Source organism: Rhodobacter capsulatus SB 1003, from assembly GCF_000021865.1.
In the GTDB taxonomy this organism is placed as follows: domain Bacteria; phylum Pseudomonadota; class Alphaproteobacteria; order Rhodobacterales; family Rhodobacteraceae; genus Rhodobacter; species Rhodobacter capsulatus_B.
Window position 1 is genome coordinate 1,007,501 of the sequence record NC_014034.1, and the last position, 56,759, is coordinate 1,064,259.

The following is a 56,759-nucleotide window of genomic DNA, read 5'->3' on the forward strand; positions in this document are numbered from 1 at the left end:
GAGTAGCGACAAAGAGGGTGAGAGACCCTCTCGCCGAAAGTCCAAGGGTTCCTGCTTAAAGCTAATCTGAGCAGGGTAAGCCGGCCCCTAAGGCGAGGCCGAAAGGCGTAGTCGATGGGAACCAGGTTAATATTCCTGGGCCAGGAGGATGTGACGGATGCTTACTGTTGTCAGACCTTATCGGATTGGTCTGGCAGCTGCGGTGTCCCTGGAAATAGCCCTCCATATGACCGTACCCTAAACCGACACAGGTGGACAGGTAGAGTATACCAAGGCGCTTGAGAGAACCACGTTTAAGGAACTCGGCAAAATGCCTCCGTAAGTTCGCGAGAAGGAGGCCCCATTGATAGGCAACTATCGGTGGGGGGCACAAACTAGGGGGTGGCGACTGTTTACTTAAAACACAGGGCTCTGCGAAGCCGTAAGGCGACGTATAGGGTCTGACGCCTGCCCGGTGCTGGAAGGTTAAAAGGAGGGGTGCAAGCTCCGAATTGAAGCCCCAGTAAACGGCGGCCGTAACTATAACGGTCCTAAGGTAGCGAAATTCCTTGTCGGGTAAGTTCCGACCTGCACGAATGGCGTAACGATCTCCCCGCTGTCTCAAACGTGGACTCAGCGAAATTGAACTGTGTGTCAAGATGCACACTACCCGCGGTTAGACGGAAAGACCCCATGAACCTTTACTCCAGCTTTGCACTGGCATCAGGATTGTGATGTGCAGGATAGGTGGTAGCCTTTGAAGCCGTGACGCCAGTCGCGGTGGAGGCTCCCTTGAGATACCACCCTTCGCACTCTTGATGTCTAACCGCGGTCCGTCATCCGGATCCGGGACCCTGCATGGTGGGGAGTTTGACTGGGGCGGTCGCCTCCCAAATCGTAACGGAGGCGCGCGAAGGTAGGCTCAGACCGGTCGGAAATCGGTCGTTGAGTGCAATGGCAAAAGCCTGCCTGACTGCAAGACTGACAAGTCGAGCAGAGACGAAAGTCGGTCATAGTGATCCGGTGGTCCCAAGTGGGAGGGCCATCGCTCAACGGATAAAAGGTACTCTGGGGATAACAGGCTGATGATGCCCAAGAGTCCATATCGACGGCATCGTTTGGCACCTCGATGTCGGCTCATCTCATCCTGGGGCTGGAGCAGGTCCCAAGGGTATGGCTGTTCGCCATTTAAAGAGGTACGTGAGCTGGGTTTAGAACGTCGTGAGACAGTTCGGTCCCTATCTGCCGTGGGTGTAGGATACTTGAGAGGAGTTGCCCCTAGTACGAGAGGACCGGGGTGAACGTTCCACTGGTGGACCAGTTATCGTGCCAACGGTAGTGCTGGGTAGCTATGAACGGACAGGATAAACGCTGAAGGCATCTAAGCGTGAAGCCCCCCTCAAAACAAGGTATCCCTTGAGGGCCGTGGAAGACCACCACGTCGATAGGCCGGAGATGTAAGTGCAGCAATGCATTCAGTTGACCGGTACTAATTGCCCGATTGGCTTGATTTGATCCAGTAGCAGCAAGGCTCAGGACCAAAAGCAAGTATACACATTGGTTAGAAACAGAACGCTCCGCGCCGGCGCAATGCCGGTGGCCGCATCCGCGGCAGCAGCGCTTCTCAATGTACTCAGACTTGGACATGGCTTCTTCCTCGGTTTGGTGGTCATAGCGTTGGCTAAACACCCGATCCCATCCCGAACTCGGCCGTTAAGGGCCAACACGCCGATGGTACTGCGTCTCAAGACGTGGGAGAGTAGGTCACCGCCAAACCTAGAAAGAAACCAACGTTCTCTCATAACGATACCAATACCCCGATCGCAAATCAGCCCTCGGGACAAACGCGGGGTGGAGCAGCCCGGTAGCTCGTCAGGCTCATAACCTGAAGGCCGCAGGTTCAAATCCTGCCCCCGCAACCATAATTAATAAGCTAGATCAATGCCTTGCGCCCCGCCTCATCGCGGGGCTTTTTGCGTTCTCCGCGGCGGGTCAACAAACGGGCGGAAACGGCGTGCAAGATCAGTGGGATAGTAGGCGGAGCGGATCAGGACCGCGCGAAAACCGCAGAAGAACGCCCTCGGCAGGAAAGGCGGCCGCCTCAGGCCCCTCAGCCTCGTCCTCGATCATGTCCTCTATGACTGATTGGCCCGGCTAGTGTCAGCTAGCGCAACAGAAAAAATCGCGTAAGTCGAGCGCAGTAGACTAATCTTGCTCCGACAGCGCGCCTGTGTTGAAGTCGCGCACGCAAAGATTGATTCCAGTGGGTAATGAATGAACGACCTCGAAGAGCTTCAGGGCCTCCGGCCCAACTCCGCGAAGGAGCTTGCGGAAAAGATTCTCGGTTGGGCTAAGCACAGGAATTTATTCGACAAAGTCCCTCTTGAGGATGGAATCGAAGAAGAAGATGCCAACTTTCAGGTCGGGCCGAACCAGTTCCACGCACAAGCAACCGAGGAAGTCCTGCGCAAGCGGTCTATCAACCTTGTCGGTTTTTCCGAGGGTGAAAAGAAGGTTGTAGTATTTACCCACAATAAGATTTCGAAGGGCGACGAAAAGGTCCTGCCCTTTGCTTTTGGTGACTACAAGGTCGTCTACATCCAAGGAGGTATAGCCCACGTCAAGGGTAGCCCGCCACCGCCGCAGCAGCCACAGCCGTTCACACATAGGAATGGTAGATATGCTTGTGGTTCATCGATCTTTCCGGCCCACTGCATCGGCGCAGGCACGTTAGGACTGATCGTTCGAGACGCGGCTGGGCGGCTGTTTGGGATGACCAACAATCATGTCGCGGGAGCATGCAATCACGCAATGCCTGGCCTTCCTATTCTTGCGCCGGGCCCTGTCGATGCCACCCATGATGCCTGCGACCCGTTCACGATCGGACGCCACAGTAGGCTGCTGCCGATCAACGATGGTATCCCCGAAAACATCAACATCGACGATAACTGCGACGTTAGCCTGTTCGAGTTGTCCGACCCTGCCAGAGTGAGCTCGTTCCAGGGCAACGCCTATGACACTCCGGCCATCTCCGGCATGCCGGTTCCCGGTACTCGAGTACGGAAGTATGGCCGAACAACAGGCCTGACCTCGGGCATGATCGTTGCTCAGGCCGCAAGTGCCATTCCCGTTTCGTATAACGTGAACGAGTACGGTGTTAGGAAAAATGTGTGGTTTAACAATATCTTTGTGGTAGCCGGAGACAATGGTCTACCGTTTTCGCGCCCCGGTGACTCAGGGTCACTTGTCGTATCCGACGATGGTGCTGGAAATCTTGTCGCGGTTGGGCTAGTCTTCGCAGGGAACGAACAGCGAAACCAATCGTTCATTCTTCCGCTGCCAGATGTACTGCAGAAACTTGCTGTGGATATAGTGACGGGCCACCATGCATGAGACCAGCAGCACACTGCTTGGCGCAGCCAAGGCGTTAGCTAAGGACCTTGCTCTTCCTCCGAGCAAGGTCACTGTGTTTGCTTGGAGCGATACGGCCGGAGAGCGTATTGTCATCGCAGCCGATCCGTGCTGGTTGAAGAACAGGCACAAACTACCAGCGTCGTTTCGCGGGTATCGTGTTGAAGTTCAACAGGAACTTGGGGCGGAAGTGTCCTTACCCAAAACCTGACTGAACGCGTTCACTTGACGCTTCCTTCTGGCAGCCAAGCGATCTTTTGCAGCCTTGCGTCACCGCGAAGCCTTCTCGCTATCCCTCACCACATACCCTGCCACCAAGTTCACCGCCCCCTGAACCAGCGCGAGGCCGCCCGCCACAAGGGACGCCCCCACTTCGCCCCCGCAGGCGTCCGACAGCCCCGGCAGCCAAGGCGCGATGATCGCGGCAACGATCGGGCCCAGAAGGCTGGTCCAGCCGACGGCGGCAATCTTGCGGGTGGGGCGAAGGCTGGGCTGATTGATCAGGTTCATGATGGTCTCTCCTTTGGCGGTTTTCAGGCCCGGTTGATCCAGTTGCGCACGACGAAGCCCGGGCAGGCTTTGGCGGCGTGGTCGTTGTGACCGGTGATGCGGGTGATGGCGGTCTCGGCGCGGATGGCGTCGATCAAGCCGCGCAGGGCGCGATCCTGGGCGGCGGTGAAGTTCCGCTCGAAGGGATCGGTAGCGGCCGAACCCGCGCCGCCGATCAGGCAGATGTGGATGACACCCCGATTGTGCCCTTCGACCCCGGCGCCGATTTCAGTCTCGGCCCGGCCGGGCAGTATCGCACCATCGCGATCGATCAGATGGTGGTAACCGATCTTGCGCCAACCGCGCTCTTCGCGGTGCCAGCGGTCGATTTCCTTGCGCTTGGCCGTGAGTGGCTGGCCGCGCATCCAGTCGGGGTGGGTGGCGGCGCAGTGGATGACGATCTCGTCCACGGGGTAGCGGGCGCTGCCCTGGAAGATCATCGGCCCCGGTGCAGCCGTGGCCACGGGAGGCTTCAGGTTGCGGATCGCGCCGCCCTCGGCCGAAACCGCCTTCAGCGCGGCATCGGTGCGCGGGCCGAAGAGGCCGTCGATCGCGCCGGTGTAATAGCCGAGGCGCGCCAGCGCCATTTGCAGCGCCTTCAGCGCATCGATCTGGTCGTTCATGGGTTTGGTCCTTTCGGGCAAAGAAAAACCCCGCCGGAACGGCGGCGCGGGGCGGTCTTGGCGGGGTTCAACCGGCAGTGGATGGGTCAGGCGGGGGGCTCTGCGCCTCCCGGGCAGCGGCCAGTTCGGCGGCGAGAAGGGCACAGCGCTCGGAGAGGATCACGATCTGCTGGCGCAGTTCGGCGACATATGCAGCGGATGCAGTGGGGGACATGGGGGCTCCTTTCGGGGTCAGAAATCGGTCTCGAGGTAAAGGCCTGTGCATTCGAAGGCGACAGCCGCGGCGGTGGCGCCGTTGTTCAGGAAGAGGCGAGGGGCGAGGAAGGTCGCAGCCTGGGGAAGGTCGGTCGTCACTTCCTGTTCGAAGACCGCGCCGGTCAGCTCATTCACTGCGCGCAGCCAGATGGAAGTGCCCGCAGCAGGGCACCAAATCGTCAGGGTGATCAGCCCCGCCGTCGCGACTGGAAACCCGGCCCCGAGATCCACGAGGGTCGGCGCGCCGGTTGCGTCATTGCTGACCAGCTGCCAGTTCGTATGCGTGCCGCGCTGGAAACCGATCCCGATCGCTTCCACAAGCGCGGAGAGGGCCGTTGTGACCGCCAAGGCCGCGACCGAGGCCAGCACGCCGAAAAAGCCCATTCCGGTGGCCTGCAAGGTTGTCAGGCTGATCCGCGCGACAAGAGTGAACCCACCGAGGCCCGCGGCATTCCCGCGCCAGCAGGCGGTGACGGCTGAGCGCTGATCGCAGACGGAATCCACCACCGCGGCCGAGGTCACGCGCCAGCGCCGGGAACTGGACAGAAGCGTGCCAGCCGCCAGGGCGGGGTGGCTGATGGTGCCCACGCTGGTCAAGGCAATGCCCTGAGCGGCGATCGTCGTGGCCGAGACGGGTGCCCAGGCCCCGATCCGGTTCAGACCCATGTGTGGTTGGAGGGGGAAGTCGCGCCCCGAAGGCCGGACGACTTCCAGCCAAGGGGCGCCCGCGCGTTGGCGGCCGTAGAGTGCGAGCTTGCCCGCCGGGGGCGAAGCGGGCATCGCCGAAAGACCGGGGATCACGATCGGCGCCGGGAACTCCGCCCGGCCGGTTGCCCGATCAATTACGAAGGCATCGAAAAAGGCGGAGCCGTTGGGCGAGACCTTCAGCGTCACGTCGTCCGAACCCAGAAGCCCGAACAGCGCTCGCGCTGAAAACCCCGTCTTCAGGGCAAGGGTGGCGTCATTCGCGGCGGCGGCCTTGTTGATCGTGGCCTCATGCGACCCGCCCGCATTGTTCAGAAGGGTCGCCGCGGCGTTGACGCTGAGCCGGTTCGAAGCATCGGGCGAGGCGCCACCGAGGCCCAAGCCCAGCGCACTGATATTTGCCGCGGCCGCGCTGATCGCCGTGACGCTGGCCGCAAAGGTCACGGTCGGTGAGTTGATGATCGTGCTGCCCAGCGCCCCGGCGGTGGTTGACCCGAGGTTGACCACCGTCGTCGATCCGGCCGCGCCGCCGGTGCCGAGGTTCACGGTCTTGGTGACGCCCGTGGTCGTGCCCCCGGTGCCGAGCCCATAGGTGGCGGTGGTTGTGGCGGTGCCGATCGTGACCGCGGCGTTCGAAAATGTCGTCGCTCCAGTGAAGGTCTGGGCGGCGTTGCCGAGATGGGCAAGGGTCGCCGACAGGTTCGGCAGGGTGAAGGTGCGAGTCGTGCCCGTCAACAGGCCTGAAAGATCGAAGGCCGCGAGCCGCGTCGGATCGGCATCGTCAGCGAGGCGAAACAGGTTGTCCGGAAAGGGCAGCGCTGCCTGCCGGACCCAAGCGCCGCCAAGAAAGTTCAGAGCGGCATCGGTCGCGCGATCCCAGACCGACCAGCCCTCGGCCGGGGGATAGAAGGCCCAGGCGCCATCCTGCCAAGCGGCAATCGCGAAGGCTTGGCCCGCCCAAGCGCCAGTCGGTGCAGCGCCTACGATATAGCGGGCGCCATCGACCGGCGATCCGGGCGGTGCGTTCAGCCCGGTGCTTTCCACGGCGGGTTGCACAAGGGCATCCAGGGCGCGGAGGGCCTCGTTGACGGTGATGTGCTTCTGCGCCTGGTTCGCCTCAAGATAGGTAAGGCGGATGTTCGGGGTGTCGGCCATAGGGGCCTCCGGATCAAAGGGTGACGTCGAGAATGGCGCCCCGGCCCAGCGCGCCGGTCTGTGCGATGCGAAGCGCGAGAGGGCCGGTGACCGGGGCACCGAAATCGGCGGCTTGCATGGCGGCGGTGTAGGTGAAGGCGGGGGTGGCAAGACCCGAGGCGGTTCGAACGACAACCGCTCCATTCAGGATGTCGATCGCGTAACCCTCGGCCGCCTCGCCAAGTGGCACCTCTGTCAGTGCCCAGTTGTCGCCAGCGAAGGCGCGGGTGCGTCGGGTCCAGCTGAGGGCGATATCGCCGCCGGGCAGATTGACCCGCCGGGCGTGACAAGGCCGCCAGGGGCGCAGGCCACGGGCCGAGGGGGCAAAGGTGACGGCCAAGTTTGCCGGATCGCTTGCGGGTTTGCTCGAAGCGCCGACCCGCCAGTTCCAGGGCGCGCCATAGTCTGCACTGCCGATCGGCAGGGGTTTGACCCCACCGTCCAGCACGACGACACGTGCCCCGGCGGGGGCGGGGTTGGCGATGGCGTCCTCGGTGCCAAGGAGCCCACGAAGAAGCCGGGTCAGGCGCCAGCGCCCGGGGGATTGCAGGCTGGCGGTGGCGAAGCCGACGATCTCCCACAGATCGGGGGCCGTCTCGATCGCGAGCCAGTTCGTGCCGGAAAACACGGCCGTATCGCTGACGCTGGCGAACTGGCCCGCGATCATGTCGACCCAAAGCTCGTTGCCGCGGTCAAAGCGGTTGGTCGGTCCTGCATAGAACGGGAAGGCCAGGGTGCCGAACCAGCCCGGCCGCGAAATCGTCGTCAGGACCGCAAAGCCATCGGTCGTGGCCGATCGCCAGACTGCCGCCGTGCCATACCACGGGGCGGCGTGGGCGGCGGCATAGGGTTGCCAGTCGGGGAAATCCTCCGACAACTGCGGCAGGTTCATCAGCGCGACGAGGGGCGGCCCGTAGACAGCCTTCGCGCCCGAAGTTGCGCCCCGATCCGAACCGGGGGCCAGATCGTAAAGCGCGCGATCTGACCGGCGCGCCTCCACCCGCCGCCCGGTGCCGTCGGTGATCGCGGTGAGGGCAAATTCGATCAGGCGATTGTCGTGATCAAGAAGGATCACATCGGCCGGGTCCAGCGCCAGGCGCGACGGTGGCAGGGTGAAACTCGCCTTCTCGCGGCCGACCCAAGCCTCGAAGAGGGCCCGGCGCACCCCGCGTTCGGCGGCGCCGCTGGTCGAGGCGATCGGCAGCTGCTCTGCCGAGATGCGAGCGGTGTCGACAGTGATCCGGCGGGCTTCGACCGTGATCCCAGCGAATTCCTCATCCCGCGCCATCAGCCGCCATTTGAGGGCGAGAGGAAGTTCGGTCTCCTGCGCGCGGGTCAGTTCCAGATCCTCGCCCTCGCGACTGGCCGCCACCAGCGTGTCGAGGGTGATGGTGGCGACGGGCCGCTGCCCCCGCATCCGAAAGCGGATTTTGCCCTCGGCCTCGAAGGCGTCAAAACCGAAGAGGCGGGCGAGGGTCTCGATGGAGGCGCGGGGGCTTTCGATCGCGTTGACCGCAAAGCCCGGCACCGACCCGGAGAGGTCGGTGACATCGAGGTCAGATTGGGCCAGCCCAGCGCGAGCGCAAAGCTCGGCTACGAGTTCGGCGAGGCCCGTGGCTCCGGCTCGGCCGGTGAGCCAATGCCCCAGCCGCCAGTTCTCCGCATCCGACCAGACATCGCTGCGGGCGGGGAAGGCCGGGAAGGGCCGTGCGTCCCACGTCCAAAGCGCGATCTCGGCCGTCTCGATCATCCGGCCGGAATAGAGGCTGGCAGAGGGGTTGTTGGCCGGGTTGGCCCAATAGCCGACCAGAGCCTCGGCATAGCGGCGCTGGATGAACTCGTCGGGCCAGCCCCGGGAAAAATGCGGCAGCAGGGATTCTGAGGACTTTGGGTCGACGAAGACGTTCGGCTGGTTGGTGCCACGATCGACGCAAGGCGCGCCTGCTTCGGTGAACCTGATCGGTTTCGATCCGGGCACCCAAGCCGTCGGCCCGCCGCTTTCAACGCCGCCCGGGCGATTGAAATGCTGCTGGCCCCACCAGTTGCGCAGGTCCTTGGGGCGGAAGACCCAAGGCTTTCCGGCCCCATCGGTGATCGGGGTGCGGATTTGCGCCAGGCGATCGGCCGAGGAGGCATAGAACCAGTCGAAGCCCTCGCCGCCCTCGATATTGGCTTGCAGATAGGCGGTCTGCCGTGGCCCCTGCCATCCAGCCAGAGCGTCGAGGTGATCATCGCCATCGCGCCAGTCGGAGAGCGGCAGGTAGTTGTCGATGGCCACGAAATCCACATTCGCGGATGCCCAGAGCGGATCGAGGTGGAAGAATACGTCGGTTGAACCGTCGGCAGGCTGATGGCCGAAGTATTCCGACCAGTCGGCGGCATAGCTGACCTTGGTGGAGGGCCCGAGGATGGCGCTGACATCGGCCGCGAGTTGCACGAAGGCGGTGACGGCGGGATAGGTCGCAGCCCCCGAACGGATTTGGCTGAGGCCGCGCATCTCGGTGCCGATCAGGAAGGCATCGACGCCTCCGGCCGCGGCGCAGAGGTGGGCATAGTGCAGGATCATCCGGCGCAGGCCCCAATCACTGCCGCTGCCGGTGAAACTGACCGTCGTGCCCGAGACTGCAAACTGCCCCGGGGTGGCCGATCCGAAAAACGCCGCAACTTGTGTCCCTGCCGCCGCCGTTTTGTCGACCGTGCCCGCGAAGCCTGCCGCAGGGGCGCAGGTGATCCGTCCGCGCCAGGGATAGACCGGCTGACCGGGCGCGCTGCCGTTTGGCGAGTACGGGTTCGGCAGCGTGTTGGCGGCGGGGATATCCATCAGGATGAAGGGGTAAAAGGTGACACGCTTGCCGCGGGCCTTCAGCTCCTGAATGGCCTGCACGACGGCGGCATCGGTCGGCGTGCCGCCATAGGCCGGGCCCCCTTCGACGGTGGAGACCACATGGGCACCGGCGCGCGTTACGCCGTTCACCTGCCAGGTCATTGGGGTGGTGGTCTTCGTGACGGATTCGACGCCTGGCTTGATCTGACAATTGCCCGCCCGCAGATCGGTGCCGAACCAGGACACGACCAGCGACACCGCCTCACACTCCGGCAGGGCGGCATCCAGTCGGTTCAGCGAGGCCACCAGATCGGGCAGGCCCTCGACGCTGTTCTCGTTCTCTGGCACCGCCGTGCCATTGCCGCCGCCGCTGTTCCAAAGCCCCGGCGCGGCCGTGGTGCGGGTGACGGTCTCAGTGGCATAGACGAACTCGCCCGCGGACGGGATCAGGTTCACGGCGCGCACGAGGCGTTCCATCGCGCCGGGATCGGGCGAGGGCCGGATCACCTCGAAGGACAGTTGGGGCAGGCGATTGCCGAAGGTCTCAAGGGCCAGATCCTCGAACATGACATAGGCCACGCCCCGATAGGCCGGGGCCTGCCCAGCGCCCTCCTTCGCCTCAATGAAGGGATCGGGCATTTGGGCCTCGGAGCCAAGATGCACCCGGATCACCGCGCCGGGCACATCAAACGGTTTGCCATCGGCCCAGATACGGCAGACGCCGCCGATCGGGCCTTCGCAAAGCGCCACGGCGAAGGAAGCGTAGTAGCGAGAGCCTTCGGTGACGACCTTGGGCCCGCCGCCCTTGCCGCCGCCTTGGGTCTGGCGGAACTGTTCTTCGCGGAAGTCGGTCGCCCAGATGATGTTCCCGCCAAGCCGCATCGTGCCGTAAAGGCGCGGGATCACCGCCCCTTCAGTCGCGGACGTCAGGCGCAGGTCATCAAGCTTCGCGCCTTCGATGCGCTGATCGGGGGCGAGCGAGCCGATGATCAGGCTGTCGATGACGGAGCCTGCAAATGACCCGATCGCGCCGCCGATGGTGGCGGCGCTGAAGCCGAGAAACGCACCACCGAAAGCGCTGCCGATTGCGGAACCGGCGGCGGCGAGGAGCATGGTTGCCATGGGGATCAGCCTGGAAATATGAAGGCCGCCACGGCGCGACGGCGCCAGGGCAAGGTGAAGGGTTCGCGCGTGACGCCGGTGGTCTCGCGGGCATGGATTAGGGTCAGCTGGCTGGCAGGGCCGGGCACGAGGATGCCGCAGTGTTTGGCCGGGCCGTTTGCCACCATGCGGAAGAGGAGCAGCGCGCCGGGTTCGGCCGCACCCACCGGGATCTCGATCAGGAAGGCGCGGGCGGCCTCCCACATCACTTCGCGGCCGCTGCTCTCGCCCCAATCGCGGGTATAGGGCGGTGGAGCGATCGGTTCGGCCCCGCGCAGGTCGCGCCAGATGCCGCGGGCGAGGCCAAGGCAATCGGTGCCAAGGCCGCGTGCAGAAGCCTGATGGAGGTAAGGCGTACCGAGCCAGCTTGTCGCAATCGCCACCACCCGGGCGGGATCGGCCGGGGCGCGGGTCTCAGCCATCGGCGAGGGGGCGCAGCGGTGCGCCGGAGTTGGCGTCGGTTTCGTTGGGGTAGCGGGTGACCAGATCGTCGCCGGGGATGGAGGGAAAGCCGCGAAAGTTCAGCGCATTGCCGAACCGGTCGCGGCAGGTGGCGTGGCGCTTGTCGCAGCCCGCGGTGATCGCAAAGGCGTCGCCCGGCGCGATCGGGCGCACCGGCGCTTCCATCAGCGTGATCGTGGCGGTGCCGCTGGCCAGCGTGTGGCTGGCCACTTCCGTCCGCCGCCCGGCATTGGCGCCTGAGGTCCATTCCACCACCCCGAAGTCGAACCAGCCCGAGGCAAAGGCCCCGAGGCCGGTTGCCACGGTAAGCCGCCGGTCGCCGATCGTGGCCGTGACCGACCCCGTGCCCCGATATAGCGGCCCCGTCAGGTTCACCCCGCAGCGGGCATCGCCCAGCGTCGCGTCGCAGAAGTACTGAAACGTCCGCCCCACCGGTTGGTTCAGCAAATGCGCCAGCGCCCGCACTTCCGCCGTGAAGGCATAACGCCCCCGCCTGATCTCGCCGATGCTGCCGCGTCGCATCAGGACGCGCTGGCTGACCGCTTGCCAGTTCACCAGCCAAACCTCGACCGCGGCATTGTCCCAAAGGCCGTCCGCGATATCGGTCTCGGTGATCCGGTCGGAGCGCAGCGCGCCCTGGACGTCTTGGGCGTCAACCGACAGATCACCGAGGCTTCTGATCTCGCTCGCCGCGAAACCAGTCTCGGGTTCGAAATTGGTGCCTGCAAAGGCCAGCACACGGTCATGATCGGTAAACCCGAAGACGGCACCATCGCGCCTTTGAAGGCGCCAGCACCACGCAAGAGTGGTGGTGCCTTCATCCAGATGCGCTTGGAAGCCCGCGGGCAGGGTCTTCATGGGGTGCGGTCCTGTTGTTCGAGGCGTCCTACGGCGGCGCCAATGCGGGCGATGTTCTCGTCGAGGCGGATCATCCGCTCTTCGATCACGGCGATCGCGCGAAGCGCTTCGGTCACGTCGCGGATTTGCTCGGGACGGATCATTGCCAGATCGTCCAATTGTCGTTCGAGCATCGCGACGCGCGTGTTGATGATCCCGGCCCACCAGATCGCCGCCCCGCCTTGGGCGGAAAGGGCCAGCGCGAGACTGACGTAGGCGACATAGCCCATCGTGTTGCGGTCCTTGGGTGGGGTCATCGGCGCACCTCGATCAGGGGAATGGAGGGGATGGAGCCGGTACGTTCGATGTCGAGCGTGACCGGCAGCTCGTCAGTGTCGAAGCGCACCGGCACGTCGAATTCGAACCCGGCCCGGATCACGGCGCCGGTGGTGGGAGGAACAGTGAAGGCGACGATCCCGGTCGTCGAGTTGACCGACCAGCCGGACCCTTGCGCCACCCCGTTCAGCGAAACGGTGACGGTGCCAGCCACGGGTTTGATGATCGCCCGCGCCCAGGATTGCGCGCCGGAGGTATAGGTCTTCACCAGCTGAAACGCCGTCGCGCTGCCATTCCCGGTTCCGACGATTTGGTCAGTGGAGGAAGGCGCCGCCGAAGGCAGGCAGGATTTGTAGTCCGACCAGTCCTTGAACCGAAACGCGTGCAGGCGGCCGTTGCGAGCCTCAAAGAAGGCGACGACCGCGGCCAGATCGTCAGCCCGGCGCACGCCATAGGAGACGTCATAACGCCGCCGCGAGTTGGCCCAGGAGGCATTGCGTTCCTCGTCGCCCGAGGCCAGTTCGACGATCCGGGTGCGCCGTTCGGGCCCGCCCTTGGCGCCCCGGCTGATGCTGTCCGGAAACCTGATCTCATGAAACGCCATTCAGCTGCTCCTTCGGCCATAGGCGACGGCCCGGGCGATGTCGGAGGCGACTTGCGCGCGGGAGGCGCGGAAGCTTTCGGCATCGCGTGCATAGATGTTGACAGTGGTGCCCGCGCCCCTCTCCCAGGCGCGGGTCTCGGCACGGTTCAGAACGCGTTCGCCGCGCAGAAGGACGGCGGCGTATTCGTCGGAGCCGAGGCCCATCCCTCCGCCATTGTGGAACCGCGGGGCGGCGGCGAGGGCGGCGGCGGGGATCATCATGCTGGCGGGGCCGGGCACCCGGCCGCCGGAATGGTAGACCCCGGCCGAAATCGAGCCGCCGCCGATGCCCCCACCTATCCCACCCAGCACGCCGCCCAGCGCCGAGGCGAGGGGGCCGAAGACGAAGCGGCGGAAGGCGATCTTCGCCAGATCGGCGATGATCGAGGTCGCGAGGCTCGAGAAGTCGAGCTTCCCTGTCCGGACGAATTCCGCGACGGCCTCTTCCCCGGCGCGGAAAGCCGAGGTGATCGCCTCGCCCACGTTGGCGCCCCAGTTCGCGGCCTCGGCGGCGTAGGTCGACAACGCCTCGCTGACCGCCGCCCAGCCGGTCGCGGCCACGTCGGCCGCGGCGGCGACTTCCTCGGCTGTCTGCAACGGGCCCCCGCCGCCGCCCGCGCCGCCTTCGGCCGGATCGTCGGGCGTGACCGAGATTTGCAAAGCCCGATCACGGACATCGTTGAAGTATTCCGACAGGGGCGAGCCCGAGACGATGCCGCGGATTTGGGCGGCCAGCGCCGCGCGGCGTTCGGCATCGCGGGCAGCATAGGGGTTCGCCACGCTGTCGATGCGGAAGGTGGCTGGGTCCAGTGTCGAGAGAGCCGGGTCCAGGCCAACCGCTTCCAGCGCCGCGCTCGCCGCCTCGGCCAGGGCGTTGATCCCTGCGAGCGCCTTCTCGATCATCCAGTTCACGGCATCGATCACGGCGTTCGCGGCGCCAACCGCGAGGGCTCCGACGGCATCCGGCACACCCTGGAAGGCATAGGTGGCGCCTGCGGCCGCGACCTTGAAGGCGTTGATGACGAGGTCGCCCATCCAGATGACGCCATCGACGATCCGCTCCCAGGCCCAATCTGCCCAGGCGACGGCATTGTCCCACCAACCGCGGATCGTATCGAAGACCGGCTTGCCGATCTGGTAGACGTTCTCGGCAAAGACCTGCCAGGCGGCCCGCGCCACGTCGGTGAAGCTCACCTGCGCGCCGGTGGTCTCGTTGATCTCATTGCGCATGCCCGCGATCGCGGCCGAGCCCAGCGCCACGGCGGCCGTCACCAGTGGAAAGCGCCCGGCGACCTGAAGGATGCCTTGGCCGAGGGTCCGCGCCATGCCGCCCAGATCGCGAAAGAGCGCACCGACACCGCCATTCCCGAACCCATAAATCTGAGAAATCTGGCTGCCCTGCTGCGCCATGACCATGAAAGGGTTCATGCCGCCTGCGAGAGACACCCCGATGTCCTGAAGCTGGAAGGACAGGTTGGCCATGCGGTGGCTGGCATTGCGCGTGGCCGTGCTCATCCCGCCCAGCGCGGTGGTCCGTCCCTTGATCGCCGCGATGCTGGCAAGGGTTGCCTGCCGTTCCCGCGAGATCGCCGCCGTCATCTCCTCCGCTGAAATTGCCCCCACGCGATGGGCCTGCCGGATCTCGATCAGGGTGGTCCGGTAATCCCGCACCACCGCGAAAAGTGGGTTGTGCTTGGCGCGGAGGTCATCAAGGGCCCGGCCATAGGCCGCCACATCCACCGCATCGCGCGCCATGCCGCCCGAGACGCCGGTTGATCGGTTCACGGTGTTCATGACCGTGCCGGACACGGCGCCTGCCTGACGCAAGGCAGCGGCCGCTCGGGCCGCCCGATCGGCAAGGTCCTGCATCTGCCGCATGGCCTCGCCTGCCGACACCCCGGCCGCGTTCAAGCCTGCCGCTGCCCGCGGGCCAGCCGCTTCGATCAGGGTCAGCGCCCGGGCGCCTTCCTGGCCGATGCCGACCAGTTCGGCCTTCAGCGCCTGACCGCCGGTCGCGACAAGGCGCACCGAGACCCGGCGTTCAGTCCGGCTGCTCATGATCCCGTCTCGTCATGTTGGGTGGCTCTCACTTGGGCGTTGATGCCGCGGACGGCGAAGGGTTCGATCAGGGGCAGAAGCTCGGCCGCGATCAGACGGTTCAGGCCCAGCGCCTCGGCCATGGCCAGGGCAGCGGTCATGTCCCAGCCGACCACCCCGCCGGGGATGGCTCGGAACTGGCCGCGCAAAGCTTGGGCCAATTCCCAGACCTGCCAGGCTTCAAGGGTGCGGGGGCGGTGCAGATCAGCGGGGCAGGCCGGGCAGGGTTTTACGCATCCGGCGCAGTAGCCTTCGCCCCCGCTGAAGTGCCATTCGGCAAGGGCGCGGAGGCGTTTCCCTCATCGGCCAGGATCAGGCCCTTGGCCACATAGTCCGTCTGGAAGCGCTGGAAGAGCGGGAAGAGATCGAGCAGTGCGGCGACCGCCTCAGGCGTCGGTGGCACCGGATAGCCCTCGGCATTGCCGACTCCCTCCCAGTCGAGGATCGCCAGCGACCCGATCGCCTTGGCCAGGGCGACGGCGACCTGATCGGCGGGCGCGTCTTCCTGGAGGCTGGCCACCTGCGCGTCGCTCCTGGCCGCGCCAATCAGGGCAGAGGTGAGCGGGGCCAAGCGCAGGCGGACCCCGCCGCCGAGGTCGAGCCAGGCGGGTTCGGGGGAGAGGTTCAGGCGGATCATGGAGGGGCTCCTCAATAGCTGGTGGTCGTGTTGACAAGGACGGCGGTGCACATGCGGGCGGGCGAGGTGGCCCGCGCCGCCTGCCATTCGAAGGTCGCCTGCACGCCCTGCGGTCCGTTGATCGGGATGCGGGGGCGGGGCAGATAGGCTGCGTGCACAGTGAAGGTGAGCGAGGCGTTCGCCCCCAGGCTCCAGGCGAACACGAGCTCGCAGGGATCACCGGCGATCGCTTGGTTCACCAAGGTCAGATCGGCGAACCGCGCCTCGATCGATCCGGTCAAGGCGGCCATTGATGGGTCGAGCCCTTCGAGGAGCCCGTCGTTGCGGATTGTCTCGATCCGGTCGAGGTTGTTGGCATAGGACACCTGCGCCCAGACGATATTGCCCAGCGCCGCCCCGTTCCGTGTGATCGACCCCTGAAAATTACCGAAGCGCTGCAAGGGAAGCGTGGCATCGGTGAGGACACCGGCGGCCGTCGTGGCCGCAACCGTCTCGCCGCGGCCGATCAGGCCGACCGTCGCGGTCAACAGCCCTGACCGCTGCGATTGCCACTGGATGCGATCTGCGACGAGGCCGGAATACATCGCAAACCGCGGCACATCGGGCATTTGCGTCTCGATCGCCATGCTGGGCAGCGTGAAACCGCCCGACTGGAACGTGTGCGTCCGGGGCGTGGTGCCGGTGGTCGTGGGCTGGCCGAAGATCGCCTTCAGCCAGAAGCCGAGGTTCTCGGCATCCATAGGAATGACGACATCGCCGTCGACGTTCACCGCATCGCGGATCGGCGCCTGCGGGTCGCGGCCGTAGCCGAGGAGTTCGGGCGACAAGAGCCCTTGTTCGGAGCCGAGCGTCGTCGTGGCAAAGGGCATCCGGCGATAGCCGCTGGCGGGCGGCGTGCCGTAAACGGATTCAAAGGCGAACGCGACTTGCGTCCGCGCGCCGGGCTGGCGGGCCATGGGTCAGTCCTTTCGGGGGTGGGGTCAGAGAAGCGGGTCGGTCGTGGCGTAGGCGAGGATCACCGGGAACACCGCTGCCTTCAGACCCTCATTGCCGTCGATTGCCAGCAGCACCGGTTCCGGCGCCTCGGGCGCGATATAGTCGCAAAGGCCGCCAAGCGTGCGGTCGGCGGCGAGCGCCGTGCCGATCGCCAGGCGGAGAGCGTCAAAGGCGGCATCCCGGGCGGCGGGTGTGCCATCCACGACCACTTCGATCTCGGCCCGGTGCTCAAAGTAGTAGCCCGGCGGTGAAAGCCACACCTCCGGCGGCCCCGGATCGCCATCGCGCAGGATCACCACCCCGGCGGCAGGCACCTTCTCGGGCAGGATCGAATTGCGCAGCACCTTGGCACCGGGCGGCACCGCGCCGGACAATAGGCTATGAAGCGACGCGAGCAGGCGCTCGGCCGTGGATTGAAATGGCATCTCTGGTCTTTCCGAACTAAGTGCAATCAAAGACCCGAAAGTCTCACCGATTTCTAGTCCGAGCTGGTCGGTCCAGACCCACAAACGGCCTCGTATTCCAACAAATATTCACCCTCAGGCAGGATTTTTCCGCGCTCCGCTGAATGCAAATGTATATTGAAATCGAAGATAGTTCCCGTGTTGGCGCGCAGTGTGATGTTGGGTGTTTCAGTGGGGCTGGACAGAAGCTTTGCGCTTATGCTGGGCGGAGTGGTCATATTTGGATCGAAGCGGCCGCTGGCCGTAAAGTTTCGTACGGGTCTCGAAAGTAGTACTCTTATTCGGCCAGAATTTCTGGAGTCGTCAGCAAAATAGTACTCCTGCACAATTTTGACTGCAGGCTCTCTCTGAAGCGAAACCTCGCGAATGTCCTCAAGCACGTCCTCATTCGCTTTTTCGCCTGCGCGCTCTTGATGGATTTGGAGGAATCGCTCGGTCTGATAGATAAGAATGATCGATCCAGTCTCTTCGTGCGCTTCTTGAAGAAGCTCGAGTCGAGCGTTCAGCGTCTTTCCACTTTTCTTTTCCCACCAGTCCTCTTTTTGCTCAGAAGTAACCAGGATCAGTGGACGCTTTGACTGTTTCCCATAGTCTAGAATCTGCCTCCACATGAGATAATCACCGGCAAATCCGTTGCCTTCTTTTCCGTCGTCCATGTATCCAGGTGGAATCTTTTCCTTCTTGCGCCTTTCTGCCTCTTTAATAAGATCGGCAAGATTTCCGGGCTTGGAGCCAATGTTACCAGCTAACGCTGCTTCAAGGCGCGCAACAACCTCATCGTTGCTTTCGTATTCTGGAGTAGTGGACTTTTCTGTTGCTATGGAAGCCCTTGCGGTCTCAATGGCCTGTTTGAGTGATCCCTCAAGTTCCTCAGAGACAGATTTAGGGACTGCGCGAATGCCCCTAATTGCTGAAATTTGTCCCTGAGAGGATTTCATAATTTCTTCGAAGTGCTTCTCGGACTTTTCAAATTCCGAGGCGGCATCTAAAATCACTTTTCGGCGATTTTTCACGAATTCGTTGGAGGTTTGAAAAGAAATCCACAGACGACCCTTGAAGCTCTCAATAGCGCCAAGCAACGCTTCTCTTGTTGCCTTATTGTAACGGTAGAGATCCAAGAGCACATTTGCGTCAACTGTAAGCGTGCCCTTGTCCCACGCTTCCTCAAAGTCCTTGTCCGTCAGAAAGTACCATGGAAATTTATCGCGCATGACGCCTCCTCTATCATTTTCAACTATTGACCGCTTCCATCGGCCTTTCAAGCGGACTTCTTGACCTCGGTGGACGCTCAGCTGTGCCTTCAAAGCGAAAACGCAGATGGATTGGTCTTATCTCTTCCACGCCCCCAGGATCGCTCCCGGCAGTCGTGCCGTCGCAGCCGGCGCCAACCCATCAAGGTCCAGCTTCTTCGGCATCTTCACCTGCCGTAAAAGGAGGAACACCGGCACGGTCTGGGCCCCGGTCAGAATACCATCCCGCCGCCGTCGCCCGCCCTTTGCTGCGGCAAGGCCCCGGCTGTTCAGCCGCGCATCATCGGCGACCAACAAACTAGGCCCGTTTCGGCGATAGACGAAGCGCAGGCGCATGCCGGTGCGCTGTTCCCAGCGCCAGGGGGTGATGCGCTGGCGGCCAAGACCGGTGACACCTGCCGCGGGCAAGGGAATGGCCAACCAGAGGCCGCCCTTGCCGCGGATCAGCACGCCGCCATCGAACGCGTGCAGGATGTCGGGCGCCTCGGTCCAGACGAGGCTTGCCGCGCGAAGGCTGGTGCCCGATCGCGGGAAGTCGGCCTGCCGAACGGTGTTGGCAAGGCGCGACCCAAGCCCAGAAGCCCGCACCTGCCCGCGCCAGTCGTCGCGCAGGCCCCGCCCGGCTGCAAAGACGCCGCGGGTGACGGCGGCCTCGGCCTCTTGCAGGATCTCGGTGGCGATTGCCGCCAGATCACCGTCGATGCTGGCGCCGATCTTCATACCTCTCGCGCCTCGGCCTTCCAGACGTGGCGCAGGGCGTCGCGCACGGGCTCGCCCCGAACCTCGTAGATCACACCCGCGATTTCGAACGTGTCCCCGGGCGCAAGGGCGCCCAGCGCGGCGCATTCGACATCGATCATCACGCTGTCGGTGACGAACCGGCCTTCGCCGAAGCCTGACACCGCATCAGGCCGCCGCAGCATGACGCGCACGGCCATCGGCGCGCCCGCCCCACCAGATCGCCAGACCGCATCCTGTGCGAGGTTCGGATCGCGGAAGAGGGCGGCCGTGGCGCTGGCGAAGGCCGACATCTCAGGTTGCTCCCCCGTTCAGGCGCACGATGCCGGTCGTGTCACCCGCACCGCCTGCCACAGCTTGCGTGGCGATGCCGATCCGGGTGTTGCCGGTTAGAACGTTGGTGGTCCGGCTGTTCGCCGCATCCCAGTAGATCGTCTGACCGACCGTCCAGGCCTGCGAGGGCGCCTTCGGCAGCGAGAACACGCCCACCAGCCGGATGACGGCGGTGTCGCCGGTCGCCGCAGCGCCCTCGGCCACGCCGAAGATGCTGCCGACCAGCACGCCCTGGCCTGAGGCGATGGCTGCTGCTGCGGTGATGTTGATGGTTTCGCCATTGGCGATGAAGTTTTTCATCGGGGTTCTCCTTCAGAGTTTGGGATTCAGACGCCCGCGTTGCGGAAGAGGCCGCGCCAGTCGATGGCTTTGGCGGCGAAGTCGTGGCGGGCCTTGATCTCGATGCCGTCGACCTCGAAGCCCGAGCGGGTCTCGGTGTAGACGCCCTGCTGGCCCTCGAGATAGGCGAACTCGATCGTGTCGATCCGCGAGGGATCGGCGGCCAAGAACCAAGGGTCGGGCCCGGCGGCGGGGATCAGGCGGGCTTCCTCGATCGGTTCCAGGCGGTTGGCGAAGGCGTTGACTCCGGCGACCGCATTCGGGGTGGTGGCGGTGACGTTCTTGCGCGCCTCAACCGACCGCACGCCGGGCGGGGTGATGATGTAGCGCGGCAAGACACTGATCTGGCGGCCCTCAAGGCCGCGCTGGTTGCCGAAGAGGCGATAGGCTTCGGCGAGGGTGGTTTCCGAGATCGTGCCCGCCGTGCCGAGGTTGGCGTGGGAGGCATGGAACAGCGGGTTGCCATCGGCCATGTTGGGATTGGTCGAAAAGATCGAATATACCAGATCGCTTTCCAGATCCGCTGCCGCGGCACCAAACGCGGACGGGATACGGGTGAAGGCATCAAGATCGTCATTGATCAGTGTCTGCCGGGTGATGCCCACAATCCGGCCGTAGGTCACCAGCGCATAGACCTCGCGGCTTTCGCCGATGGTGCCATAGGTGAACTCTCCCGATTCCGGCACGCGCAGCAGGTCCGGCGCACCGCCAAGCTGGTTGCGGGCGACCGGCTTGAAGTCGGTGATCACGGCCTGCCGCGCCCAGGCCGTGAAGGTGCGGGGCGTGGTGTCATAGGCCGCGCGCAGGGTCTTGTTGGCGACATTGGCCAGGATCAGGGGAAAGTCGCTGGTCGAATGCAGACCGGAACGGCCGATCAGGGCCTCGGTCGCCAGTTCCATCTTCGACAGGCCGCGCGTGGCGATGCCGCGGCGATCAAGGGCGTGGCGGGCCAGTTCGAGAAGGGTCAGGCCGCGGAACTCGCGGGCGCGGTCGGTCAGTTGCGCTCGGCCGGGGTTGTGGCGGTGCAGGAGCGCCTCGGACATGGCATCGCGATAGGCGGCCTCAGTTGCCCCGGTGCCGCGAGCGGTGGCCGCGACAGGTTCCGATCCCCGGGCCGCTGGTGCATCGGCCTCGGCCAGCTTGTCGAGGATCGCAGCCCGGGCGGCATCCAACGACAGGCCCCGCCGGATCATATCGGCGGCGAAGCCTGCGCCAAGCGCGTGGCGTTCGCAGAGCGCCAGCACTTCGGCTGCGGAACGGTTCGCTTCGGTGCGGATCGCATCGGGGGAGGGATCGGCTGCGGGCGGCGTGATGGGCGCGGGCGCGGCGCGGGTTTCGGCGGGAGCGTCAGGTTCGGGGATCTGGGTGTCGGGCATGGTGGTCCTCGTCTGGTTCGGGGAAGGGGCGGGCGCGTCTGCCCGGGTGAGGAGGCAGGGGGTGAGGGTTTCAGTTCGGGCGGCGCCGGTTGCCGCATCGGCGCCGCGGATATGCGCGCCGGGATCGGCGGGCATGGCGACGGCGGAGATTTCCATCGGCTCCCAGTCGACCGCGCGCCACAACTCGCGCTGGCCTTGGGCCTTGGTGATGTCGTAGCGATGGACCCGGTAGCCGACGGAGACGGCCGAGACCGTGCCATCCATGATCCGCTGCACGATCGGCGCGGCATCAGGCGCCGACGTCAGCCGCACCCGGGCAAAGCCCTGGCCGCCTTCGATCCGGGCGGAACCTGGCAGAACGGCACCCACAACGGATTCCAGCCCCCAGGACCGGTGCGAATCCAGGAACGGCGCGCCCGCATTCAGGCGGTCCATCCGCACCGCGCCGGGCGTGACGACCAGTTCCTCGTCATATTCGACGACATCATCCCAGCCCTCATAGCGCCGCCGCTGAACGGTGGCGCCGGTGGTCCAGATCACGTCGATCGTCATGTCGTCGCCCTCGCCGCGGACAAGGCGCAGCGAGGCCTCCCGCGTGATCAGCGGGAGGTTTCGGGTCTCAGGGGGCATGGGAGAGGCTCCGTTCTGAGGAGATTTCAGTTCGCGCTTGTGCGTCTCGGCGTTTTATGAAAATATGGATTTATGAAGGATAGGAGATTCGGATGCCCACGATCGAAATCACTGACTACGACTTCGCCCGCCTGCAGAAAGTGGCCGTGCCGTTCATCGACACGCCCGCGACGGTCTTTACGAAGGTGATGGACGCCTTCGAGCGCGCCAACACTGCGGCGGCTGCTCCGGCCTCCGTTCCGGTCGCTACGGCCAACCTGCCGGTCTACCATCACGACAATCTCCCTCCGCTTACCCATACGAAGCTGCTTGAGGCTACTTTTGATGGGAAGCAGCCCGAGAAGGTCGCGTGGGACGCGCTTGTGCGGCTGGCCTTGATCGAGACCAAGGAGCAGGCGGGTTCGATCCAGGGGCTGCGCAAGATCGCGGCAGCAAACATCGTTGAAGGCCGCAAGGACGACGAAGGCTACAAGTTCCTCCCTGAGCATGGCTTTTCCTATCAGGGCGTTTCGGCAGAGGATGCGGTCAAGATCGTCTTCCGCTGCGCCAAGGGGCTGAAGGTCAACCTCTTTGCCGAGTTTGAATGGCGGTCCAAAGACGATGCCTACCGCCCCGGCGAACGGGCGCGCCTCGAGTACCGCGCCAGCTGAACAGTTGATCATTGTTCCTCCGTGGGCGGGTCGCGATCCGTCGCGTCCACGGCTTGCGCGAGACCGGCGCGGCTGACGCGGCGGGGATCAGCATCGAAAATCAGGCCCAGCTGATCGAAGAGGGCGGCGTACTTCTGCCATTCCTCGACGACTTCGCGCGGGTCGTAACCGCGGCGGGCGATCTGCTGGGCGGGGGTTGAGAAGCCCGCACGGACCTCCATCAGATCGGCCGTCACGTCCTGCAGCGGGTTCACGCTTTCAAACCGGGGCGGGGCCCATTCGACGGCGATCTCGGGCTGGGGCAGGGCACCAGCCGTCCAGGCGGCCTCCATCACCCAATCCCAGATGCGCTGGCAGAACATCGGGATCACCACTTGCCACTGGACCGCTTCGACCATGCGCCGGAACTCGTGCAGGCCGACGCGCGAGGAGGCGAAGTTCACCTGTGACAGATCGCCCGTCATCAGCTCGTAGGGCACGCGGAACCCGGCCGAGATGATGTGCTGCTGAACCTGGTTCCATTCGTAGATGCCCGAGGTGGAGGCGGGCGTGCTGAACTTGATGTCCTTGCCGTTGCGCACGTATCCGATCAGACCGGGTTCGAATTGTTCGATCCGGTTGCCGTCGGCATCCTGCACCACCGGCGCCATGGATTGCTGATCCTCGTCGGCGCCGAAGACGAAGCCGACCATAGAGGCTTCGATCTTCTTGCGGACCAGTTCGGCGGTCTGCCAGTCGCCCAGTTCCCTGAGCGCCCGCATGGCGGGCACGCCCCAAGGCACGCCGCGGTTCTGCACGCGCTGGCGTTCGAAGAGGTGGGCGACGCCGTCTGCCCCGACCCTCAGCGATTCAAACCGGCGCCCGAAGACCGGCATCGCATCGCCGGGATGGTCGGGGAACATCCAGTAGCCCCGGCGGCGGCCGAGCGCGTCGTATTCGATGCCCTGGACGATCCGGCCTCCGTCAGGCCGGTTGTCGAACTTGGCCCCATCGAGGTGATCGGCCTCGTTGAGCTGGATCTGCACTGGGGCTGCCAATCGGTCACTGGCCCGGCGGCGATGGCGCAGGGCAAAGACTTCGCCGCCTTCGATCATTTCGCGCACGGCCAGAGCGGTCAGGCCGTGGAAGTCGGTGTGCCCATCGGCATCGGCACGCGGCGCCCAGCGCTTCCAGAGATCATCGGCGAGCTTGTTCAGCGCCGGATCGGCCGCCGCGGCCCGGGGACGAATGCCGGTGCCGACGATGTTCGACACCAGAACCTGTACGGCCTTTGCGGCAAGCGGATCATTGCGGACCAGATCGCGCATGCGGTCGCGCAGGGCGCCACCCGCAACTGCGATTTCCGCGTCGGCCGCGGTGCTGCCTGCGCGCCAGCCATCCGTGCCGCGCCCGCGGGCGGCAGCATCGTAGCCCCGCCGAAGGTTGGCGATTGCCACCCGGGCGGCATAGCGCCGGGCGGCCGTGCGGGGCGCGACCGTCGCCACGATCCGATCGATCACGCCCCAGGGCACATCGGGCGGCGAGGGTTTCATGTGCGGCCCCGGCTGAAGCTAGCCTTGCCCGCAACCGGCCGGGTATTGCCCGTGCCAGTTGCCATCTGCCCCTCGATGAAGCGGATGCGGGCCAGAAGATCGGCGGCATTCCCATAGGTCAGGCGGCGCCCATCGTATTCCACCACCAAGGCGCCTGCGGCATAGGCGCGGTGGAGCGCATCAAGTTCGGCTTGCGAGAAGGACATCAGAGCCATTTTCCACGTCGGGGCCCGAGCCAGCCGGTTGGGCGCTTCGGGGCAGATTGCGGTTGCGGCCGGTCGGGTTGACCGGCCGGGGTGGTTGCCGGGCGCGCAGGCCCGATCTGTTCTTCCAGCGCTTCCCAGCGCGCGTTGTCCCAGCGATCGATCCCCATCAGCCAGGCGGCGGCGCGGGCATAGACCCGGCAGTCGAGGGCCTCGTTGCGTTCCCGGGTCTGTTCCCATTCGAGCTTCTGATAGCCGGTGCGGGTTTTGCGGGTGACGAGTTGTTCAGACGTCAGCTGCTTCACCCATTCGGCCGTGGTGCCCTTCGGGATATGCACAAAGCCTGCGGGCCAGTCGGCCCCGGCTGCCCGTTCCTCATCGGTCGGCGCGGCCAGGCGCAGGAAACGGTAGGTCTCGGCCTTGAAGACGGCACCCGCCACTTTCCAGAGCCGGACCCCGCGGCGGAGCTTTCGGCCGCCTTCAGTCGTTTCCACATAGGTGGGCCCGTCCACTGGCGTTGATCGATCAAACCCGGCCACGCCCTTGATGGCGATCACTTGTCCGTGCCCAGCTTGCCGGACCCAAGCATAAACCGCGTCGGTCGTGGCGCCGTCACCTGAGTCGATCGCCACCCGCGCCAGTGCCATCCGGGCGCCCGAAGCGTGTTCCCATGTCATGCCGAGGAACTCATTCAGATCGGCCCAAACCTCCGCCCGGGCGGTGTCGCCCTCAAGGACGACGTGATCGACGAGCCAAGAGCGAAGATTCCGTCCCCAACCCCAAACGTCGATCTCGATCCGGTCGCGCTGCACGTCGATCCCTGCCGTGAGGATCAGCACACCGACAGGCGCACGGCCCAACTGCCAATCCTCGCGCCGCTCATAGAGCCGCTGCCAGTCCGGCGCTTCGCCGCGCTCCGCCCAGGTTTCGCCGAGGACGGTGTTCTTGACGGTTTTCAGTGCGGAGTCGTTGCCTTGCGCCTGATCCCAGCGCCGGGCGATTTCTTCCCAGGACAACCACCCGAGGGGCGAGTAGAGCCCCGAGATGTGGAACCCGATCACGCCTGCCATCTCAGCCGAAGCCTGCACATCGGGTGCAGCCGTCGGCAGCCAATCCGCCCCGTTCTCCTCGTCCATCATCCATGTTTTGTGCCGCTCGGCGATTGGCGCCTCGCAATGTTCGCAGAGATAGGCGGCGGTGTCCGGTCGCCCCTTTTCCCAGCGCAGCCGTTCGAACTTCAGCCATTGCAGCCCGCCGCAATGCGGGCAGGGGACGTGATAGCGGCGCTGGTCGGTCAATTCGAACTCCCGCTCGATCCGGCTGAGGCCCTTGATCGTGGGCGTCGAGGCCAGGAAGATTTTCTTGCGGTGGCCGAAGCTGTCGGTGCGGGCTTCAGCCAGCGCCACCGGATCGCCTTCCCCCTCAAGGTCGCCCGGATAGGCGTCGACCTCGTCCAGAAAGAGCCAGCGCGCGGGCATTGACCGCAGCCCCACGGCCGAGTTCGCGCCGGTCAGCACCAACTGGCCGCTGGGGAAACGCTTGGCCAGCACCGTGTTTCCGGCGTCGCGCGACCGGGCGGGCAGGACGAGGGCCCGGAGGTCTGGGCTTTCCTCGATCAGGGGTTCGATCCGCTGCTGGCTGAGGCTCTTGGCCAGATCGGTCGTCGGTTGCACCGCCAAGATCGGCCCCGGCGCGCGGTGGATGCAGAAGCCGATCCAGTTATTTCCGGCCTCGGTAGCGCCGACCTGCGCCGACTTCATGAACACCACCCGCTGCGCCGGGTTGTTCGGCGACAGGGCCTCCATGATCGCCTTGAGGTAGGGCGTCCGGCTGGTGCGATAGGGTCCGGCCTCTGACGCTGCCCGCGACGACAGGATGCGGTGCCGGTCTGCCCATTCAGCCACGGTCTGCGCCGGATCGGGCGCCAGACCCCGTGCCCAGGCGACAGCGATATCCTCCGCCCCCTCGAAGCTAGCGAAGTTCAACTTTGACCTCCGACATCTCCGCCAGATGGCGGCGCAGATAGCGCATCAGCACCTGCTCCACGGCATGCGGCTCGGCCCCGAGTTCGGCGGCGATGTCCGCGGCCACCCGCGGCGGCCAATTCAGCCAGGCGTCGCGTTCACGCCGTGCCAGATCGAACACCATCGCGGTGGCCCGGGCGCGATCGACGACCTCGCCCTTCATCTTCTGCAACCTCACCCGGGCGGTCTGCGCTTTCAGTACCTCATTCGCCATCCGGGCTTTAACGAAGGAGACCTCGCCTCCGTCACCCGCCGCCGCGCCCGGGTCGGCCCCGGCTTCGGTCAAGGTTTCCGCCACGGCTGCGAAGGCCTGCCGCGGCACGGCCTTGGTGCCCGCAACTATCCGGGTCGCCGCCGCCGTGCCCCGGCCCAGATCCCGGGCATGGGCGCCGCGTTGCTTCGCCGGATCGGTGGACGCATCCCACATCGCATCGGCCTTGGCGGCGTCGATCGTGCCATCGGCCTCCGTCGTGATCCGCCCGGTGGCGATGGCCTTGCGCACGGCGCTTTCATGCACCCCGCGCAAGGCGGCATAGGCGCGCCGCGACAGCCCCATCTTGCGACATTCTCCAATTAAGGCAGTGATTTGGACTTGCTCTTCGGACGGTCTCGGCAATGTCTGCGACACCTTGAAACGGAGGTTTCCGATGCCCGCCAAGACCGCCCTGATGACCGGCCATGAGGCCAATTGCCTGGCCGCCGCCGACCATTTCATCGCCTGCCGCGGGTCGAAACCCGCGACCCGCATCCGCGCCCGGTTTGACCGAATCGATCAGGCCGAAGCCTTCGCCGCGACCTTCGGCGACAGCCGCACGATGATCTACGCCGTCACCGCCGAAGGCCGCTCGGCCCACATCAAGAACGCCTGAAGGAGGTACCGATGTTCACCAACCTCTCCGCCGTCCAGATCAATCGCCTCGCCCAGCGCCTGAGCGATGCCCCCTTGGGCCGCAGCGCCAGCGTGGCCGCGGCCGCCGAACGGTTCGAACGGCTTCTGGCCGCCAAGATCGGCACCGACCGCGCGCCGAAGGCGATCAAGTCGATCCTGACCGCCCCGGGCTTGGAGACGGCCGCCGGGCGGTTGGCGGCCGAGATCGACGCCTTCGAGCAGGAAACCGCGGCAGAACCGGCGCCGCCCCCTGCCGCCCCAGAACAAGCCGTCGAACCGGCGCCGATTGCCGAGGCTGAACCCGCCGCCGCGCCCAGCGCCCCGCGTCGTCGCCGGGATGCCGACCTCGAGGCCAAAGCCCGGCAGGGGGAACTCCCCCCGCCGCCCGATTTCTCCGCCCCGACCCACGCCCGTTTCCGGGCGAAACTCGCCGCGCTGGTGGAACTGGCCGGAAAAGGCAGATGCCACGGGCCTGCGCGCAGTGCAAATCAACCCGGTGTCGTCCAGCCCCAAGGCGCTGGCCCGCTATCGCGACCTCGCAGTGCTGGCGATCGAAGCCCGGGAGGGCCGGGCATGAAGATCACCCGCAGCTTCGAGCCCGGCGACCGCTATCGCTACGACTTCGACCTTTGTTCCTGCGCCCGGGGATGGGCGCAGGTCGATACCGCGCAGGATGCCGCGTGGTTCGGCACATGGGCCTCGCCCGCCGAGCGGACGATCCTCAACTTCGCCGAGGGCGATGTCACCCGCACTTTCTGCGACACCGACGCAGAGTTCGCCGCCGCCCTGCGCGAGATCGATCGCTGGAACCGGGATCACGGCTATGGCCCGGCCCGGATCGACCCCGGCTTCGATCCGGCGCTGAAGGCGGCGTTCGAGGCGGTCGGGCTGGGGGATATGCTTCACTGATCGCAAGTGCACTGAGTTCTTGCGGCGCGCATTCTAGGAGAAGATCTGAACCGCGCTTTTGACAAGCTGAACCACTTGCTCGTCGTTTAGATCACACGATCTCCTCAGCTTTGGGTCGCTATCGATATTGGGTGGGGCTCCAATGACGAGAAACTTGGTCTCTTTCCCTTTTTCGTACGGAGCAGGCGCAAGGACTTCCCAATTATCAACACGCCCAAGTGTGACATAATGATCCGGCGAGCCAATCGCGTTCAGCAGATCCTTTTCGCTCGGATCAGAGTTTTGGAAGGTTACGTCAGTAATCTGCCCGCTGGGCTGAAGAATCTTTCCAATCAAGCGCACTTCTCCTCTAACGGGTTCTTCCCGAACCAGAGCTATACTCCAATCTCCCACTTGAGAAGAAGCTATCCCCTCGCCAGCGGCGCCACGTTCCAGAACAGCACTCGCCCCGGCCCGCGCTTGGCAAGGCACAACTCCCAGGCCTTTGCGTCGTAGTGCGGATCGGCTGGGAAGGGCGCGGCCAGCGCCGCTCGATCGCTGAACTTGCGGGGATGGACGTGGATCGTGGCATCGGCCACCTCGCGCGGGGTGAGGTCGCGGCCGATCTGGACGACATGGCGGCGGGCTTTCGGCCATGCGGCGGCAAGGCCACGGGCGAGGACGCCGGACCCGGCGGCGCACCAGACCTCTTCGGGGTCAAAGGCTGCCAGACGGGCAGCAGCGGCGATTGCCTCGACGGCGCCGGGGATTTCGGCGCCAAAGGGGATCAGGCTGGCGCCGGTGTTGCGGCAGTATTCGCGGGCGCGCGATTGCACGACCGACAGATAGCCCGGGCTGATCGGCACCACTTTGGCGCCGAGGCGGGCGGCCTCAAGCGTCCGAGGATGCGGCCGGGTGCGGGCGGCGACGAAGATCGTGGCGCGTTTGCCGAGGCCCCGCGCCACCGTGGCGATTGCCGTCTGGGCGCCGCCCTCGGGCGGGCTGGCATAGACCGCCTCCTGCACCCCGTCGAAGACCTGCGCGATGAAGCGGGCCTTGGTGCCGCCCGGGAAGAGGTCGTCGCGGACAACGGCAATGCCATGGTGCATTTCAAGGATCGGGGCGGTCATTGGTCGTCCTCCGGTTCGTCGTCGGTATCCGGCCCTTCGATCTCGCCGAACTCCACCGGCCCGCAGGCCTCGGTCGCCTTGCGGGGATCGCCTTTGCGGAACACCAGCACGTTTTGGTGGGTCCGGCCGAGCTTGCGGGCGACGGTGAACTGGCGGCCGACACGGATCGGCAGCGAGCCAACGGCCGTGACGAGGATCGCGTCGTTGTAGAACCGTGCGCCCGCGGCCTCAAAGGCCTCGACCGTCAGGCCGGGCAGGTTGACGAAGAACCCATCGGTATCGCGCACATCGCCGATCACCCAGACGGCGAAGCGGTTTGGCCGCAGGCGGGCGACGGCCTGGGCGATGATTTCGGCTTGGGCCTTCAGGAAGTCGGCCAGGGGCATGGTGGAAAGGTCCGAGGGGTCATCGGAATAGCGTTCGAGGTTCCAGTAGGGCGGGGAGCTGAACACCAGATCGGCCTCGATGCCAGCGGTCAGCCGGGCCAGATCGCGGCTATCTCCGGCGATCCAGTGCGGGGCCGGGTCGCCCGCGAGATCGGCTTGCGCTTGGTTCGCGGCCACCTGTTCGGCGCGGAGTTCGATCCCGACGTAGGGGCGGCCAAGGCGGGCGGCGACAATGCCGCGGACGGAACCGCCCGCGAAGGGGTCCAGGACGGTGCCACCCGGCGGGCAGAACCAGCGATAGGCGATTTCGCAAAGGACGGGATCGAAGATCGACGTTCCCGAGGCCGTTGGGGCGTCCGAGGCGGCGTAATGGTCGGCCAGGAATTCCTCGGTGGTCATTTCCCGGCCGAGTTCTGCCTCCTTGGCGCGCTTCTTGACGTAGAATGACGGGTCGCCAGAGGTGTGCGACGGCATCAGGACACCGCCATTCTGCGGGGTAGCCGATTGTGAGGCGGGCCCAGCGCCGACGACATGCTCGCCGCGCATCAGGTCCTGGCCGAACGTGCGGGCGGGGCCCTTAGCCATGAGCGGCCTCCTTCCGGGCACGCTTGCCCTCCTTGTGGCGATAGTGGTCGATGTCCTTGTGGATCGGGGCCGGGTCGGCGGTGCCCAAGCCGGGGACGGCGGGGAAGGACTTCTCGCCCGGCCAACCACGATCCAGCAGGCGGGGCGCACCGCCGGGGGCAGCGCCGCGGCCGAGTTCGGAGCGAATACCCAGATCCAGCCAGGCGCGCTTGCGATCCTGCCACCAGCCCTTGCGGGCCTCGAACACCGAGAAGGGCGGGATGCCGAAACGTTCGGCGAGGTTCGCCGACGGGGCGGGGGCAGCGGCGGCGCCGCCGGTGCTTTCGCCCTCGGCGTTGCCGTCACTTCCACCCATCCCGAACCCCTCGAACCCGGCCATGATTTCGTCGAGCTCCGTCTCGTCAAAGCCGATCAGGTCCAGATCGAAATCTGCCTCGCGCAGCGTCGCTAGTTCCGACCGCAAGAGGTCGTCGTCCCACCCGGCATTCTCGGCGATGCGGTTGTCGGCGATCACCAGCGCTCTGCGCTGGGCCTCGGTCAGATGGTCCAGCACGATCACCGGAACCTCGGTCAGGCCCAGCGCCTTGGCGGCCATCAGGCGGCCGTGGCCTGCGATGATCACCTCGTCCTCGCCGATCAGGATCGGGTTGGTGAAGCCGAACTCGGCGATCGAAGCCGCGATCTGGGCGATTTGATCCTCGCTGTGGGTCCGAGCGTTGCGGATGTAGGGAACCAGCCGGTCAACCGAGAGCATGTCGATCTGAAGCATGGGGCGCGGGGCCTTTCGGAAGGGGCGGCCGGGCGGTGCGGCCTCAGGTGCGCACCCGCGCACCCAAGATGCGCACCCAAGGCGCGGACCCAGATTTTTGTTCTGTCACTAGCGGTTAGACGCGCCTAGGCCCCCCGCATACGCCTCCCTTCCGGGAGAACCTAACGCGGGGGGCCTGCCGGTAGCGGCGGCGGGAGCAGGGGTGACGGGGTTGGGGCCGAAGCTTCGCGCTTCCGACACCCTTCGCCATCTTGCCTTCTTTATGCGTCAAAACCCGGGAAAGTGTCGCGCCCGAAGTTCGACGGATCGGGCCGGTTGTCCTCGGTGTCCGCGCCGCTTTCGCGCGGGGTTGTGCGGGTGGTTGCGGTGAGGGGTTTTGCGCCCTTGCCTTTGCCCTTTGATTTGTCGAGCTTTTCCAGCTTCTTCGAGATGGTCAGAAGAGCGGCCACCCAGCGGCGCCAGGCGGTAGACCGCACCACCCCGGCGCGAATGCAGACCTGCCGCCAGCGGGCACCCTCGGCCCGAAGCCAGACGATCCGCGCATCCTCGGGGTTCAGCATGAGGAGCCAGTCGAAGCATTCCTCCATCCGGCTGATGGCGGCGGCGCTGGGGATCACCCGCATCGGCCGCTCGGGCGTGTAGCCGTAGGCATGCTTGGCGTCATGCACCACCGGCGGCCACGAATTGCCATAGCCGCGGGGGCGGTCCTTCTCGGGCAGGTTCCTCAGGGTGTAGGCGGCTTCCTCGAGGCGATCCTCGATCTCGCGGGGCGTCAGGCGCAATGGGGGGCTCCTTCGGGGCAGGGGGCGGATCAGTAGATTTGATGGGCGCGCAGGGTGGCCTCACTCACAAGGCCCGCCCGCAGCAGGGCATCGCGCTGGATGTTCGTGACGGCGCTGGTCGGCACGTAGGCGCCTGAGTTCAGCCAGGCGGCCAAGCGCGCCAACCGGTCCTCGGGGGTCGCGGTCTGGCTGCCGGGCGCAACGGCCGGGCCAGCGCCAGCTTCCCCAGCCCCTTGCAACCTTGCCGCCTGGGAAATCCGCTTGGCATGGCGCGCCGCGATCGCCTGGCTGAAATACTCCCACGTTCGGATCGGGCTGCTCCGGGCTTTTGCGGTGCGGTCTGCGATCACTGGCAGGACGTCCAGTTCGAGGTCGTAGCCTGCCGCCAGCCAGGCGCCGATCGTCGCCGTCGTTCCGGTGATGGCTGCCCGCGCTGCTGGGGTCATGCCTTCGCCGCAAGCGGCAAGGCAGGCGGCCTCGGCTGCGTCCAGATCGGGGCCTTCGTCGGCGGCGTCAACCTCAACCCGGGCCTCGCGCGTCGCGCCCGCGTCACGCGCGGTAGTAATTACTGGTTCTTTACTTACAAGGTTAGTGTCCAGATTCTGGACATGGCTTTTCGCAAAATCTGGACATGGCTTTTGCCCATTTCCATGTCTGGATTCTGGACATGGGTCAGGCCGGTTTTCGGGGCCCAGCGGCAGTTCCGCCTGCGCCGAAAACTCCGGCTCGAAGGCCAGGAAGTACCGGGTTGATTGCCGCCGGTGGGCGCCCTCGGAGTGGCGCCGTTCGCGGCGGATGAGCCCGGCCTGTTCCAGCTTGTCGAGATGCACGTTCAGGCTGGAACGCGAGATTTCGGCATCGGCCGCCAACTGGTCCTGCGACGGGAAGCACCCGTAATCCGGGTTGTGCCGGTCGCAGAGATGCCAGAGGACGAGCTTGGTCGCAGGCGCCAGCCCGCGCTGCTGGATCGCCCAGTTGGTGGCTCGATGGCTCATAGTGCGGCCGTCACCGTGAGGCGCTTGACGATCGCCTCCATCAGCGCGATCCGCCGGTGCGCGTCGTCCTGGCGCATCTTTCCGGCCCGAACCCGCGCCCAGTAGAACTGGCGCCGCAGGTCAAGTTCGCGCTGGGCTTCGTTGATCAGGGCGGAGACCGGAAACCGGCCCTCGGGGGTAACTTTGGTCATCGGCGCCCCCATCTCAGCGCCGCCCGGCCACGGCCTTGTGCTGGCCAGTCTTGCGGGCTTCCTGATCGCGCAGCCAGTCGCGGACAGCCTCCTTGCGGTAGAGCACTTTGCGGCCGACACGGACGCAAGGAGGGCCCACGCGCCGGGTTTCCCAGCGCTGCAACGTGTCGACGGACAGGGCCAGTTGCCGGGCCAGTTCCGCCCTATCAAGCCAGCCATCCAGCAGCGCCGGATCGGCGCCCGTGTCCTTCAAGGGATTGGTATACATGGGTTTCTCCTCGCGCCGCCGCCCCGGGGATCGGGGCCGGTCATCGGCCAGGAGAGGCAAGCACGGGGCAGGGACCGGCGAAGAGGCGGAAAACGGCGGAAAGGAAAAGGGAATTACGCCGGTCACGCTGGATCGTAGTTCAACCGGCGAAACAGGCCCTCCAACCGGCTTGATTGGCGACAGGTTTATGACAATCTGAAGGGGAGCAGTTCACAACAGATTCGCCGAAACGTCGCCGCGCCCGGAAGGGCGAGGTGCACGGCCCCTGTGCGTTCAGGGGCTGGAGAAAGGAGGGCGGTAACGGGGGGCAGGTAATGGCGTTTGTCGCCCGGAATTTCTATTCAATTCTCGAGACCTCCTTCCGCTGGGAGTGCAGCCAGACCGAGATCGTCGAACTGGCGATGGCCGAGAAGATCGACCTCGTCATCGCGCTGCCGAATGTCCGGTTCGACGATGGCACCGAAGCGAGGATGGGCGTGATCGAGGGCGGTGCTGTGCGCCCCTTGTTCCGCGGCTATGGACTACTCGAGGAGCATGTCTTCATCCGCCAGGCGCGACCTGCGAACTGCGGCTGGAAGCGGATCGAAGAGCCTAAGGGGGGCATCCGCGTCATGGCGCCCGACGTGCTGATCACAGCGGCCGAGGTCGAACGGTTCGAAGACGAAAACAACCTTGTGCGGAGGGTCGTGTCGGGGCCCGGGGCACAATCCCGCTATGACTGGGATGGGTTCTATTGCGAGATCATCTGCCGGATGCATAACAACGGCCTCCCAGAGAAGCAGAAGGAACTCATCGAGGAGATGTTCAATTGGTTCCTCGGCAAGTCAGTCAATGGGGACGCGCCTGACGAGTCGACAATCCGCAAGAAGATCAGAGGTTTCTGGGGCAGGCTCTGCCCCGATTAGTCTCTCGCCCGCCCAGCGCGGTTCTGACCGGCGCAATTCCCCGGACCTTTCCGCCGGTTTCCGCCTCTGCGCCGGTTTGGCCCGAATGAGACATTGCTCCGCGCCGCGGGTCGTCGCTGACTGCGGGTGAAAGGAGCGTCGCATGAAGGCAAAACTCTCTGAACGCGTTGTAAAGGCTGCCGAAGTCGGCAGCCGCAAGTACGTCCTGTTTGACGAAGACACCCCCGGCTTCGGGCTCTGCGTCTACACGACGGGGCGAAAGGGCTTCGTCCTGATCTATCGGATCGCGGGCCAGCAGAAGCGCTTCACGATCGGCGTCTGGCCGACATGGTCGGTCACCGCCGCCCGGGATGAAGCGAAGCGCCTGATCCGTGAAATCGACCGCGGGGAAGACCCTCTCGACACTCGCAAGGCGGCCCGCGGTGCGCCGACGGTCAAGGAACTGGCCGAGCGGTTCATCGAAGAGCACCTGCCGAAGCTGGCCAAGACCAACGCTTCGGACCAGAAGAGCATGCTGGAAAAGCTGGTGCTGCCCGAATGGAAGAACCGGAAGGTGGCGGACATCACGCCCACGGACGTCGATCGCCTGCTGACCAAGATCGCGGCCGGGCGGGCGCGGCCGTCGAAGAAGAAGCCCACGCAGAAGCGCCGCAAAAAGCTGGCCCCGCCCAAGCCCACGCCGGTGCGCGCCAACAGGGCGGGTGAAATGCTGCGCAAGATGTTCAACCTCGCCATGCTGTGGAAAATGCGCACCGACAATCCCGCCTTCGGTTTCCGGCGCCGCCCCGAGGTTGCCCGCGACCGGTTCCTATCTTTCGAGGAGATCGAACGCCTAGCCAACGCGCTGGCAGTCGACGAAGACCAGCGCGCCGCCAGCATCATCCGCCTCTGCATGCTGACCGGCGCCCGGCTGGGCGAGGTCCGCACCGCCACCTTCGACCAGTTCAACCTCGATCTGGCCATCTGGACCAAGCAGGCCGCTTACACAAAGCAGCGCCGCATCCACCGCGTGCCGATCTCGCACGAAGCCGTGGCGCTGATCCGCCTGCGCAGGGAAATCGTGCCGAAGGGCTGCCCGTTCCTCTTCCCCGGCGACGTACCCGACCAGCCCGTTGGCGATCCCAAGCGCTTCTGGCCGAAGATGCAGAAGGTCGCCCTGATCCCCGACGTGCGCATCCACGACCTGCGCCACACCTTCGCCTCGCTGCTGGTTTCCGGCGGCGCATCGCTGGAAATGATCGGCCGCCTCCTCGGCCACACCCAGATCGGCACCACCCAGCGCTACGCCCACCTGATCGACGCACCCCTGCGGGCGGGGGTCAACGCAGTGGGTGAGATGCTGAAGCCGCGGTTGAGGGTGGTGGGGGAGTAAGGTGCAGCCTGCAAGGTCGGCTGGCGGTAGCGCAGTCCGAATGGTTGTGGTTCAATGCCTTGCAGGCCGTGCAACCTCTTGTTGCGCGACGATTGTGCTGTAAAGGTTATCTGGCGAGGAATTTGCTCGGGGGTGCAGTGGGTGGGAGTGGGCAGGATTGATGAGACGTCATGCTCAGCCAAAGTTTTCGGCATAGCATGAAATCGAACGAGTCAAATTTCGGATTTTTGCAATCCCACGAACCCCAGCTTTACAGGCTGGGGACACTAGCGGAGCGCTATTTTTCTGAAGACCCGAACACATGCAACATTAAGCTGCGACAGTTCTCGGAATTGGTGGCGCAGTTTACTGCGAGCAGATTGGGTCTTCCGATTGCACAATCGGACAACCTTGCCGACCTGCTTCGGTTACTAAAGATCGAGCGCAGCCTTCCAAAACAAGTCCTTGAGATACTCCACAGTTTGCGAATCGCCGGTAACCAGGCAGCGCATCAAAATACCGATGACCACTCAAGTGCCTTAAGCGGACTCAAGCTCGCGCGCCAATTGGCGATCTGGTATTTCAGAACATTTCACAAGCCCTCTGGTATTTTTGGTCCTTTCATTCCGCCAGAAAGGCCCAAGGACGTTTCAGAATCGATCGTCTTGGAGCTGGAACGTTTAAAGGCGGAGTTGGAGGCCTCCCTCACTGAAGCCGATCAACTACGGGAAGCGGCAAGGCAGGCCGAAATTGAAAGGAAAAGCGCTGCAGATCGCGCCGAGCAGGAGCGAGTTGACCGCGAAACTTGGGAGAAGCTTGCGGAGGAAGCGGAGGAAGATCGCAGGGCCCTTTCCTCACAGCTACAATCATTGCAAGTTCAGGCTTCCTCCAAGGACGCTCTAACGTTTGAGGCAGTCACCGAACTGGCTCGAGATGCTGCCAGCAAGATCAACCTGGACGAGGCAGACACACGGGTTCTTATCGATAAGCAATTGCGCGATGCAGGATGGGAGGCGGACACGAAACAACTTCGGTTCGCATCCGGTGCTCGCCCCATGAAAGGCCGCAATCGCGCGATCAGTGAATGGCCAGCCGAAAGTGGACCGGCCGACTACGCACTCTTCTGCGGCATGGTCTTGGTGGGAACCGTGGAGGCAAAGCGGCAGAACAGAAATGTCATGGAGGTCTTGCGGCAGGCAGAACGGTACTCAGCGGGCTTCAAGCTGAATGAAGGTGAACTGGCACAAGGTGCTCCTTGGGCAGGTTTCAAAGCTCCCTTTGCGTTCTCGACAAACGGACGGCCCTACCTCAAGCAGGTTGAAACCTTGTCGGGCATCTGGCGGCGGGATTTGCGCGATGCCAACAACCCTGCCGAAGTGCTTGTCGGATGGCCTTCACCTCGCGGGCTGCTTGAGCGGCTGACTGTGAATAAGTCCGCAGCGCACCATGACCTTGCATCGCAGCCCTTCGACTTTGGGTTTCCGCTAAGACCATATCAACACAAGGCGATCGAGGCGGTTGAACAGGCATTGCTTGAGGATCGGCGGGCGATGCTCGTCGCTATGGCAACCGGAACGGGGAAGACAAAGCTCGCAATCGCTATGCTTTACCGGCTGATCGCCGCCAAGCGGTTCCGCCGCGTCTGCTTCGTTGTGGATAGAAGCGCGTTGGGTGAGCAGACCGAGAGCGAGTTCACCACTACCAAAGTGGTCAACGGCAAGTCTTTTGCGGACATTTTTGGCCTCAAGGGGCTTGATGACGTGGTCCCCGATGACGAAACCCGCATCCACATCTGCACGATCCAGGGGTTGGTCCGCCGAGTGCTGTATGCCGCTGATGAGGCTGATGCGCCCACAGTCGACCAGTATGATCTGATCGTGGTGGACGAATGCCATCGCGGGTATCTGCTCGACCGCGAAATGTCTGAGGGCGACATTACGTTTCGCAGCCAGGACGACTACATCTCGAAGTACCGCCGAGTCCTCGAGTACTTCGATGCGGTAAAGATTGGCCTGACGGCCACACCAGCGCTACACACCACTGAAATCTTCGGTCTTCCAGTGTTCACTTATTCCTATCGCGAAGCAGTGGTTGACGGTTACCTTGTTGATCACGAACCGCCGGTGCGCATCGGAACGCTGTTGTCTGAGGGTGGTATCCATTTCTCTCGTGACGACCAAGTTGATTTCATCCACCCAACAAGCGGAGCAATTCAACCCGCTACTTTGCCAGACGACATCGACTTCGAGGTTGACCAGTTCAACAAGAGCGTTATCACCGTCCCTTTCAATCGAGTAATCGCACAAGAGCTCACGAAGTTCATCGATCCAAGCTTGCCAGATAAGACGCTGGTCTTTGCTGTGTCCGACGCGCACGCGGATATCCTTGTGAACGAGTTGCGGGTCGCATTCCGTTCAGCATTTGGCGCGCTGCCTGATGCAACTGTGCAGAAGATCACGGGGAAAGTCGACAAGGTCGGAAAGTTGATCCGATCGTTCCGCAACGATCCACTGCCTAAAGTGGCGGTGACAGTAGACCTCCTGACTACTGGGATCGACGTCCCTCGGATCAGCAATCTGGTGTTCATGCGGCGCGTCAACAGCCGTATCCTTTACGAACAAATGCTTGGCCGTGCCACCCGGCTATGTCCAGAAATCGACAAGGAGGCTTTTCGCATCTTCGACGCGGTGGACCTCTACGCTCATTTGCAAAACCTTACCGACATGCGGCCGGTGGCTGCGGACCCAAGCTTCACCCTCACAAAGCTGTTCGAAGAACTCAGCCAACGCGGCGACGTAGAACATAAAGAGCGTGTGCGTGAGCAGATCATCGTTCGCCTCCGACGCAAGCTGCGGCGCTTGTCGCCAGAGGCACGGGCTCGATTTGAAAAGGCTGCGGGTGAAACTCCGGAAGAAAGCCTGCAGCGTTTTATCTCTGGCGATGCCAGCGCGCTTGCAGAATGGGCGGCCGAGCGACCTTCTTTGGGCCCGATCCTTGACTGGACCTCGGAGGATGGCACTCCAAACTATATCCCGATCTCTGAACATCCTGATCAGGTAACGACCGTTTCACGCGGCTATGGTGCAGCAGACCGGCCCGAGGACTTTCTGGATGCTTTCGCCACTTTTGTCAGGTCCAACGTCAATACTATCGCTGCCCTGAAGATCGTCGTGCAGCGCCCCCAAGAGCTGACCCGCGAGGAACTGCGGCAATTGCGCCTTGAGCTGGACGCGGCGGGCTTCACCGATAGTAAGATCAGACGCGCCTGGGCCGATGCCAACAACGTAGAAATCGCGGCCTCGATCATCGGTTATATCCGCCAAGCGGCGCTGGGTGATCCCCTCGTTCCCTATTCTGATCGCGTGCGGCATGCCGTGGATACGATCTTGCGCCAGCGGCAATGGACCGATGTGCAGCGAAAGTGGATTGACCGGATCGGGCGGCAGCTTGACCTTGAGACTATTGTGGATCGTGCGGCCTTCGATGCCGAGCCCTTCGCATCGCTAGGGGGTTGGTCTCGGATTGACCGCGTGTTTAATGGCGAACTGGCGCAAGTGGTTCGCGACCTTAACGAAAACATCTGGAAAGACGCAGGCTGATGAACGGAACAAGGGCACGGGAAACCGTTCAGAAGCTTTGGAACGCAAGCAAGAGTTTGCAGGGCGGCGGCGTAAGCTACTACGAGTACGTCACGGAGCTGACCTACCTGCTGCTGCTGAAGATGCTGGAAGAGGTCAAGCGCAACGGGGTCAAGCTGGAGGAGCGCCTGCCGCCGAACCTGCGCTGGGGGGAGCTAAAGCGGCTTGAGGGCGAACAGCGCCTGATCCGCTACCGTGCGATGCTGCTGGAGCTGGGCACCTCCGACAAGTTTAACTTCCCGCTCGTCAAACAGGTTTTCACTGATGCGAAAACCTCGCTGACCAAGGCCACGGCCCTCACCAGCCTTATAACCACCATCGACACGGTCGACTGGTATGCGGCCGAAGAAGATGGCCTGGGTGACCTTTACGAGGGCTTGCTTGAACGCACCACATCTGAGCGCAAGTCCAAGGCGGGCCAGTATTTCACGCCCCGGCCGCTGATCGAAACCATCATCCATTTGATGAAGCCCAAGGTTGGGGAGGTTATCCAAGACCCCGCGGCGGGCACCGGTGGCTTTCTAATTGCCGCTCACCGCGCCATCATGCGCGATACAGACGACCTAACGACAGTTCCCAAGGACGTCGCCTTTGCCCAGCGGAACGGAAAGTACCAGGGCGCGGAACTAATTACAGGCACGCACCGGCTGAATACGATGAACTTGCTTTTGCATGGCATTGACCAGCCGATCGACCCGATTGATGCATTGACGTCGGACGCCAAGAAGTTCGATCCCGCCGATCTGATCCTGACCAACCCGCCCTTCAACAAGTTCCCCGAAAGCGTGGCACGCGATGACTTCGTTATCACTGCAGAGGCCAGAAAGGGCCCGCTTCCCTTTGTCGAACACGTCATCCGGGGGCTGAAGGTTGGCGGGCGAGCCGCGATCGTCGTGCCCGACAACACCCTGTTCGAAGACAGCATGGGCCGCGATCTGCGCAATTGGATGATGGACCTGTGCGATCTGCACACCATCCTGCGCCTACCGACCGGCATCTTCTACGCCCAGGGCGTCAAGACCAACGTGATCTTTCTGACCAAGAAGTCAGAGGAACGGGTCGGGGCGACCAAGGCGGTCTGGTTCTACGATCTGCGCGCACAGATGCCTAACTTCGGCAAGACCCGCACGCTGACGACCGCTGATTTCGAACCCTTCATTGCCGCCTATGGGGATGATCCCCACGGCAAATCGCCTCGCATCGACGAGGGCGAAGCCGGACGTTTCCGCAAGTTCACCCGAGACGAGATCTCCAAGCGTAATGACAACCTCGACGTCACTTGGCTGCGCGACGATGTCGAAGTCGTCGAAGAAGGGCTGACCGAACCTGACGACATCGCATCCGCGATCATAGGGCATCTGCGCGCCGCGCTCGAGGAGATCGAAGCCGTGGCCGACGAACTCGCCGAAGTGGCCGAGGCTGACGAATGACCACCGCTGAAACCTTTGGCCGCACGATCCAGCTTTTCCTTGTCGACGGCACCCCCAACGGTCTGCGCAAGGCGACCATCCACGGCTGGACCGGTCTGATCTTTGTCGCGACAACCTCCACCTTCGGCGCTCTGACGTCCCGCAGGGAACTCGATCGCACCGGCATTAACCTGCTGGCGGGGCCCGACCCAGAAAAAGAGGGCGGCACACGGGTCTACATCGGGTCAGCCAACAGTGTGCAGGAGCGGATCAGGCAAAGCGCCGTCCAGCGCGACTTCTGGGAAATCGCCATCGCCGTCACCACCAGCGACGATGACTTGTCGAAAGGCCATGTCGAATACCTCGAGGCTCGGCTGATCGAACTGGCCACCCAAGCCCAGCGCGTGGCCCTGGACAACGGGAACAACCCCGCAAGCCAGCGCAGACGGCTGCCCGAGGCCGATCAGGCGAACATGGAACAGTTCCTCGCCAATCTGAAAATCATGCTCCCCGTGATCGGGCTGGACCTGCTTAAACCGCAACCGCGCGCTGCGTCACTGGTTAGCACGCCGGTCGAACAGCGCACCTCGGGCGAGGTAAAGTTCGAGATGCGCCACAAGACCGGCGTGCAGGCCACGGCGGTCGAAGAGGATGGCGAGTTCATCGTTCTGGAAGGCTCGCAGGCCTTGATCAACACCGGCCATGTCCAGCAAAGCTATGGCAGGCTGAAGAAAAGCCTTGTGGATCAGGGCATCCTTGTTCCGTCTGCCCCGAACATGCTGGTGTTTGCCAAGCCCCATGCGTTCAACAGCCCTTCAGCGGCAGCGGCCGTAGTGCTGGATCGGAACAGCAACGGACGGATTGAGTGGAAGGTGCAGGGATCAAGGCAGAGCTACCACGAATGGCAGCAAGCGCGGATCGCTATTGACGGGGTGAGCGCATGAGAGAGCTGCCGAATGGGTGGGCAGAGACCACGCTAGGCAAGGTAACGTTGCCTTTCGAAACAACAGATCCAACCCGACGCCCGGACGAGACGTTTCAGTACATCGACATTGGCTCTATCGATAATCAGACCCAAACTATCACGCAGCCCAAGTCTATTTTGGGCCGAGATGCACCCTCGCGAGCGCGGCGCGTTGTCAAAAAAGATGACGTGCTGTTTTCGACAGTCCGAACCTACTTGAAGAACATTGCAGTAGTTCCAGAATCATTGGATAGCCAACTTACCTCCACTGGCATTGCTGTTTTGCGCCCAAGTGAGGCACTTGATGGGCGCTACCTCTTCAATTGGGTGAAGTCAGATGAATTCATCTCGACGATGTCCAAGGCGCAGGATGGCACTCTTTATCCCGCGGTGACGGATAAAGACGTGTCGGGCGGAAGAATTCCACTACCGCCGCTCCATGAACAAAAACGAATAGTGGCCAAGGTGGATGGGTTGACCGCCCGCACCGCCCGCGCCCGAGCCGACCTTGACCGCATCCCCACCCTCATCGCCCGCTACAAACAAAGCCTCCTGGCCCTCGCGTTTTCGGGTGAACTGACCGCTGGCTGGCGAAAGACTAAGGCGCTCAATGACTTCGAAACGGTCAAACTTCACTCGCTTTGTTTGTCAGTTACGGACGGCGATCATCAAGCACCACCGAGGTCAGATTCCGGGATTCCGTTCATCACAATCTCTGCAATGAATACCGGACGGATCGATCTTTCGAAGGCAACCCGCGCTGTTCCCCGCAGTTACTTTGACGAGATCAAGGAATCGCGACGCCCTGCCATTGGTGACGTTTTGTTCTCCGTTACAGGTTCCATCGGAATTCCGGCACTGGTTGAAACCGACCTTCCTTTCGTCTTTCAGCGGCACATCGCAATAATGAAACCGAATACTGAACGGGTGAGCGGTCGTTTCCTGTCTTATCTACTCGCGTCCCCGCAGATCAGAGAACAAGTTGATGCAATCGCCACTGGTACAGCTCAGTTGACTGTTCCTCTTGGTGGGTTGAGACAATTCGATTTTCCTTGTCCCACCCTAGAGGAGCAAGCCGAAATCGTTCGTCTCATCACGTCTGCCTTCAACTGGGTGGACCGCATGGCCGCCGACCACGCCGCCGCCGCCGACCTCCTCCCCAAACTCGATGCCGCCATCCTCGCCAAAGCGTTCCGTGGCGAACTCGTCCCACAAGACCCGAGCGACGAACCCGCCAGCGCATTGCTGGAGCGTGTTCAAGTGGAGCGTAATGCCACCTCAAGAAACCCTCGCGGCCGACGACTAGCCGGAGTCTCCGAGGTCATCGAGATTCAACTGCCGCCAATTCAGATACATGTATCAGTCGGCCCAGTTACAATAATAGAAACCCGCGGGAGGCAGGCGATGACCAAAAGCCGCCAAGATGATGATGTGATGGGCAAACCCTATTTGGCCAGCCTACTGAAGGAGGGGCACAGTGCATCAGCGCAAGATCTGTTCAAGGCCGCTGATCTGCCTGTGGCCGATTTCTACAAGCAACTCGCCTGGGAGATCGCCAACAAGCATATCCGCGATGACGATGAAAAGCTGGAAGCGCTCTGATGCGGATCGATCGGGTATACATTGACGGGTTCCGCAACCTGCAGGACGTCGAAGCGGACTTTGACGAAGGCTGCCTGACAACGGTCATCATCGGCCAAAACGGCGCGGGCAAGTCGAACCTGATCGAAGCGATCGTCGAGATTTTCCGCCATCTTGATCCGCCCACCAGCAAACACGGCGGCAAGCTGCGCTTCACGTTCGAAATCGACTACATCATCAAGGGCCGCAAAGTGCGTGCGAGCAATCGCGACGGGTCAACCAAGGTGCTGGTTGACGGCGAGCTGATGCCCATGACCCGGTTTCAGGACAGCAAGGCCGACCTCTTCCCCGATCTGATCTTTGGCTACTATTCCGGCACCGGCCGACGCTTGGAAAAGCTCTTCGACGACCATCAGGCCCGGTACTACAACGTCATCAACAAGGACAGACCAGAGGCCGAGTACGCCGCCGCCCGCACCGCCCGACGCTTGTTCTATTGCCGCCCCGTGCACGGCGTGTTCGCGCTGCTCTGCCATTTCGCGAAACCGAGCGAAAAGCCCGATTCAGCAAACGTCCTCAGCAAACAACTGGGGATAACCGGGTTTCATTCGGCCTTGGCGCACTTCAAGGAACCGTCCTGGTTCAACCAGTCAAACTGGAAAAAGGCCCGGGCCTCAGCTTCGCCGGGGCGAGGGCGGCGAAGCTACAGCGATCTAGGCGAACAGGCCGAAGATGTATGGGGTGCAAGGGGCCCCGCAGGTGAATGCGCCCGTGCCCTGAAGGACATGGCCTTCCACCCCTTGTCGGTCACCGGGAAGGTCGTGGACGACTATCGTGACAAGCCAAAGGTCGAAGCGCAGCTTGCCTGCTTCCTCCGCGACAAGGCAGCCCTGCAGAAGTTCGCAGCGAGGTACGAAACAGACCAAGACATGTTTGCGGCCCTCGAAGCCGCTGACATTTCAGACCTGTTCCGCGAAATGCTCGTGTGGGTCACTCGCGACGGTAACGACAGCGGCGACGTCAGTTTCAGCGACCTGTCTGATGGCGAGCGGCAGCTGCTGATGGTGCTTGGCCTGATCCGGGTGTCGCGTGGCAGAGAGGCCCTGTTCCTACTGGACGAGCCCGATACCCACCTGAATCCTGCATGGCAGCTGACCTACCTTGAGCTGATCAAGGAATGGACCGACGTGGCTGCGGACAAGGATCGGTGTCAGATCATCATGACCTCACACAATCCGCTGACCATCGCGTCGCTCACCAGACAAGAGGTGCGCGTGATGCAGCAAAGCGAAGCTGCCCGGCTGGTCGTTTCGGAACCATTTGCGGACCCACGTGGCATGGGTTTCACCGCCACTCTGACGCAGATATTCGGTCTTTCCACGACCTTGGACTTGGCGACCCAGCAACAGATAGATGATCGGAACGCCCTTGCCCGCATCGAACAGCGCAGCGAGGAGCAGCAGAAGGAGTTGATCTCCATCAATGAGAAGCTTAATAGGCTGGGCTTCATGAATGAAAGTCGCGAACCCTTGTACCAAGAGTTCCTGAGCGCTTGGCAAGACGTGCGCTACGCAGATCGACCTCCGTTGTCGCCAGAAGCAATCACGAAACGCCATGAAGCGATGAAGGATTTGATAAGAAGATTAACGACTAAGGCGGGGCAGGCGCATTGATCTACGTTCGTCGTGATCCCGCTCTCATTCCCGAAAGGGTCCTAAAGGTTGCTGAGCGTGCTCAGGCGGAACTTGAAGCCTTGCCGCCCGATCAGCGAGTAGCGTTTATCAAGAAGAAGTCTCACGTTTGGACCGGTTTCAAGAAGTACTTGTCCAAGATGTCCTATGGGAAGTGTTGGTACTCAGAGAGCTCGGACCCTCAGTCATTCTTTGACGTCGATCACTTTCGGCCCAAAGCCGAAGCTCAGAGAGGGGACGGTGGTGAGAAAGACGAAGGGTATCCTTGGCTGGCATTCGACTGGGACAACTTCAGGTACTCCGCGGGCCGATCCAATCGCCACAGCACTGACGAAGACACAGAGGAAGTAGTAGGTAAAGGGAGCTGGTTCCCACTTTGTCCGGGAAGCCCTTGCGCCACGTGGGACAACCGAGCCTTGGCGGCGGAGAAACCGGTCTTGCTCGACCCTACGAACGTAGGTGACATGCGCCTTGTCAAGATTGGTTCATCCGGATCGGTCGAGCCCAGCGGCATCTGCGTCGGCACCAACCGTGAACGCGTAGCAAAGTCGGTCAAGTACTATGGGCTTGATTTGCCAGCATTAAAGGAAGCCAGGCTTCAAGTTATGCGCGAGGTTCAAGAGATGTTTGAAGTCCTAGTGCAAACTGTTGCTGCCGCGAATGAGGTTCCAGCCGCAGCTGATCTGCTACCAGTGCCTAAAGAAGCAGAGTTGATAACGGCAAAGACAATGCCGAACAGTCCTTACGCCCTGGCGGCTAGAAGCCGATTGATCGAACTCGGGATGCCTGAATTGATTGCTCGGCCGGAGGACTACCCTGCGCCAGTTATCTAGCGCATGGGCAAGTTGGGGTTTCCGGGTCAACAATAGGTCAACCGGCCAACCTACCTCGTTCACGGTTTGGGCTACGGTCGGGGCCGTCGGTTGCGGTTGAGAGCGGCAAGGTAATCACGCGAGATCAACGGGTTGGCGCGTAACTGCTTGAAATCTAAGGGTCCGATGTTCTCCTTTTGGTCCGCCTCATAACCTGAAGGCCGCAGGTTCAAATCCTGCCCCCGCAACCAAAGTCACAAAGCGTTATCAAGAGCTTGCACCCCGCCGACCGGTCGGGCTTTTTGTTGCGCAATCGGGCGGTGCTACGCCGGTGCTACGGGTAATCCTCCCCTTTTTAGCGGGGCGCATCCGTAGAATTCACGCGGCCATTTTCAGTTTCATGGCGGGTGTGATGCCGCCGATGCCCATGTTCGGACGGTCGTTGTTGTATGTCCAGAGCCATTGCGTGGCGAAGTCCTGAGCCTCCTCGATGGTTTCGATGATGTATTGGTCGAGCCACTCATGCCGGAGTGAGCCATTGAGGCGCCATCGGTTCAAGCCCAAAGGCGAACGCGGTTGTAGCGCTCGATATAGGCGTTCTGCTGCGGCTGACCGGGTTGGATGTGCTGGATCGTGATGCCCTGTTTCTCTGCCCAGATCAGCAGCTTGCCACTGATGTATTCCGGGCCATAGCATGTTAGTAATGACGCGCCGTTGAAGGTTATGGCCGTCTGCGCAGCCTCCAAAATTGCGCGAGCCAGGCGGCCATAACCAGGGCTCAGGTCTCTATGGTGGTTTTGCGAACCACACCACAGAGGAGACCGGCTATGGCCAAGGTTGAGCATACTTCGGATGCCCGTGTTCTGGTAGGCATCGACATTTCCAAACACCGGCACGAGGTGCTGATTGCCGTCCCGGGCAAGACGCGGCGCCGCCGGATGACGGTGCTGAACACCGCCGAGGATTATCGCCGTCTGATCGCTGCTTTGCTTGATTATGGCCTACCGGTCACCATCGGCTTCGAGGCGACGGGCAACTACCACCGGGCGCTGATGTTCGCCCTCGGGGCCGCGGGATTCGATCTGAAGCTCGTCTCTTCCGTCGCTCTCGCCCGCACGCGAGAAGCGTTGCACAACAGCTGGGACAAGAACGATCCCAAGGATGCGCAGGTCATCCTGCGGATGCTGGAGATCGGGGCAGTTCAAGTCTTTCACGACCCGCTGGTCGTCGGCACTTGCGACATCCAGGAACTGTCAAAGACCTACGAGATGGTCGCGCGGTCGAAGACAGAACTGTGGCATCGTATCCTGACCCATTACCTGCCCCTGTATTTTCCCGAGGCGGACCGGTTCCATCGCAGTTCTCGTGGAGACTGGTTCTTGGCGTTACTTGAGGCCTTTCCATCTCCTTACATGATCACCGCCATGGACAAGGACGCCTTCATAGAGGCTGCCTGGCCGGTGATTGGTCGCCGCGTCGCCAAGGCGGCGCTATTGGCGGATATCTACGAGACATCAAAGACTTCCGTGGGTTTGCCCGTCGCGCCAGACTCCGATGCAATCCGGATGTTCCGTCTCGTTTTGGCGCAGGGACGCAGCCTTGTTCAGCAGCGCAACGCCATTGAGGACCGTGCGACAGAGCTGCTGGCCGACCATCCAGATTATCAACTGCTGCGCACGATACCCGGGATCGGGCCTGTCAATGCGCTGGCCGTTCTGGCCGAAGCCGGTGATCTGCGCCGCTTTCGCCATCACCGCCAGTTTCTGAAGTTCTGCGGCATGGACCTGGCGACGGTGCAATCCGGTGTGTTCCGCGGACGAAGCAAGATCTCGAAGTATGGCAACGCCCGCCTGCGTCGCACACTCTGGCTGGCCAGTCAGGCCGCCGTGCTAAAGCCCGCCAACAGCTTCCGCGACAAGTTCGAGCGATACATCGCGCAGGACCGGCACAACCCGGATCTTCGGCGCAAGGCCTATACTGTAGCGCGCGATCAGCTTCCGGACGGACGTTGAACAGCTTTCGGACGAAAATTTTTACCTGACCGCAAATCCTGACGCGCTCCGACTGCCTCTGCCTTGGCAACGCCCCGGTCGATCCGGTCAGAGCGCCCCGGCCGGATAAAGGCTGAGCAGGTAGAGGCTTCCGGCGCCGATCGTCAGCGCCCCGCCCGGATGCGCGACCCCTTTGGTGACGGTCGTTCCCGCGGCATCGACCCGGCGGAGATCATAGCTTCCCGCCGCCACCGCCACGCTGGCCAGATCCGCCGCCCGGGTCACCGCCGCGGCCTCGGTCGGAATGACCGAACTGACGGCGGCGCCGGTCTCCAGCTGCGCCCCCCACAGGTAAAGCCCAGAGGCCCCATCCCCCAGATAAGAGGTCGCGCCATTCGCGCTGACGACGCTCGGATAGACGTTGAAATTGCCGCTCGCCGCCGCCTGCGTCTGCGTCACGCTGCAGCGATACCAGCCATTCCCCGCCGCCACGATCTGCGCCACATGCCCCGCATAGCCCTGCGACACCACCCCGAGCGTCCCCGTCTGCAGGTCGAAATAGCTGGTGCGGAAAGCATTCGCGCTGTCGGCGGTCACCAGGGCAAACCACCGACGCTCGGCCGCCTTGACGAAGATAGAGGCGGTCACGGAGGTCCCCGCCGCGATCTGCGTGCCGGTGCGGGCCACGAAATGGCTATTGTTGCTGGTATCTTCGACAAGCTTGTCGGCCGTCATGGTGCCATCCGGGGCCAGCGCGGCATTTGCCAGCACGCTGGCCCGGGTTTTCCCCCAGGACGCGGCCTCGAACTGCGCGCTGTTGGGCAGCAGGTTGGTCGCGGATGCCTCAAGCAGAAGCGCCCGCTTACCGGTGCTGTAATCATAGCGGGGCTGATCGGCGGGGGCAGACCTGATCAGCCCGTCGGCACCCACATAGGTCGCCGGGCTGGCCCGCGTCAGGGCCCAAGGCGACCCGAGGGCGAGACCCGCCACAAAATCATGCAGCAGCACGGGCATGACCCCGCCTACGGCATAGCCTGCAAGCGGTGCCACGCCGCCGCCGCCCATCCCGCACCCCGGAAGCCCCGTCATCAGACCCACCCCGTCATCCCCTCGGCCGTGGTGCCGGTCGCCCAGATGCGGCTGGCCCAGATCGGGTGTTGCCCGACCGGCAGATAGCCGGTGGTGCAAACGGCGCCGCCGCGCGCGGCGGAATATTTGACGACGCCGCCCCGCTCGCCGATCGTCACCGCGCGCACGGGCGCGGGCAGGTCCGCCGCATCATTGGGGGTGACCGCAAACGAGGACAGGGCCGGGCCGGTCAGATCGATACTTTCCCCCTTGAAATAATCATTCATCCAGATCTCTCCTCAATTCCAGATCTCTCCTCAATTCTCGACGCGCAGCATGCGGTATCCGGTGCCGCCGCTGTCCGCAGCACCGACGCGGACCTTTTTGGCAACAGTGACGCCACCGATCTGCGTCAGCAGCGTGGCCGAAGTTTGGTTGTCGCCTTTGGGCGAGGTGAAACTCGCGATGATCATCCCCGCCGCGATCAGACCCCAATAGTCATCTGTCGCCACCAGGCGCCCGCCGAGGCCCGGATCGCATTCGAGCTGCGCAACCTTCTCCGCCACCCGCGCAACGAGTTTCGCTCGGGCCGTCGGGTCAGTACTCTTGTTGCGCACCGCAAAGATCAGCTGTCCAACCAGATCCTTCGCAAAACTGCCAAAATAACCGGGATCCGGCAGGTCATCACCGAAGATGAAATTCCCGGTGTCGTCCCAGTCGTATTGCCACCCTGCACCACTCCACCCACCGCCGTTTGCGAAGGCGTCCCAGGCCAGTTTCGACGCCTCCCAGTACCCCGCGCCGGTCATGTGGATGTAGTTGTCTGCCGAATCCCAGAAATACTGCGGCAGCAGGCTGGTCGGCACAAAACGCCGTCGGGCCGCATCCATGGCCACGGTACGCCGGATCGCCTTGTTCATGATGGCAGCCAGGTTCGTGTCCCAAAACCGCGACAACCCGGAACAGATCACCGGCGTTGTTTCGCCGAACCAGCTCAACGCCCGAAAGCGCGTGATCAGCGCATCGAGCAGCCCCGGATACGCCGCCGCATTGCTCGCATCGGCCTCTCCTTGCCACCAGAACGCCGCATCGACGCGGTCCACGGTCTTGCCGGTCAGCGCAGCGATCTCGGTCAGCGCAGCCGGGACGTTGGCAACGGTCGCAGCCCACATGTTCGGGTCAGGAGAGCTGGCGTCCCAGCGCGCAATCGGGACCCCGCCGCGCGAGATATTGATGACAAACACAGGGCGCGTCGGGTTTTCGATCGCCGCCCGCGCGCCGACGAACATCCCCCAGTTGGCCTGCCCCGCAATGGCCGCCCCGGTCTGGAACGTGCCGATCGTCGTGGTCGCCGCGCTGGCCGTCAGCGCGGTGCCGGAATAGGACCACATATACAGGTTCGGCGGTGGGTCGAACGAAGCATAGGACGCCCGGCGCGCGGCATTGCTTTGGCCAGCGACGAAAAGCACCAGCGGCTCACCGGTCAGCGCCGCGTCAAGATCGTCGAGCCTGTCGGCCAAGGCGCCGGTGCCCGCCAGTTGCGCCGCCAGATCGTTGATCGACGTCTTGACCGTCGTGCCGTTGCGGTTGCCGAGGACACTGTCGAGCAGCGCCGCGGAAACCAGATTGGGGGAATTGACGCCAGACATGCGCGCTCCTCGTGTGATGATGATGGTCAGGTTACGATGATGGTGAAGGGGCCTGCAACCGGGCCGGGAACGCCTGCGGCGTTCTGCGGCTCGATCCAGATGTGATGTGTGCCTTGAGCCAGACAGGCATCGGTTTCGAGATAGGCGCGGATGTTGTCGATCGTGGCGATCGTGCTCGCCTCGGCCCGGATGCCGATGCCGGTGCCACCGCTGACCGCCTGGATGCGATCGAACACAGCGCCTGCGGCTGAGACCGCCGTACCCGAGCGGATCGTGCTGCCGGTCAACCGCGCTTGCACAGTCGATCCGGAGACCGCGATGACATCATAGCTCACTCGGTAATACTTGCCGGACGTCAGCGCGACAGTCTGAGAGAGCGTGCTGGCCGTGCCCGCAGCGTGCGTCGCAACCCCGCCAGAGATCGTCCACCCGGCGTCCAATGTCCAGGAGCCCACCGCCTCCAGCCCGCCGCCCACGATCAGGTCGGTGCGGGTCGTGTCGCCGAGCGTCGTCGCATAGGACTGCCCGGGCTCGACCGCGATCGGCGCCCCCACGGCATCGGTCTCGCGGTCCAGCAGACTGGTGATCGAGCGGTAGATCTGCACCCGTGCCGTCGCCGTGTCATCGCCGGTGGCGAACTGGATCAGCGCCCCGCCCAGCAGCGTCGTGATCGAGATCGAGGACGCATCGAGCGCGGCGGGCAAGGCCGCGTCGGCCGACCCGACCACGATCGTGATCGTCGCAGACCATGGCCCCGCGACGCCCGTCGCCCCGATGCCGCGGGCACGCAGATCGACCGACTGCCCGGGCGTGTAGCTGTCGATCGTGCCGCCGCCATTGGCCACCGGGATCGTGGTGCTGCTCCAGCTCTCGGCGCCGGATATCCGGTGATCCAGACCGATCTCGATCGTCGGCACCGACCCGGTGCCGGGGGCGACCGCATAGCTGATCCTGTTGGCCAGACCCGTCGCGGCGAGGCCCGAGGTCAGCGCCACAAACCGCGGGGCCGAGGGCTGCAGCAGGTTGTCGTCGATCTCGGCCCCGACGCGGCTCGACCAGGCGGGGATCGGCGTGGCCGCCAGGATCGTGTCGATCTGCGGCGCGGCATCGACGGTGCGCACGATCGCGCACATGTCCTGCGTCGCCTCGATCCGCGTCACGATCTGGGTGTAGCTCTCGACGCGGGCCGGGCCGACGTGCACGAGATCACCGACGATCGGCATCGGACCGGAGCCGGTCAGCGTCAGGATCTGCGTCTCGCCCGGCAGGGTCCTGACGGGTCGCACGACCGAGATGCCCACCGTGTCATCCTCGGCCTCAAAGAAGCGGAACCGCACGGCATAGGTCTCGCCCGCGGCCATCGAGACGACGTCATCGATCTCGACCGCCGCGCCATCCACCGACTTGACCCGGGCGGCAAGCTGCACGCGGTTGAGCACGTCATGGCTGAGCGCGATGGCGTCGCCCCGAGTGGCGGTGCGCACGGCGCCGTCCTGGGTGACCTCGTAGGTGTCGGGGCGATGGAGCACCTCCAGCTGGCGCCGCCGCGCCTCGCGCCAGACCTCGGCCGCATGCACCTTGCCGGGCAGAGCCAACTGCTCGGTCATGGTGATCTCTCCCGTGTAGCCGGGCCAGCGGACGACGCGCTCGGTCTCCTTGAAGTCGTTGCCCGCGTCCTTGAACTTGACCACGAAGGCATGCGGCGGATTGCGATAGGCGCGGCTCCACTTGAACCCCCACGAATTGCGCGGGTTGATGTGATCGACGATCAGCGTGTTGACGAGCGGCCGATCGATGACGACGCCCCAGCGGATGCCGTCATGGCGCGGCGTCGCCCGGCCCGCGGCCGCGATCTCGGTCAGCACATCGCGCAGGGTGGTGCCCTGATCCTCCAGCACCGCGTTATAGGTCAGCCCCTCGGCCGCGCACCATTCTGCCCAGTCGGCGAGCAGGTCGAGATCGAGGCCGGAATCGGCCACCGCCTTGGGGTTGGACGCGTGAGTCAGCACCTCCAGATAGGCGGCGGCCGGGTTTTCCGAGGCGCGACGCACCCAGACCCCGGAGGCGGCATCCCAGTCGCGGCAGATCCGGCTCACCAGGCAGTTGAAATTGTCGATCGAGCCGCTGATCTGATGCGTCGCCTTGATCCGCAGCGCCACCAGCGCCAGCGGCCGCGGATAGGCCAGCGGATATTCCGGCCGGATCGTCTGCAGCGCGGCCCAGGTGGTGCGCTGGGAAATCTTGCTGTCGGTGGCCTCATCCTGCAGCATCGTCAGGCGGACCTGCCAGCGACCACGGCTGGGAAAGCTCCAGCTGTGCTGGCGGAAAAACGACTCGGCCTTGGTGGTGACGATATCGAGCTGCGTCACCAGCTGCCATTCCTCGGCCTCGATCAACCGCTGCTCGATCCTGATCGAGACGCCGTGCGGTTGCCGCTTGCCGTCGTCGTCGTATTTGAACAGCCCGCCGGTCCAGGCGAGGATGATGCTGGCGCCCGCGGCATCCGGGCCGGTGGTGCGCACGACGGGCGTGGCCGTGGTCGGCGCGTTGACCATCCGGGTCGCGGTATAGGTCTCCCAAATCCAGCCGCCGTCGCCGTCCGAGACCCGCCTCCGGGCCTCATATTCCTCGGATACCTGCGTGATATTGCCCGCGTCGTCCCTCGGATACGGCCGGGTCAGCTCGACGCCGATCTGCTCCTCGACCACTTGGCGCGGATAGAGGCTGAGCGGCAGTTCCCCTGCAACGCCATAGCGGATCTCGGTCTCGACCTCGTCATATTCGGAGAGCGAAGTTTCGCCGAGCCGCATGCCGTCGATCGCCACCTCGCCCTCGCCAAGGCAAAAGACCGCGCGCATATATTGCTGATCGCCGACAATCTCGGTGTAGGGCGTGGCGGCAAAGGGCGGGGCATAGCGCATCGTGCCCAGCACCACCGGCACCGCGGCGCCCGGCTCCAACCGATTGCGCCAGCCGCTGATCGCATAGGTGGTCTTGGCCTCGCTGTCGGGTTTGACGGGCGGGATCAGAGCGTTGATCAGCAGCTGGCCGACAATCGTGAAGCCCGCGACCGCCAACCCCCATTGCCAGCTCCCGACCGCAAATCCGGGGAACAGAAACCCGGTGAGCGCGACGGCCGCGACCGAAACGATGATCGACAGGATTGACCTGAGGGCGCCTTTGCCGGGCGTGATCCGGATCACCACGCGCACCCCCGGCCGCGGCCGGGCCAGCGCCCAGAGCTCGCGCGGCACGATCTGCGTGCCCCGCTCGGTCACCAGCGCCACCCGGGCGCGGGCCAGATCAGCCTCGGTGGCCGCAGGCAGCGCCCGGGCGACGATCTCGGCCAGGGTCAGCCCATGCGGCACATCAAGCGTGATCCGCCCGCGGCCGGGATCGAACTGCGGGGCCGCCAGCACATGGATGGGGGCGGAAACGGGGCGCAGATCCCTCATCTTGCGGCCTCCGAAATGATCTGCACGTGGCGTTCAAAGGGGCTTTGAACGTGCCGCCAATGCCCCGTGAACCGGTGCGCCCAGGGGCCGCGCCGATAGTCCTCCAGCACCGCATGGGTCTGGCCGATGTGGATCATCAGCCCGTGGCGAATGACGATGCCCAGATGCGTCGAGAGCCGACCGCGCCGGAAAACCGCAAGATCGAAGGCGAGCGCCGGGCCGGTCACCGGCACCCAGAGCGGCGAGGTCTTTGCACCCTCGATCAGCGCGGCGATTTCGCCATGCTCCTCGACCGAGCCATAGCCCAGGTACTCGGGCAGCGTGATCCCCAGCTCCTCGCGGTAAATCACGCAAGCGAGGCCCCAGCAGTCAGCTCCCTCGGCCGAGCGGCCGTGATCGAGGTGCGGAATGCCGACGTAGCGGTTTGACCAGGACATGCTTACCTCCACAGCCCGGGGAATTTCTGACGGGTCATCCGCCCGGCCGGGAAATGCTCCAGCTCGATCTCGTCGCGCGAGAGCGAGAGCGTGATCTCGGCCGAGGTGCCGTCGGCGGTGCTGAGCAGCATCCCGTGCCACTCAGATTCGATCAGGTTCGGCGTCGCGGCCTCGACCACAGCGACCGCGACGGTCGCCAGATCGGTGTAAGACCGCAGCACCTCGGTCAGCTGCGCGTCGAGATTTTCGAGAACGATCTGAGCCTGCGCCGGGGCGTCCTCGGCATCGTCAGGAAGAACGGCCGAGGCGATGATCCAGAGGTAAGGGTCAGTGGCAGGGTCAGCCCCGCGCCAGGTGGACCGCGTGCCGTAGATCCGCGGCTCGTCCGAGATCCGCTCGGTGTTGTCGGTGCTGAGCCGGATCGGCGCTGCCAGCTCGGGGTGGGTGATCTCGATCAGCACCACATCGATCTCGGCCGAGACCGGGTCGATCTGCGCCTGACGCGCGTTGAGAGAGACACGACGGCTCATGGCATCACCACCACTTGGAACTGCTTGCGGAACTCGATGCCCTGGATCGTCTCGATCGGCGGCGTGTCGCCCCAGGCGCAGAGCCACCGCGACGCGAGCAGGATCGGCGTGCCGTCATGGGTCAGCAGCGGCTGCCCGTCATGGGTCAGGAGCGGCTGCCCGTCGCGGGTCGCGTCCGGCATCCAGAACAGCGCCGCGCCCTGGGCGCAGTCATCGCCGTAGAAATTGTCGAACACCGCCCGCTGATTGGCCGTCAGGATCAGCGAGAGGGAGACCAGTTTCGCCACCGCCGAAAACCGGCGCCGATAGCCGGGCGGCCCGGCCTCGAATCCGCGCTTGCGGCGCGCATCCTGCGGCTGCAGCTGATAGCTGGAGCGCTCGGGCCGGGGCAGATCGCTGGGCCAGACGGGATAGCTCATCGCGCGATCCCCGTCGGTGTGACGCCGTAAAACTCGCGCATCGCGCGCCGCCCGCGCCCGCCGGGCGTGATCAGGCCATCGCCCACGGCGTCGGAGAGGACATAGCGCGGCTGGCGCTGGCCGCGGCTGTCGGTCACTTCCTGCACCTCGATATCGACCTGGCGCGAGCTGTTGTTGATGATCTGCGGTTGCAACATGACCACCGGCGCCTGGGCCGAATTGGCCGGAGCGCCGCCACTCAGGATGCGACGGGTCAGATCGGCCGGGACGATCGTGCTCGGCCCGGTGTATTCGAGCTCGGGTCCGTTTTCGCCCACAATACGCAGCCCGCCACCATGCTGCCCGCCGCCCGCAAAGCCGGGGATGCCGAGCCCGCTCATGACCGACGAAAACAGCGTGCCCCAGAAGCCGCCGCCCCCACCGCCCTGCACGGCACTGCCGAGCGCCTGGCCGAACTTGTCGAACCCCGTGCCCATCGTCCCGAGTTGCCCGGTGGCGAGCGTCGTCGTCGTGCCGAACTTCGCCATCGCCTGTTCGGCCGCGCCGAGCCGGTTTGCCCAGCTTTTCTGCATCGCCTCATCGGACGGGCGCTCAAACTGACGCATCCAAGCATTGGTCGCGCTCGACACATCCGGCGCCGCCTTGAGCGCGGCCAGAGCGCCAGAATGGGTCGTGTTCAGCTCGCGCCAGGCGTAATCGAGCTGGCCCTGCACGTTGCCAAGGTTCTGGCGCCCACCCAAAGCAGCCAGCAGACCATCAGCGCGCGGACCGTGGTGCTGGAACAGCCCGAAGCTGGTCGGCACGCCATTCTTGTCGTCCCCGCCTGCAAGCGGGTTGAAGCTGCTTTCACCTTGCACGTTACCCATGATCGCGGCCACCTGATGCGGCTTCAGGCCCTTGGAGCTGAAGAAGCTCCAGACCTGTTTTTGTACATCGGCCGAGCCCTGCAGCCCGCCCATCCCGCCGCCCGCGCTGATGCCGCCCGCCAGCCCGCCCACGCCCGCGCCGCCGATGATCACCGTGGCGGCGGTGACGTTCATGCTGGCTACGGTACGCATCGCCGCTGCGGCGGCTTGGCTTGGATCAACCTGGGGACCCTTGCCGGTGAAGCGATCCCAGATGCCCTGCAGCCCGCCGACATCGCCCATCGTCGCGTAGTCGGTGCCGAAGATCGCATTCTTGAGCGGGTTGGTGATCGCCAGCTCTTCAAACATAGAGCCGAGTTCGGAGGCGAGGTTTTCGAAGGCGCCACCAAGATCACCTTCCTTCAGCGCGTCAAAGATCCCGTCGATCGCGTTTTCGCCAGCCTTCTGCACCGTGTCCCAGGCATCGGCGACGCGATCGAGCTGCGCCTGCAGATCGCTCGACAGATCTGCTTGCTGCAGGATCTGCCGTGCGCGGTCGCTATCGCGATCGATCCCCGCGGTCCGGATATCCATCTCGGCCTGATAAATCGCCAGCACCCGGCGCCGCACGGTCTCGCTCTGGCCGACAAGGCTCAGCTCCAGCTGCAGCTGACCCACGGTCTGCGCCTGGGAGCGATAAAGCTCGCGTCCCGCCGCCACGAGGCCAAAGGGATCGGCACTGGACAAGCCCTTGCTCGATTCCCAGAGGTCGCGCAGCTGCTGCTTGTGGGCCTCGGTCAGCTGCGTCATGTCCCGCAGCTTCGCCTCGAAATCCTGACGCTCTGCCTCGATCTGCAGGCGCTTCACTTCGAGGCTGTCCGCG

General features: G+C 64.0%; 50 protein-coding genes, 1 tRNA gene, 2 rRNA genes and 2 pseudogenes (2 of these 55 running past the window's edge). 16 read left to right on the forward strand and 39 right to left on the reverse strand.

Annotation, left to right across the window (positions count from 1 at the left end; all coding sequences use genetic code 11):
- The 4 genes from RCAP_RS04610 to RCAP_RS19175 form a co-directional block, all read left to right on the forward strand.
- Window positions 1–1,493 (forward strand): 23S ribosomal RNA (locus RCAP_RS04610) (it extends 1,342 nt beyond the left edge of the window).
- Between the two features lie 147 nt (window positions 1,494–1,640).
- Window positions 1,641–1,755, forward strand: a 5S ribosomal RNA gene (rrf, locus tag RCAP_RS04615).
- Between the two features lie 69 nt (window positions 1,756–1,824).
- A tRNA-Met gene (locus RCAP_RS04620) sits at window positions 1,825–1,901 on the forward strand.
- A gap of 352 nt (window positions 1,902–2,253) precedes the next feature.
- The gene (locus RCAP_RS19175; RefSeq protein WP_131618281.1) at window positions 2,254–3,372 is read left to right on the forward strand and encodes a Nal1-like putative serine protease; all 1,119 of its coding nucleotides are present in this window, start codon (window positions 2,254–2,256) and stop codon (window positions 3,370–3,372) included.
- A 288-nt stretch (window positions 3,373–3,660) separates the two neighbouring features.
- Here RCAP_RS19175 and RCAP_RS04630 read toward each other — a convergent pair whose 3' ends face one another.
- The 18 genes from RCAP_RS04630 to RCAP_RS04710 all read right to left on the reverse strand — a co-directional run bounded on the left by RCAP_RS04630 (window position 3,661) and on the right by RCAP_RS04710 (window position 21,839).
- On the reverse strand, window positions 3,661–3,900 hold the full coding sequence (locus RCAP_RS04630) for a hypothetical protein (protein WP_013066661.1): 240 nt from the start codon (window positions 3,898–3,900) through the stop codon (window positions 3,661–3,663).
- Window positions 3,901–3,923: 23 nt separating this feature from the next.
- Entirely contained in the window at window positions 3,924–4,562 is a 639-nt protein-coding gene (locus RCAP_RS04635; RefSeq protein WP_013066662.1) for a peptidoglycan recognition protein family protein, read from the reverse strand.
- Window positions 4,563–4,793: 231 nt separating this feature from the next.
- On the reverse strand, window positions 4,794–6,677 hold the full coding sequence (locus tag RCAP_RS04640) for a DUF2793 domain-containing protein (RefSeq protein ID WP_013066663.1): 1,884 nt from the start codon (window positions 6,675–6,677) through the stop codon (window positions 4,794–4,796).
- 13 nt (window positions 6,678–6,690) lie between these two features.
- Window positions 6,691–10,662 carry a baseplate multidomain protein megatron gene (locus RCAP_RS04645; RefSeq protein ID WP_013066664.1) on the reverse strand — a complete coding sequence of 1,324 codons (3,972 nt, stop codon included), beginning with the start codon at window positions 10,660–10,662 and terminating at the stop codon, window positions 6,691–6,693.
- Between the two features lie 5 nt (window positions 10,663–10,667).
- Window positions 10,668–11,123, reverse strand: a complete 456-nt coding sequence (locus RCAP_RS04650; RefSeq protein ID WP_013066665.1) for a C40 family peptidase — start codon at window positions 11,121–11,123, stop codon at window positions 10,668–10,670.
- The gene (locus tag RCAP_RS04655; RefSeq protein WP_013066666.1) at window positions 11,116–12,021 is read right to left on the reverse strand and encodes a DUF2163 domain-containing protein; all 906 of its coding nucleotides are present in this window, start codon (window positions 12,019–12,021) and stop codon (window positions 11,116–11,118) included. The genes RCAP_RS04650 and RCAP_RS04655 overlap by 8 nt, the downstream gene beginning before the upstream one ends.
- Window positions 12,018–12,317, reverse strand: coding sequence for a hypothetical protein (locus RCAP_RS04660; RefSeq protein WP_013066667.1), 300 nt, complete (start codon window positions 12,315–12,317; stop codon window positions 12,018–12,020). The genes RCAP_RS04655 and RCAP_RS04660 overlap by 4 nt, the downstream gene beginning before the upstream one ends.
- Window positions 12,314–12,940 (reverse strand): DUF2460 domain-containing protein, encoded by a 627-nt coding sequence (locus RCAP_RS04665; protein WP_013066668.1) that lies wholly within the window; start codon window positions 12,938–12,940, stop codon window positions 12,314–12,316. The genes RCAP_RS04660 and RCAP_RS04665 overlap by 4 nt, the downstream gene beginning before the upstream one ends.
- Complete coding sequence (locus tag RCAP_RS18300) at window positions 12,941–15,037, reverse strand: phage tail tape measure C-terminal domain-containing protein (protein ID WP_013066669.1); 2,097 nt, start codon at window positions 15,035–15,037, stop codon at window positions 12,941–12,943.
- Window positions 15,034–15,192, reverse strand: a complete 159-nt coding sequence (locus RCAP_RS19515) for a DUF7697 family protein (protein WP_444431519.1) — start codon at window positions 15,190–15,192, stop codon at window positions 15,034–15,036. The genes RCAP_RS18300 and RCAP_RS19515 overlap by 4 nt, the downstream gene beginning before the upstream one ends.
- A gap of 113 nt (window positions 15,193–15,305) precedes the next feature.
- Window positions 15,306–15,713 (reverse strand): hypothetical protein, encoded by a 408-nt coding sequence (locus RCAP_RS04680; protein ID WP_013066671.1) that lies wholly within the window; start codon window positions 15,711–15,713, stop codon window positions 15,306–15,308.
- A gap of 11 nt (window positions 15,714–15,724) precedes the next feature.
- Entirely contained in the window at window positions 15,725–16,669 is a 945-nt protein-coding gene (locus RCAP_RS04685; RefSeq protein ID WP_013066672.1) for a phage tail tube protein, read from the reverse strand.
- Window positions 16,670–16,693: 24 nt separating this feature from the next.
- A complete protein-coding gene (locus RCAP_RS04690) occupies window positions 16,694–17,134 on the reverse strand; it encodes a hypothetical protein (protein ID WP_013066673.1) in 441 nt (146 codons plus the stop codon).
- A 53-nt stretch (window positions 17,135–17,187) separates the two neighbouring features.
- Window positions 17,188–18,384 (reverse strand): PIN-like domain-containing protein, encoded by a 1,197-nt coding sequence (locus tag RCAP_RS19180; RefSeq protein WP_013066674.1) that lies wholly within the window; start codon window positions 18,382–18,384, stop codon window positions 17,188–17,190.
- A gap of 117 nt (window positions 18,385–18,501) precedes the next feature.
- A complete protein-coding gene (locus RCAP_RS04695; RefSeq protein WP_013066675.1) occupies window positions 18,502–19,143 on the reverse strand; it encodes a DUF6441 family protein in 642 nt (213 codons plus the stop codon).
- Window positions 19,140–19,454, reverse strand: a complete 315-nt coding sequence (locus RCAP_RS04700) for a head-tail joining protein (protein ID WP_013066676.1) — start codon at window positions 19,452–19,454, stop codon at window positions 19,140–19,142. The genes RCAP_RS04695 and RCAP_RS04700 overlap by 4 nt, the downstream gene beginning before the upstream one ends.
- Before the next feature lies 1 nt (window position 19,455).
- A complete protein-coding gene (locus tag RCAP_RS04705) occupies window positions 19,456–19,794 on the reverse strand; it encodes a DUF2190 family protein (protein WP_013066677.1) in 339 nt (112 codons plus the stop codon).
- A 26-nt stretch (window positions 19,795–19,820) separates the two neighbouring features.
- Entirely contained in the window at window positions 19,821–21,839 is a 2,019-nt protein-coding gene (locus tag RCAP_RS04710; RefSeq protein ID WP_013066678.1) for a prohead protease/major capsid protein fusion protein, read from the reverse strand.
- A gap of 92 nt (window positions 21,840–21,931) precedes the next feature.
- On the opposite strand from RCAP_RS04710, the gene RCAP_RS04715 reads away from it, so the two are divergent.
- A complete protein-coding gene (locus RCAP_RS04715) occupies window positions 21,932–22,489 on the forward strand; it encodes a T4SS efffector SepA family protein (protein WP_013066679.1) in 558 nt (185 codons plus the stop codon).
- An 8-nt stretch (window positions 22,490–22,497) separates the two neighbouring features.
- On the opposite strand, the gene RCAP_RS04720 is transcribed toward RCAP_RS04715, so the two are convergent.
- From RCAP_RS04720 to RCAP_RS04735, 4 genes are read right to left on the reverse strand one after another with little or no spacing between them, the layout of a single operon-like run.
- A complete protein-coding gene (locus RCAP_RS04720; protein ID WP_013066680.1) occupies window positions 22,498–24,021 on the reverse strand; it encodes a phage portal protein in 1,524 nt (507 codons plus the stop codon).
- Window positions 24,018–24,227, reverse strand: coding sequence for a phage head-tail joining protein (locus RCAP_RS04725; RefSeq protein WP_013066681.1), 210 nt, complete (start codon window positions 24,225–24,227; stop codon window positions 24,018–24,020). Before RCAP_RS04725 ends, RCAP_RS04720 begins: the two co-directional genes overlap by 4 nt.
- Entirely contained in the window at window positions 24,227–26,209 is a 1,983-nt protein-coding gene (locus tag RCAP_RS04730) for a phage terminase large subunit family protein (RefSeq protein ID WP_013066682.1), read from the reverse strand. The genes RCAP_RS04725 and RCAP_RS04730 overlap by 1 nt, the downstream gene beginning before the upstream one ends.
- Window positions 26,196–26,804 carry a hypothetical protein gene (locus tag RCAP_RS04735; RefSeq protein ID WP_013066683.1) on the reverse strand — a complete coding sequence of 203 codons (609 nt, stop codon included), beginning with the start codon at window positions 26,802–26,804 and terminating at the stop codon, window positions 26,196–26,198. Before RCAP_RS04735 ends, RCAP_RS04730 begins: the two co-directional genes overlap by 14 nt.
- A gap of 91 nt (window positions 26,805–26,895) precedes the next feature.
- Here RCAP_RS04735 and RCAP_RS04740 point away from each other — a divergent pair, with 91 nt between their 5' ends.
- Entirely contained in the window at window positions 26,896–27,117 is a 222-nt protein-coding gene (locus RCAP_RS04740) for a hypothetical protein (protein WP_013066684.1), read from the forward strand.
- 11 nt (window positions 27,118–27,128) lie between these two features.
- Entirely contained in the window at window positions 27,129–28,046 is a 918-nt protein-coding gene (locus tag RCAP_RS18305; protein WP_013066685.1) for a hypothetical protein, read from the forward strand.
- Window positions 28,047–28,079: 33 nt separating this feature from the next.
- Here the strand turns inward: RCAP_RS18305 and RCAP_RS19185 are convergent, their stop codons facing one another.
- The 8 genes from RCAP_RS19185 to RCAP_RS04785 form a co-directional block, all read right to left on the reverse strand.
- Window positions 28,080–28,382, reverse strand: coding sequence for a hypothetical protein (locus RCAP_RS19185; protein WP_131618282.1), 303 nt, complete (start codon window positions 28,380–28,382; stop codon window positions 28,080–28,082).
- A gap of 68 nt (window positions 28,383–28,450) precedes the next feature.
- Window positions 28,451–29,155 carry a pyridoxal-phosphate dependent enzyme gene (locus tag RCAP_RS04755; protein ID WP_013066686.1) on the reverse strand — a complete coding sequence of 235 codons (705 nt, stop codon included), beginning with the start codon at window positions 29,153–29,155 and terminating at the stop codon, window positions 28,451–28,453.
- Window positions 29,152–30,126: a DNA methyltransferase gene (locus RCAP_RS19845; RefSeq protein ID WP_013066687.1), complete on the reverse strand. Its 975-nt coding sequence runs from the start codon at window positions 30,124–30,126 to the stop codon at window positions 29,152–29,154. Before RCAP_RS19845 ends, RCAP_RS04755 begins: the two co-directional genes overlap by 4 nt.
- Complete coding sequence (locus RCAP_RS18310; RefSeq protein ID WP_013066688.1) at window positions 30,119–30,895, reverse strand: ParB/Srx family N-terminal domain-containing protein; 777 nt, start codon at window positions 30,893–30,895, stop codon at window positions 30,119–30,121. The genes RCAP_RS19845 and RCAP_RS18310 overlap by 8 nt, the downstream gene beginning before the upstream one ends.
- Window positions 30,896–31,155: 260 nt before the next feature.
- A complete protein-coding gene (locus tag RCAP_RS04770) occupies window positions 31,156–31,677 on the reverse strand; it encodes a DUF6362 family protein (protein WP_013066689.1) in 522 nt (173 codons plus the stop codon).
- Between the two features lie 29 nt (window positions 31,678–31,706).
- Complete coding sequence (locus tag RCAP_RS18315) at window positions 31,707–32,672, reverse strand: helix-turn-helix domain-containing protein (RefSeq protein WP_013066690.1); 966 nt, start codon at window positions 32,670–32,672, stop codon at window positions 31,707–31,709.
- Window positions 32,669–32,863, reverse strand: a complete 195-nt coding sequence (locus tag RCAP_RS04780) for a hypothetical protein (protein WP_131618283.1) — start codon at window positions 32,861–32,863, stop codon at window positions 32,669–32,671. The genes RCAP_RS18315 and RCAP_RS04780 overlap by 4 nt, the downstream gene beginning before the upstream one ends.
- A 13-nt stretch (window positions 32,864–32,876) precedes the next feature.
- Window positions 32,877–33,131, reverse strand: a complete 255-nt coding sequence (locus tag RCAP_RS04785) for a helix-turn-helix transcriptional regulator (protein WP_013066692.1) — start codon at window positions 33,129–33,131, stop codon at window positions 32,877–32,879.
- A 314-nt stretch (window positions 33,132–33,445) separates the two neighbouring features.
- Between RCAP_RS04785 and RCAP_RS18320 the strand changes: the two genes are divergently transcribed.
- From RCAP_RS18320 to RCAP_RS19775, 8 genes are all read left to right on the forward strand, one after another.
- Window positions 33,446–34,036, forward strand: coding sequence for a hypothetical protein (locus RCAP_RS18320; protein ID WP_013066693.1), 591 nt, complete (start codon window positions 33,446–33,448; stop codon window positions 34,034–34,036).
- 142 nt (window positions 34,037–34,178) lie between these two features.
- Entirely contained in the window at window positions 34,179–35,408 is a 1,230-nt protein-coding gene (locus RCAP_RS04795; protein WP_013066694.1) for a tyrosine-type recombinase/integrase, read from the forward strand.
- Window positions 35,409–35,605: 197 nt separating this feature from the next.
- Window positions 35,606–38,986 carry a type I restriction-modification system endonuclease gene (gene hsdR, locus RCAP_RS04800; protein ID WP_031320977.1) on the forward strand — a complete coding sequence of 1,127 codons (3,381 nt, stop codon included), beginning with the start codon at window positions 35,606–35,608 and terminating at the stop codon, window positions 38,984–38,986.
- Window positions 38,986–40,455, forward strand: a complete 1,470-nt coding sequence (locus RCAP_RS04805; RefSeq protein WP_013066696.1) for an HsdM family class I SAM-dependent methyltransferase — start codon at window positions 38,986–38,988, stop codon at window positions 40,453–40,455. The genes hsdR and RCAP_RS04805 overlap by 1 nt, the downstream gene beginning before the upstream one ends.
- Entirely contained in the window at window positions 40,452–41,378 is a 927-nt protein-coding gene (locus tag RCAP_RS04810; protein WP_013066697.1) for a GIY-YIG nuclease family protein, read from the forward strand. The genes RCAP_RS04805 and RCAP_RS04810 overlap by 4 nt, the downstream gene beginning before the upstream one ends.
- Window positions 41,375–43,000, forward strand: coding sequence for a restriction endonuclease subunit S (locus RCAP_RS18765; RefSeq protein ID WP_013066698.1), 1,626 nt, complete (start codon window positions 41,375–41,377; stop codon window positions 42,998–43,000). The genes RCAP_RS04810 and RCAP_RS18765 overlap by 4 nt, the downstream gene beginning before the upstream one ends.
- On the forward strand, window positions 43,000–44,652 hold the full coding sequence (locus tag RCAP_RS04830) for an AAA family ATPase (RefSeq protein ID WP_013066699.1): 1,653 nt from the start codon (window positions 43,000–43,002) through the stop codon (window positions 44,650–44,652). The genes RCAP_RS18765 and RCAP_RS04830 overlap by 1 nt, the downstream gene beginning before the upstream one ends.
- 482 nt (window positions 44,653–45,134) lie before the next feature.
- Complete coding sequence (locus RCAP_RS19775) at window positions 45,135–45,503, forward strand: hypothetical protein (protein WP_198525868.1); 369 nt, start codon at window positions 45,135–45,137, stop codon at window positions 45,501–45,503.
- Between the two features lie 357 nt (window positions 45,504–45,860).
- On the opposite strand, the pseudogene RCAP_RS04835 reads toward RCAP_RS19775, so the two are convergent.
- Window positions 45,861–46,171, reverse strand: a pseudogene (locus RCAP_RS04835) (integrase core domain-containing protein); the annotation flags it as partial.
- A 138-nt stretch (window positions 46,172–46,309) separates the two neighbouring features.
- Here RCAP_RS04835 and RCAP_RS04840 point away from each other — a divergent pair.
- Window positions 46,310–47,461 (forward strand): annotated as a pseudogene (locus RCAP_RS04840) (IS110 family transposase); the annotation flags it as partial.
- A 120-nt stretch (window positions 47,462–47,581) separates the two neighbouring features.
- Here the strand turns inward: RCAP_RS04840 and RCAP_RS04845 are convergent.
- The 8 genes in view from RCAP_RS04845 to RCAP_RS04880 are tightly spaced (at most 30 nt apart) and all read right to left on the reverse strand, a layout consistent with a single transcriptional unit that may run on beyond the window.
- Entirely contained in the window at window positions 47,582–48,562 is a 981-nt protein-coding gene (locus RCAP_RS04845) for a phage head spike fiber domain-containing protein (protein ID WP_013066703.1), read from the reverse strand.
- Window positions 48,562–48,828 (reverse strand): spike base protein, RCAP_Rcc01079 family, encoded by a 267-nt coding sequence (locus tag RCAP_RS04850; RefSeq protein ID WP_013066704.1) that lies wholly within the window; start codon window positions 48,826–48,828, stop codon window positions 48,562–48,564. Before RCAP_RS04850 ends, RCAP_RS04845 begins: the two co-directional genes overlap by 1 nt.
- 30 nt (window positions 48,829–48,858) lie before the next feature.
- Window positions 48,859–50,190, reverse strand: coding sequence for a sialate O-acetylesterase (locus RCAP_RS04855; protein ID WP_013066705.1), 1,332 nt, complete (start codon window positions 50,188–50,190; stop codon window positions 48,859–48,861).
- 26 nt (window positions 50,191–50,216) lie between these two features.
- Window positions 50,217–53,645 (reverse strand): TipJ family phage tail tip protein, encoded by a 3,429-nt coding sequence (gene gpJ, locus RCAP_RS04860; protein WP_013066706.1) that lies wholly within the window; start codon window positions 53,643–53,645, stop codon window positions 50,217–50,219.
- The gene (locus RCAP_RS04865) at window positions 53,642–54,082 is read right to left on the reverse strand and encodes an NlpC/P60 family protein (RefSeq protein WP_013066707.1); all 441 of its coding nucleotides are present in this window, start codon (window positions 54,080–54,082) and stop codon (window positions 53,642–53,644) included. Before RCAP_RS04865 ends, gpJ begins: the two co-directional genes overlap by 4 nt.
- Window positions 54,083–54,084: 2 nt before the next feature.
- On the reverse strand, window positions 54,085–54,612 hold the full coding sequence (locus RCAP_RS04870; protein WP_013066708.1) for a hypothetical protein: 528 nt from the start codon (window positions 54,610–54,612) through the stop codon (window positions 54,085–54,087).
- Entirely contained in the window at window positions 54,609–55,031 is a 423-nt protein-coding gene (locus tag RCAP_RS04875) for a hypothetical protein (RefSeq protein WP_013066709.1), read from the reverse strand. Before RCAP_RS04875 ends, RCAP_RS04870 begins: the two co-directional genes overlap by 4 nt.
- Window positions 55,028–56,759, reverse strand: the 3' portion of a protein-coding gene (locus tag RCAP_RS04880) for a phage tail tip lysozyme (RefSeq protein WP_013066710.1). The gene runs 1,352 nt beyond the window's last position; only the last 1,732 of its 3,084 coding nucleotides appear in the window; its start codon lies beyond the right edge, outside the window — the gene reads right to left on this strand; the stop codon is at window positions 55,028–55,030. The genes RCAP_RS04875 and RCAP_RS04880 overlap by 4 nt, the downstream gene beginning before the upstream one ends.

Bases quoted from the DNA above. Each gene is read 5' to 3' on its own strand.
- RCAP_RS04735 (WP_013066683.1), bottom strand. From the start codon at position 26,804: ATGGGGCTGTCGCGGCGCGCCTATGCCGCCTTGCGCGGGGTGCATGAA.
- RCAP_RS04650 (WP_013066665.1), bottom strand. From the start codon at position 11,123: ATGGCTGAGACCCGCGCCCCGGCCGATCCCGCCCGGGTGGTGGCGATT.
- RCAP_RS04830 (WP_013066699.1), top strand. From the start codon at position 43,000: ATGCGGATCGATCGGGTATACATTGACGGGTTCCGCAACCTGCAGGAC.
- RCAP_RS04645 (WP_013066664.1), bottom strand. From the start codon at position 10,662: ATGGCAACCATGCTCCTCGCCGCCGCCGGTTCCGCAATCGGCAGCGCT.
- RCAP_RS04700 (WP_013066676.1), bottom strand. From the start codon at position 19,454: ATGTCGGCCTTCGCCAGCGCCACGGCCGCCCTCTTCCGCGATCCGAAC.
- RCAP_RS04715 (WP_013066679.1), top strand. From the start codon at position 21,932: ATGCCCACGATCGAAATCACTGACTACGACTTCGCCCGCCTGCAGAAA.
- RCAP_RS04870 (WP_013066708.1), bottom strand. From the start codon at position 54,612: ATGAGCCGTCGTGTCTCTCTCAACGCGCGTCAGGCGCAGATCGACCCG.
- RCAP_RS04875 (WP_013066709.1), bottom strand. From the start codon at position 55,031: ATGAGCTATCCCGTCTGGCCCAGCGATCTGCCCCGGCCCGAGCGCTCC.
- hsdR (WP_031320977.1), top strand. From the start codon at position 35,606: ATGAAATCGAACGAGTCAAATTTCGGATTTTTGCAATCCCACGAACCC.
- RCAP_RS04740 (WP_013066684.1), top strand. From the start codon at position 26,896: ATGCCCGCCAAGACCGCCCTGATGACCGGCCATGAGGCCAATTGCCTG.
- gpJ (WP_013066706.1), bottom strand. From the start codon at position 53,645: ATGAGGGATCTGCGCCCCGTTTCCGCCCCCATCCATGTGCTGGCGGCC.
- RCAP_RS04685 (WP_013066672.1), bottom strand. From the start codon at position 16,669: ATGGCCCGCCAGCCCGGCGCGCGGACGCAAGTCGCGTTCGCCTTTGAA.
- RCAP_RS04855 (WP_013066705.1), bottom strand. From the start codon at position 50,190: ATGTCTGGCGTCAATTCCCCCAATCTGGTTTCCGCGGCGCTGCTCGAC.
- RCAP_RS04780 (WP_131618283.1), bottom strand. From the start codon at position 32,863: ATGACCAAAGTTACCCCCGAGGGCCGGTTTCCGGTCTCCGCCCTGATC.
- RCAP_RS04850 (WP_013066704.1), bottom strand. From the start codon at position 48,828: ATGAATGATTATTTCAAGGGGGAAAGTATCGATCTGACCGGCCCGGCC.
- RCAP_RS19845 (WP_013066687.1), bottom strand. From the start codon at position 30,126: ATGGCTAAGGGCCCCGCCCGCACGTTCGGCCAGGACCTGATGCGCGGC.
- RCAP_RS04660 (WP_013066667.1), bottom strand. From the start codon at position 12,317: ATGACCCCACCCAAGGACCGCAACACGATGGGCTATGTCGCCTACGTC.
- RCAP_RS04725 (WP_013066681.1), bottom strand. From the start codon at position 24,227: ATGTCCTTCTCGCAAGCCGAACTTGATGCGCTCCACCGCGCCTATGCC.
- RCAP_RS19775 (WP_198525868.1), top strand. From the start codon at position 45,135: ATGCGCCTTGTCAAGATTGGTTCATCCGGATCGGTCGAGCCCAGCGGC.
- RCAP_RS04785 (WP_013066692.1), bottom strand. From the start codon at position 33,131: ATGTATACCAATCCCTTGAAGGACACGGGCGCCGATCCGGCGCTGCTG.
- RCAP_RS18305 (WP_013066685.1), top strand. From the start codon at position 27,129: ATGTTCACCAACCTCTCCGCCGTCCAGATCAATCGCCTCGCCCAGCGC.
- RCAP_RS19180 (WP_013066674.1), bottom strand. From the start codon at position 18,384: ATGCGCGATAAATTTCCATGGTACTTTCTGACGGACAAGGACTTTGAG.
- RCAP_RS19175 (WP_131618281.1), top strand. From the start codon at position 2,254: ATGAACGACCTCGAAGAGCTTCAGGGCCTCCGGCCCAACTCCGCGAAG.
- RCAP_RS04720 (WP_013066680.1), bottom strand. From the start codon at position 24,021: ATGAAACCCTCGCCGCCCGATGTGCCCTGGGGCGTGATCGATCGGATC.
- RCAP_RS04805 (WP_013066696.1), top strand. From the start codon at position 38,986: ATGAACGGAACAAGGGCACGGGAAACCGTTCAGAAGCTTTGGAACGCA.
- RCAP_RS04630 (WP_013066661.1), bottom strand. From the start codon at position 3,900: ATGAACCTGATCAATCAGCCCAGCCTTCGCCCCACCCGCAAGATTGCC.
- RCAP_RS04640 (WP_013066663.1), bottom strand. From the start codon at position 6,677: ATGGCCGACACCCCGAACATCCGCCTTACCTATCTTGAGGCGAACCAG.
- RCAP_RS04690 (WP_013066673.1), bottom strand. From the start codon at position 17,134: ATGCCATTTCAATCCACGGCCGAGCGCCTGCTCGCGTCGCTTCATAGC.
- RCAP_RS04665 (WP_013066668.1), bottom strand. From the start codon at position 12,940: ATGGCGTTTCATGAGATCAGGTTTCCGGACAGCATCAGCCGGGGCGCC.
- RCAP_RS04755 (WP_013066686.1), bottom strand. From the start codon at position 29,155: ATGACCGCCCCGATCCTTGAAATGCACCATGGCATTGCCGTTGTCCGC.
- RCAP_RS04695 (WP_013066675.1), bottom strand. From the start codon at position 19,143: ATGAAGATCGGCGCCAGCATCGACGGTGATCTGGCGGCAATCGCCACC.
- RCAP_RS04710 (WP_013066678.1), bottom strand. From the start codon at position 21,839: ATGCCCCCTGAGACCCGAAACCTCCCGCTGATCACGCGGGAGGCCTCG.
- RCAP_RS04705 (WP_013066677.1), bottom strand. From the start codon at position 19,794: ATGAAAAACTTCATCGCCAATGGCGAAACCATCAACATCACCGCAGCA.
- RCAP_RS04845 (WP_013066703.1), bottom strand. From the start codon at position 48,562: ATGACGGGGCTTCCGGGGTGCGGGATGGGCGGCGGCGGCGTGGCACCG.
- RCAP_RS04655 (WP_013066666.1), bottom strand. From the start codon at position 12,021: ATGAAGACCCTGCCCGCGGGCTTCCAAGCGCATCTGGATGAAGGCACC.
- RCAP_RS18300 (WP_013066669.1), bottom strand. From the start codon at position 15,037: ATGAGCAGCCGGACTGAACGCCGGGTCTCGGTGCGCCTTGTCGCGACC.
- RCAP_RS18765 (WP_013066698.1), top strand. From the start codon at position 41,375: ATGAGAGAGCTGCCGAATGGGTGGGCAGAGACCACGCTAGGCAAGGTA.
- RCAP_RS18320 (WP_013066693.1), top strand. From the start codon at position 33,446: ATGGCGTTTGTCGCCCGGAATTTCTATTCAATTCTCGAGACCTCCTTC.
- RCAP_RS18315 (WP_013066690.1), bottom strand. From the start codon at position 32,672: ATGAGCCATCGAGCCACCAACTGGGCGATCCAGCAGCGCGGGCTGGCG.
- RCAP_RS18310 (WP_013066688.1), bottom strand. From the start codon at position 30,895: ATGCTTCAGATCGACATGCTCTCGGTTGACCGGCTGGTTCCCTACATC.
- RCAP_RS04810 (WP_013066697.1), top strand. From the start codon at position 40,452: ATGACCACCGCTGAAACCTTTGGCCGCACGATCCAGCTTTTCCTTGTC.
- RCAP_RS04865 (WP_013066707.1), bottom strand. From the start codon at position 54,082: ATGTCCTGGTCAAACCGCTACGTCGGCATTCCGCACCTCGATCACGGC.
- RCAP_RS04635 (WP_013066662.1), bottom strand. From the start codon at position 4,562: ATGAACGACCAGATCGATGCGCTGAAGGCGCTGCAAATGGCGCTGGCG.
- RCAP_RS04680 (WP_013066671.1), bottom strand. From the start codon at position 15,713: ATGATCCGCCTGAACCTCTCCCCCGAACCCGCCTGGCTCGACCTCGGC.
- RCAP_RS04795 (WP_013066694.1), top strand. From the start codon at position 34,179: ATGAAGGCAAAACTCTCTGAACGCGTTGTAAAGGCTGCCGAAGTCGGC.